Origin of the sequence: Streptomyces sp. 351MFTsu5.1, assembly GCF_000383655.1 — a bacterium.
GTDB classification, from domain to species: Bacteria; Actinomycetota; Actinomycetes; order Streptomycetales; family Streptomycetaceae; genus Streptomyces; species Streptomyces griseorubiginosus.
The window spans coordinates 114,367-170,599 of sequence record NZ_KB911783.1 but is presented as its reverse complement, the minus strand read 5'-3'; the positions used below and the strand labels follow the sequence as shown (position 1 = coordinate 170,599).

Sequence of the window (56,233 nt, the reverse complement as noted above, 5' to 3'; positions counted from 1 at the left end):
TTCTGCTCGGCCTTGGCCGCGTAGGTGCTCGCGTCGACGGCCTGCACCTGGAGCAGTCGTACGACGAAGGCGCCGAGCACCAGGGTCAGCGCGAGGCCGACCAGGCGCAGCCGGGGGCGGGGGCTGCCCAGGCGGATCGTCTTGGGGGTCGCCGCGCGGGGCGCGGCGGGACGGCGGGCCGGGCGGGCTCCGGGGCCCGGGCGCGGCCGGCCGACGGGACGGGCGGAGCGCTCGGGGCGCGCGGGGCCCGGCACGCGGCGGCGGGGCGGCTGCCTGCCGAAGTCGTCGGACACTGCCGTCACCTGCCGGGGTTCGGGGTCGGGTTCGTCAAGGTCGTGGCGTAGGAGGGCGCGGTCCCGGCGGGCGGGACGTCGAAGGGGGCGGCCCCGGTGGTCTGCTCGACGGCCCCCGGGGTCTGTCCCACGGTTCCCGGGGTCTGACCGGCGGCTCCTGGCGTCTGCCCGACAACCCCCGGCTCGACGGGGTCCGTCGGGGTCGGGACGGCCGACGGGGTGGAACCGGCCGCGGGCGTCGGGACGGTCGCGGTGCCGAGCACCTCGGGTGCGAGGACGAGCGGTTCGCGCAGGGAGGCCAGATCGGCGCCGGAAGCGGGGGACGGCACGCCCTTGACGGTGCCGTCGGGGCCGAGGAAGGCCGGGTCGCCGCCGGGCACCATGCCGAGCTCCCGGGCGCGGCGCACCAGGGCGTCGGGCGCGGAGTAGGCGTCGATGTCCCGCTGGAGGGCCTGCTGCTCGTCGGTGAGGCTCTTGGTGTCCTTCTGGAGGTCGGTGAGCTTGAACGACCCTTCGCTGAGCGCGGAGTTCAGTACCAGCAGCCCGATGAGGCCGCCGCCGAGGAGCAGGACCACGAGGAGCACGAAGGGGGTGCGGGCCGCCTGTCCTGAGCTCGTCGGACCGGGGAACAGGCGCGCGAGACGGGCGGCCCTGCCCCTCAGTTCGGGTTTCCTACTCACACACCCTCCCGTGAGTCCGGTTTCCCAACTCACTGACGCGGCTTACGCACTTCACTCGATGGACTCCCTGATTCGCTCGGCGCCCCGGCAGCGCGCCGGTGCCGCCCGCCGGTTCTCGGCGATCTCTTCCTCGGTGGGAAGTTCGGCACCGCGCGTGAGCAGCTTGAGCCGGGGCTGGTACCGCTCGGGGACGACGGGCAGTCCGGGCGGTGCGGTGGTGGCGGCGCCGGCCGCGAAGACCTGCTTGACGAGCCGGTCCTCCAGCGAGTGGTACGACAGCACCGCGATCCGGCCGCCGACCGCGAGCGCCTCGACGGCGGCCGGGATCGCCCGTTCCAGGACGGCGAGTTCACCGTTGACCTCGATGCGCAGCGCCTGGAAGGTGCGCTTGGCCGGGTTGCCGCCGGTGCGCTTGGCGGCCTGCGGCAGGGAGTCCCGGATCAGCTCGACGAGCCGCGCGCTGTTGGTGAAGGGCTCCTTCTCGCGCTCCCGCACGATCGCGGACACGATCCGCTTGGCCTGCTTCTCCTCGCCGTAGGCCCGCAAAATCCTGACGAGTTCGCCCGGCGGGTAGGTGTTGAGGACCTCGGCGGCGCTCATCCCGGTCGTCTGGTCCATGCGCATGTCGAGCGGGGCGTCCTGGGCGTAGGCGAAGCCGCGGTCGGCCTCGTCGAGCTGCATGGAGGAGACACCGAGGTCGAAGAGGACGCCCTGCACGCGCGCGATGCCGAGCCGGTCGAGGACGTCGGGGAGTTCGTCGTAGACCGCGTGCACGAGGGTGGCGCGCTCGCCGAAGGGCGCGAGCCGCTCGCCGGACAGGCGCAGGGCCTCCTTGTCGCGGTCGAGGGCGACGAGCCGGGCCTCGGGGAAGCGCTGGAGCAGGGCCTCGCTGTGGCCGCCGAGACCGAGCGTGCAGTCGACGACGACCGCTCCGGGTCGCTCCAGCGCGGGGGCCAGCAGGTCCAGGCACCGCTGGAGCATCACCGGAACATGTCGACTCTGGCTCAAGGGGCCCTCTCAGATCCGGCGTGGCCGGACGCACCGCCGGGGCCCCGCCCGCCGGCGGAAGGGGAGGGCCTGCCGGCGCCGGAAGCGTCAGCCGACCGGAAGCGGGAGGAGGCCGAGCCGTACGTACGCGCCGCGCACGCGGGGAGACCGTCCGTGCATGAGCCGGGGTCTCGGGGGAATGGCAGCGGGGAGGCCTCGCCTCCCGCTTCGCGTCACTTTAGTCCACGGTGTCTCGCGGTCAATCAACCGGCCTGCGCGTCGCGCATCGACGGGGACTCGAAGCGGCAAATGGACGAAAACCACCTGTTCGGGTGCACCAGGCACTCTTGTGGGTTACCTCACACCGAGGACGTGATGACGCTCTTTTTCCCTTCTCACCGCAGGACCGGGTCCGCAGTGACCAGTAACGTCATGGTTATGACGACTTCCGCATCCGTTCCCACCGAAGGCGCCATAACCCGTGAGGGCACCGTGACCGACCGCCTGGTCGACGCCAACGAGCGGTACGCCGCGGCGTTCACGGACCCCGGGATGGACGCCCGTCCGGTCCTGCATGTAGCCGTGGTGGCCTGCATGGACGCCCGCCTCGACCTGCACGCCGCGCTCGGCCTGGAGCTCGGCGACTGCCACACCATCCGCAACGCGGGCGGTGTGGTCACCGACGACGTGATCCGCTCCCTCACCATCAGCCAGCGCAAGCTCGGCACCCGCAGCATCGTCCTCATCCACCACACCGGCTGCGGCCTCGAGGCGATCACCGAGGACTTCCGCACCGAACTGGAGATGGAGGTCGGCCAGCGTCCCGCGTGGGCGGTGGAGGCCTTCCGTGACGTCGACCAGGACGTACGGCAGTCCATGCAGCGGGTGCGGACCTCGCCGTTCCTGCTCCACAGCGACGACGTGCGGGGCTTCGTCTTCGACGTGAAGACGGGCCTGCTGCGCGAGGTCGACCCCGCCTAGGGCTCACGCGGGGTCCCACCTGTCGTTTCGCTGTTGATTTCGGCCCCAGGGGTGCCTGTAACGCCGTAAAACCCGACATAGTGCAGCCAGTTGTCCACAGTCGAGTGACACGAATCGGTAACGGCAGCAAGAATGCGGGTGTGGCGTCGCGCTGAGAGTTTCACGCGTGGTGTCCGTGATTCGGGGTGGGCCGATTACGCATCACAGAGCGTCGGCCCGGAAAGTACGGGCCGAGGAGGGCCGGGTGACCACCTATGACGATCGATCGAGCCTCACTGATCTGACCGCCGTCGTGGAGCGGGTACGCAGTTCGGTGGAGGGCGTGATCGAGGGGAAGCCCGAGGTCGTACGGCTCTCTCTGACCGTGCTGCTCGCCGAGGGACATCTTCTGATCGAGGATGTCCCCGGCGTCGGCAAGACCATGCTGGCCAAGGCCCTGGCGCGGTCCATCGACTGCTCGGTGCGCCGCATCCAGTTCACGCCCGACCTGCTGCCCTCGGACATCACGGGCGTGTCCATCTGGGACCAGCAGCGGCGTGACTTCGAGTTCAAGCCGGGCGCGATCTTCGCGCAGATCGTGATCGGCGACGAGATCAACCGCGCCTCGCCGAAGACCCAGTCGGCGCTCCTGGAGTCGATGGAGGAGCGTCAGGTCACCATCGACGGGCACACCTACGAGCTGCCCAGCCCCTTCATGGTGGTCGCCACCCAGAACCCGGTCGAGATGGAGGGCACCTACCCGCTGCCCGAGGCCCAGCGCGACCGCTTCATGGCCCGTGTCTCGGTCGGCTACCCCAGCGTGGAGGCCGAGCTGCAGATGCTCGACGTCCACGGCGGGGTGAGCCCGCTGGAGGACCTCCAGCCGGTGGCCCACGCGCACGACATCGTGAAGCTGATCGAGGCCGTCCGGGGCGTCCATGTCGCTGAAACGGTCCGGCGGTACGCCGTGGAGCTGGTCGCCGCCACCCGCACCCACCCGGACCTCAGACTCGGCGCGTCCCCGCGCGCGACGCTGCACCTGCTGCGCGCCGCCAAGGCCGCCGCCGCGCTCAGCGGCCGCGAGTACGCGCTGCCGGACGACGTCCAGGCGCTCGCCGTGGCCGTGCTCGCCCACCGGCTGCTGCCCACCGCCCAGGCCCAGCTGAACCGGCGCACCGCCGAGCAGGTCGTGCAGGAGATCCTCCAGCGCACCGCGGTTCCCGCCGCGCCCCAGCAGGGCGGGACGGGGATCGGCCGGGTCGCGCCCACGTATCCGCAGCAGCCGCCGCGGAGCCTGTGATGTCCGCCGGGGTGCCCTCGGCCGGCGGCCCGGAGGCCGACCGGGGCGACAAGGGCGGGGTGCGCACCGCGCTGGCCGGTCTGACCACCCGCGGCCGCTCCTTCTTCGCCGCCGGCATAGCCGCGGCGGTCTGCGCGTACGTCCTGGGCCAGAGCGACCTGCTGCGGGTCGGCCTGCTGCTCGCCGTGCTGCCGCTGGTGTGCGCCACCGTGCTGTACCGCACCCGCTACCGGGTGGCGGGCAGCCGCAGGCTCTCCCCCGCGCGCGTGCCGGCCGGCAGCGAGGCCCGCGTCCATCTGCGCATGGACAACGTCTCGCGGCTGCCCACCGGCCTGCTGATGCTCCAGGACCGGGTGCCCTACGTCCTCGGCCCGCGCCCCCGCTTCGTGCTCGACCGCGTCGAGCCGGGCGGTCGCCGCGAGGTCTCCTACCGGGTCCGCTCCGACCTGCGCGGCCGCTACCCGCTGGGCCCGCTCCAGCTGCGCCTGACCGACCCGTTCGGGATGTGCGAGCTGACCCGCTCCTTCTCGGCGTACGACACCCTGACCGTGATCCCGCGCGTGGAGGCGCTGCCGCCGGTCCGCCTGAGCGGCGAGGCCAAGGGGTACGGCGACGGGCGGCAGCGCTCGCTCGCCCTGGCCGGCGAGGACGACGTGATCCCGCGCGGCTACCGCTACGGCGACGACCTGCGCCGGGTCCACTGGCGCTCCACCGCCCGCTACGGCGAGCTGATGGTACGCCGCGAGGAACAGCCGCAGCGCGCCCGCTGCACGGTGCTGCTGGACACCCGGGGCCTCGCCTACGCGGGCGCGGGCCCGGACTCGGCTTTCGAGTGGGCCGTCTCGGGCGCCGCCTCGGTGCTGGTGCACATGCTCGAACGGGGCTTCTCGGTACGGCTGCTGACGGACACCGGCAACTCCGTGCCCGGCGAGGGCGCCGACGGCTTCGCCGGGGCCAGCCAGGGGGCGGCCGACGCGGCCGGGCTGATGATGGACACCCTCGCGGTGATCGACCACTCCGACGGCACCGGCCTGTCCCTCGCCTACGACGTGCTGCGCCGTGGCAACGAAGGGCTGCTGGTGGCCTTCTTCGGCGACCTCGACGAGGAGCAGGCCGCGGTGGCCGCCAGGATGCGACAGCGCAGCGGGGGCGCCCTCGCCTTCGTGCTGGACAGCGAGAGCTGGGTCCGGGAACCGACCGATGTGCCGGGACCGGCGACGGAGCACGAGGAACGGCTGCGGATGCTGCGCGAAGCGGGCTGGACCGCCCTGGGCGTGCCCAGGGGCACCTCGCTGGAGGAGCTGTGGCGTCTCGCGGACCGCGAGCGCACGGGCGTCGGCGCGGCCGGCTCCGGGGAGGCATCGTGATGAGCGGGCGGGCACGACTGGCGCTGTGCGCGTGGGCGGCCACACTGATGGCCGCGTGCGCCCTGCTCCCGCTGGTCGAGCCGGTCACCTGGATCATCCAGGTGGCCTTCCTGCTCGGCGTCCAGACAGTGGTGGGCGCGATGACCCGGCGCGTCCCGCTGGCCCGGCCGCTGACGCTGGCCGCCCAGACGGCCGTCACGCTGATGATGCTGACCCTGATCTTCGCCCGTGGCCAGGCCCTCTTCGGGCTGATCCCCGGCCCGGGCGCCTTCCTGCACTTCGGTGACCTGCTCCAGCAGGGCGGCGACGACATCGCGCGGTACGCGATCCCGGCGCCGCTGGAGTCCGAGGGCATCAAGCTGATGGTGTTCGGCGGGGTGCTGATCATCGGGCTCGCGGTGGACACCCTCGCGGTGACCTTCCGCAGCGCGGCCCCGGCGGGTCTGCCGCTGCTCGCGCTGTACTCCGTGGCGGCGGGGCTGTCCGACGGCGGGGGCGACTGGCTCTGGTTCCTGGTCGCGGCGGGCGGCTATCTGCTGCTGCTCCTGGCCGAGGGCCGCGACCGGCTCTCCCAGTGGGGCCGCGTCTTCAGCGGTGCCGCGCGCACCCCCGGCATCGAATCCGGCCCGGTGGCCCCGGTGCGCACCGGCCGGCGCATCGGCGCGCTCGCCCTGGGCATCGCCCTCGTGGTGCCCCTCGGGCTGCCCTCGATGAGCGGCGGCCTGCTGGACGCCACGGGGGCGGGCGTGGGCTCGGGCAACGGAAACGGCGGCACCATCTCCGCGGTGAACCCGCTGCTGTCCCTGCGCGACAGCCTGAACGTCGACGAGGACCGCCAGGTCCTGTCCCTCCAGACCGGCAGCAGCACCGACATCTCCAACCTGTACCTGCGGATCGTCTCCCTGGACGACTTCGACGGCCGCACCTGGAAGCCGTCCAAGCGCTCCATCACGGCCGTCCCGAACGAGTTCCCCACCCCGATCGGCCTCGGCGCCGACGTCAACCGCACCAAGGTGGAGACGACCATCGAGGCGGCGAACTGGTACGCCCAGGACTACCTGCCGATGCCGTACCCGCCGAGCGGGGTGAAGATCAGCGGCAACTGGCGTTACGAGCCCCAGGGCATGGCGCTCGTCGGCGACCACGGGCAGAACACGCGCGGGCTGACCTACCAGGTGACGAGCCTGGACGTGCAGCCGACCGCGGAGCAGCTGGCCTCGGCACCGGCCGCTCCCCCGGCGATCGAGCGCGAGTACACCGAGCTGCCCGACTCGCTGCCGGCGGTGGTGGGCAGGACCGCGCGCGAGGTCACCGCGGACGCGAAGAACCCGTACGAGCAGGCGGTCGCCCTCCAGGACTACTTCGCGGTGACGGGCGGGTTCGAGTACGACACCCAGGTGGAGGTCGGTGACGGGCCCAACGCGATCGCCAACTTCCTGCGCGACAAGCGCGGCTTCTGCGTCCACTTCTCGTTCGCCATGGCGGCGATGGCCCGCTCCCTGGGCATCCCGGCCCGGGTGGCGGTGGGCTTCGCGCCCGGCACCCCGCAGGCGGACGGCTCGGTGTCGGTGGGGCTCAAGGACGCCCACGCCTGGCCCGAGCTGTACTTCGAGGGCGTGGGCTGGACCCGCTTCGAGCCCACCCCGACCCGGGGCACGGTGCCGTCGTACACGGTCCCGGACGCCACCGGCAACGCGAACCCGGACATTCCGCGGCCGAGCGCGGGTTCGTCCACGGCGCCCTCGGCCTCGGCCTCGGCGAGCGAGAGCTGCTCGCCGCAGCTGCGGAAGCTCGAGGCGTGCGACAGCGCGTCCCCCGCGGCGGTGGCGGGCGGCGGCGGTGGTGGCCCCTGGTGGGCCGTACAGGGCTCCTGGTGGTACCTGAAGCTGCTGTTCTGGGTGCTCCTCGGGCTGGCCGTGCTCCTGGTCCCCCTGTCGCCGATGCTGTGGCGGCTGCGCACCCGTGCGGCCCGGCTGGGCGGGCACGGCCGCAGCGAGGCGGACGCGGCCGCGCACACCCTGGCGGTCTGGGAGGAGCTGACCGACACGGCGTGGGACTTCGGGATCCCGCCGGACGACTCGCAGACACCGCGCAAGGCGGCGACGCGGATCGTACGGCTCGGGCATCTGGAGGCCACGGCCGCGGCCTCGGTGCACCGGGTGGCGGACGCGGTGGAGCAGGTGCTCTACGCCCCGCGGCCGCGGCTCACGGCCGGTCTCGCCCGGGACGTCCACCAGGTGATCGGCGGCCTGCGGGGTTGCGTCGGCCGCGGCACCCGGGTGCGCGCGCTGATCGCGCCGCGTTCGACCGCACGGGTGGTGTGGGCAGCCTCGGAGTGGTGGGCCGGGGTCCGCGCGAGGGCGGCGGCGGCCCGGCCGACCCTGCGCAGGCCGTCCGGACAGCAAGGCTGAAAAAGCCCCCTCGCGCAGGCCCCGTCAGGGCATGCGCGAGGGGGTAAGCAGAGCTGAGGGGGTGAGCACCCTGTCGGGTGCTCACCCCCTCACACATCTGTGGGAGCTGGTCGCGAGCGGCTACTGGCCGCCCTGCTCGTCACGGCGCTTCTGCCAGCGCTGCTCGATCCGGTCCATCATCGAGCGCTTCTGACGCGCCTGCCGACGGGCGTGCGGAGCGCCCGCCGCGGGCTGCTCACCGGGCTTGGGGGCCTTCCGCCAGCCGGTCACGGCGAGAACCGCGCAGCCCAGCATGACGAGGAAGCCCACCACGCTGAGCCAGACCTGCTTGGCGACCATACCGGCCATGAGGAGCGCGATACCCACGAGGAAGCCGGCAACCGCCTGGTAGACCCGCCGCCGGGTGTACGTACGCAGCCCGCTTCCCTCGAGCGCCGACGCGAACTTGGGATCTTCGGCGTACAGCGCTCGCTCCATCTGCTCGAGCATGCGCTGCTCGTGCTCCGAGAGCGGCACGGAGTCCTCCTCATCGTGCAGTCGCCGGGGCGACTCGGGGGGTCCCTTCAGGATAGGCAGGGAATCGCCCCCGTGAAACCCGCCCCTCTGCGCCAATTGGCCAACCGGAATCCGCCATGAACACTCCGGCTGCTGAATCTGTCATTCCCCAGCGGCCGTCCCGTCATGCCGGGCGGTCTCCCTCGATCATACGGCGCTGAGCGCCCGATCGGGGGGCCTGTGGCGTACTCCATGCGCCATCAAGTACCTGATCAGCACTACGGCACAGGAGGCGGCTCAGGCCCCGGCGGTCTCCCGCGTCTCGCCGAGCACATGGAGCTGGGTGGCCACGGAGTGGAAGGCGGGGAGTTCGGCCGCCGCCTCCTCCAGCTTCAGGAGGGCCTCCACGGCGCCCGGCTCGGTGTCCACGAGGACGCCGGGGACGAGGTCCGCGAAGACCCGCACGCCATGCACGGCGCCCACGCTCAGGCCCGCGCCCTCGACGAGCGCGGTGAGCTGCTCGGCGGTGAAGCGGCGCGGCACGGGGTCGCCGTCGCCCCAGCGGCCGTCCGGGTCACCGAGGGCCTGCCGGGCCTCCTTGAAGTGGCCGGCCAGGGCCCGCGCGAGCACGGCACCGCCGAGCCCCGCGGCGAGCAGACTGAGGACGCCCTCGGGGCGCAGGGCGGCCACCACGTTGCGCACGCCCTCGGCCGGGTCGTCCACGTACTCCAGGACGCCGTGGCACAGCACCACGTCGTAGGCGCCGCGCTCGGTCACGTCGAAGAGGCCGTGGGCGTCGCCCTGGACGCCGCGGACGCGGTCGGCGACTCCGGCCTCCGCCGCGCGGCGCTCCAGTGCGAACAGCGCGTTGGGGCTGGGGTCGACGACGGTGACCTGGTGGCCGAGACGGGCGACGGGCACCGCGAAGTTGCCGCTGCCGCCTCCGGTGTCGAGGACGTCCAGCGCCTGGCGTCCCGTGGCCTTGACCCGGCGGTCGAGGGCGTCCTGGAGGACATCCCAGACCACGGCGGTACGGAGGGAGGCGCGGGGTCGCAGCGGGTCCGGCACGGCAGTTGGCTCCTCGGCGCGGAGGGGAAGACTTCAGGCGCCCTCCACCCTATTGCCTCCGCCGCCCCACCTGGGCACTCCGGTGGCCCGCCCGGCCGCCCGTCTCGTACGGCGGACCCCGCCGGGCCCCGGCGGCCGGGGGCGCGGCACGCCCGTCACCCGGCGTCCGGGAAGTCGCGGTCGCGGTCGGTGCCGCGGGCCCCTTCCTCGACCCCCTCCGGGTCCTGGCGCGGCTGCGGCAGGACGGGCTGGAGGACCAGCATCCGCTCGACGAGGCGCAGGAACATCGCCACGTCACGTATGAGGTCGTCGGCGTCGCGGCGGCTGGCCGCGCCCTGGATGCCGGCCTCGGCCCGGGCACGGCGCCGGGCCCCGGAGGCGAAGAGCGCGCTCCACTCGGCGAGTTCGGGGGCGATCTCCGGGAGCACTTCCCAGGCGCTGCGGATCTTGGCGCGGCGTCGGGGCGTGGGCTCCGGACGCCCGCGCGCGGCGAGCACGGCGGCCGCGGTGCGCAGGGCGGCGAGGTGTGCCGTGGCATAGCGCTCGTTCGACGTCTCCAGCGCCGAGGCCTCGTCCAGGCCGGCACGGGCCTGGGCGAGCAGGTCGAGGGCGGCGGGCGGGGCCGTCGCCCGGCGCAGCACGGGGTGCACGTCGCTCGCCGGGCCGGTCAGTGAGGGGGCAGGGCCGGTGGCGCGGCGCCGACGGGCGGCGGCTGCGTGGTAGCTGGCCATGACGAACCTCCTGTCGTCTGGTTGACGGCACCTCCCGCTACGGAGTGCCGTATGTGCCCATCGTGAGGTATGGCACTGACAATCCGTTCTGACCTGCTGTTTTGCTTCGGACGAAGGTTCGGGTCTATTTTTGCACTGACCAGTCAGTTCAAAAAATTGTCACTTCGAGGAATCAGGGGGTGGCCGTGGACGGAGTCGACGTCACGGCCCAGGGGTTCGGGTTGAAGGGCCCTCGCGGCTGGGCGTTCCGCGGGATCGACCTCACCGCGGAGCCCGGTGCGTTGATCGCCGTGGAGGGGCCGTCGGGGTCCGGCCGGACGAGCCTGCTGCTCGCGCTCACCGGGCGGATGAAGGCCACCGAGGGGTCCGCGACCGTGGGCGGGGCACGGCTGCCGAAGCAGCTCGCGGCGGTGCGCCGGTTCAGCGCGCCGGCCCATGTCGCCGGGGTCACCGACCTCGACCCGGCTCTGACGGTCGGGGAGCACCTGCGCGAACGGGCGCTGCTCCAGCGCCGGTTCGGCGACTCGGTGCGGGCGCTGGTACGGCCGCGCGCCGAGCGTACGGCCGAGGCGGGGCTGCGGATCGACACCGCCCTGGCGGCCGCCGGGCTCGACCGGGAGGCACTGCCCAAGGGCGCGCGGACCGCCGTACGCGATCTGGAACGGCTGGAGGCCCTGCGCCTGTCGATCGCCCTGGCGCTGATCGGCCGTCCGCGGCTGCTCGCCGTCGACGACCTGGACCTGAAGCTGTCCGACGCCGAGCGCGCCGAGGCCTGGGCCCTGCTCAGGTCGCTCACCGCGACCGGGACGACGGTCCTGGCGGTGTGCAGCGAGGCCCCGGGGGACGCCGTGACGGTGTCCACGCGCCCCGAAGCCGCCGAAGCTCCCGAGACCCCCGAAGTCCCCGAAGTCCCCGAGGACGAGCAGAACCGGAAGGAGACGGGCGATGCGCTCACCGAGACTGGCCGCGCTTGAGCTGCGCCGCTTCGGCAGGGGGAAGCTGCCGCGCGCCGCACTGGTGGCCCTGCTGGTGCTGCCGCTGCTGTACGGCGCCCTGTACCTGTGGTCCTTCTGGGACCCCTACGGCCGCCTGGACCGCATCCCGGTGGCCCTCGTGAACGACGACAAGGGCGCCACCGCCGGCGGCCACCGGCTCACGGCCGGCACGGACATCACCAAGGGGCTGCACAAGAGCGACACCTTCGACTGGCACCAGGTGAGCGCCGAGGAGGCCCGCAAGGGCGTCGAGGACGGCACCTACTACCTGTCGCTGACCATGCCGGCCGACTTCAGCCGGCGGATCGCCTCCAGCGCGGGCGACTCACCCGAGACGGGCGCGCTCCAGGTCCGTACGAACGACGCCAACAACTACATCGTCGGGCAGATCTCGCGCACGGTCTTCGCCGAGGTGCGCCAGGCCGCGTCCACCAAGGCCTCGCGGTCCTTCCTGGACCGGATCTTCATCTCCTTCTCCGACATCCACGGCGCCACTGTGAAGGCCGCGAACGGCGCGGACGACCTCGAGGGCGGCATCGGCAAGGCGGAGAAGGGGTCCCAGGACCTCGCCGCGGGCCTGAAGGACGCCCAGGCGGGCAGCGGCAGGCTCTCCGCCGGGCTGGTGCGGCTCGACTCGGGCTCCGGCGACCTGGCGGACGGCGCCCGGCAGGTCGCCGACGGCACCCGAACGCTCGCCGACCGGGTCAACGGCATCGCCGACACGGTGGGGCCCTTCGTCGCGGACAACGAGAAGAGCATCGGCGACACCGCGCGGCTCGTCGCCGACTCGGCCGGAGCCGTCCGCCACAACCTCGGCACCCTGGTGAGGACCGCCCCGGCGGCCGCCCAGGGGGCCCACAAGGCTGCCGACACCCTGAACGCCGTCTACAAGGCGCGCTGCACGGACGCGGTCCTGCCGGACCCCGCCTGCGCCGACCTGAAGAAGGCCCAGCAGGCCGCTGCCGACGTGGCGAGGGTCGCCGACGACGTCAACGCCCTGGTAGCCGACCAGAACGGCGACCTGAAGAAGCTCGACGGACAGCTCGCCACCCTCCAGAAGCAGGCGAAGGCGCTCGCCGCCCGGTCGCCCCGGCTCTCCGAGGACCTCGACGACGCCGTCGCCAAGATCAACAAGCTGAACGCGGGCGCGCAGAAGGTCGCCGCAGGCGCGAGGACGCTCCACTCGGGCCTTGGCAGCGCCACGACCGGCGCCCGGACCCTGGACGACGGGATCGGCAGGCTCAGCAGCGGCGCCGACACCCTGAGCGGCGGCATGTACAAGCTCGCCGACGGCTCCGGAAAGCTCGCCGGCGGCCTGCACGACGGCGCCTCGCGGATCCCCGACTACGACAAGAAGGACCGCGACCAGCGCACCGACGTGATGGCCGACCCGGTCCAGCTGGTCTCCAGGGACCTGCACAAGGCGCCGAACTACGGCACCGGGTTCGCCCCGTACTTCATCCCGCTGTCGCTGTGGGTGGGCGCGATGGTGGCCTACATGCTGATCGCGCCGATGAACCGCAGGGCGCTCGCCGCCGGTGCCGCGGCCTGGCGGATCGCCCTCGCGGGCTGGCTGCCGGTGGTGGCGATCGGGGTGCTCCAGACAGTGGCCCTGATGTCGGTGCTGCACTGGGCCGTCGGCCTCCAGATGGCCCGCGCGGCCGGGACCGTGGGCTTCCTGTTCCTGGTGACGGCGTGCTTCGCGGCGATCGTCCAGTGGCTGAACGCCCGCTTCGGAGCGGCCGGCCGGATCCTGGTCCTCGCCCTGCTGATGCTCCAGCTGACGTCCGCGGGCGGCACCTACCCGGTGCAGACCAGCCCGGGCTTCTTCAACGCGCTCCACCCCTTCCTGCCGATGAGCTACGTCGTCGAGGCCCTGCGCAGGCTCATCACGGGCGGCGGTCTCACTCCGGTGTGGCACGCGTGCGTGGTGCTCCTCGCCTTCACCGCGGGCGCGCTGGCGCTGACCGCCGTGTCCGCGCGTCGCCGGCAGGTGTGGACCCTGGACCGGCTGCACCCGGAGCTGACCCTGTGAGCCGTTCCGGCACCTCAGGGGCCCTGTCGCCTGTGAGAATCAGGAGTATGGAAAGCAGCAGCGCCACGGCGGGCGTCAGCACGCGCCGCGAGGCCACCCGGCAGAAGCTCTACGAGGCGGCCGTCACGCTCATCGCCGAGCAGGGCTTCTCCGCCACCACGGTCGACGAGATCGCCGAGCGGGCCGGAGTCGCGAAGGGCACGGTCTACTACAACTTCGCGAGCAAGTCCGTCCTCTTCGAGGAGCTGCTGCGGCACGGCGTGGGCCTGCTCACCGCCTCTCTGCGGGAGGCGGCCGAGTCGACGGCCCGCGCGGGCGGCGGCAAGGTGGACGCGTTGGACGCGATGATCCGCGCGGGTCTCGTCTTCATCGAGCGCTACCCGGCCTTCACCCAGCTGTACGTGGCCGAGCTGTGGCGCACCAACCGGGCATGGCAGTCCACGCTCATGGTGGTCCGTCAGGAGGCCGTGGCGGTCGTGGAGGGCGTGCTGCGCGAAGGCGTGGAGAACGGCGAGTTCAGCGAGGAGATCGATGTCCCGCTGACCGCCGCCGCCCTGGTCGGCATGGTCCTGGTGGCCGCCCTCGACTGGCAGTCCTTCCAGCCCGAACGCTCCCTGGACGACGTGCACGCGGCGCTGTCTCGGCTGTTGCAGGGGCGGGTGAGCGGGGGCAGGGGCTGACCACCCGGCTGCACCTGCACCTGGCGCACAACCGGCTGACAGGCGAAAGAGCCGGTCCGGTGTGGCCGCGTCCCCCGCGGGCCACCCCGAACCGGCGCCCTCTTCCCCCGAATCCCCCCGATTCCCCCGTTCCCCCGTGTCCCCCCGTTCCCCCGTTGGGCCCCCGTTCGGTCGTTCCCCCGCTTTCCGGGTTCCCCCGTGCCTCGCTCCCGCCGACCGCGGTCGGCGGAAGGAGCGGGTCCGGGGCGGCTCCGTTCCGGCGCCCCGTGTCGCCGGTGCCGGAGCCGTTCCCCTTCGCCGTGCCTCCACTCTCCCGTTCACGCAGGTCGGGGCCCATCCGTGCGCGTACTCATCTCAGGCACTAGGTACGGATACTCAGTCCTGCGTGCTCACCCCCAGGACGCGCTGTGGCCGACTGGTTACCATCGCGTCCGTGTCCGTACTCCCCTTGGTGTTCACCAGCGGCTGGGCGAGCGGTGTCAACGCGTACGCGGTGGTGCTGCTGCTCGGCGTCTTCGGCGCGACCGGGCTGAGCGACGACGTCCCGGAGACCCTTCAGCGCCCCGAGGTCCTCGTCGTGGCCGGCCTGCTGTTCCTGTGCGAGGCGGTGGCCGACAAGATCCCGTACGTCGACTCGGCGTGGGACTCCGTGCACACCGTGGTCCGCCCGGTCGCGGGCGCCTGGGTCGGTGCCCTGCTGGCCGGCCAGAGCGGCTCGCTCAACGACGTGGTAGCGGGTCTGGTGGGCGGCTCGACGGCCCTGGCCAGCCACACGGTCAAGGCGGGCACGCGCATGGCCGTGAACGCCTCTCCTGAGCCGTTCAGCAACATCGTGCTGAGTCTGGCGGAGGACCTGGGCGTGGCCGGCATCGTCACGTTCGCGGTCTTCCACCCGGTGGCGGCGGCGACCCTCGCGGGCGTCCTGCTGGTGGCGGGCCTGGTGGTGCTGTACTTCCTGATCTCCCGGATCAGGAGATTCAGACGGCGCAGGGCGCAGCGCCGGGAGGAGAGCCGACTGGCGGCGCGACCGCCTGCCTGAGGGCCGCCGGGCGGGCACCCCTGTCGGCCCGGACTGTCAGTGGCGGCCGATAAAGTCGCAGGCATGGCAAGGATTGCGGTGATCGGCGCCGGGATGGGCGCGATGGCGGCCGCTGCCCGGCTGGCCGTCGCGGGTCATCGGGTGGCGGTGTACGAGCGTACGGAGACGTACGGCGGAGCGGTGCGCCGCTTCGAGCGGGACGGCTTCGCCTTCGACACGGGACCGGGGATGCTCACGCTCCCCGCGGTCTACCGCGATCTGTTCGTCAAGACCGGCAAGGAGCCGCTGGAGTCGGTCGTCGACCTGGTCCAGGTCGACCCCTCGTCACGGCACGTCTTCGCGGACGGCACCGAGGTGGCCCTGCCGAACGCGTCCCGCGCGGGAGTGGTCGCCGCGCTGGACGAGGCCCTCGGTGAGGGGGCCGGCGCCCGCTGGGGCGACTTCCTGGTCCGGGCCCGCGAGGCCTGGGACCGCACCCGCAGACCGCTCCTGGAGGAGCCGCTGTGGCCCAACTGGCCGGTGCTGGAGGAGCGTGAGCCGTATCCGTCGGTCCCCCACAAGAAGTTCCTGCGCACCCGGCGGGCCGGCACCCTGTCCGAGATCGGCTCCTGGGAGCTGCGTGATCCCCGGCTCCTGTCCCTGCTGGAGGGTTACGCGCTCGCGTACGGCATCGATCCGGGCAGCGCTCCGGCGAGCGCCGCGATCCTGCCGTACATGGAGCACGCCTTCGGGACCTGGTATGTCCGGGGCGGCATGCGGGAGTTGGCGCGGGCCGTGTACGAGCGGTGCGTCAAGCGCAAGGTGGCGTTCCACTTCGGCGCCGAGGTGACGGGTGTCCTGGAGAAGGACGGTCGCGCGAGCGGTCTGGAGCTGGCCGACGGGACGCTCGTGGAGGCGGACACCGTCGTCGGCGGCGGGCCCTGGCGACTGCGCGGGCTCCTGCCGGGGCGTGAGCTCTACGGCACCGAGGACGTCCGTCCGTACGCCGAGAACCTGCGCCTCGGCCGGGTCGTGGTCTGTCTCGCGTTGCGCGGAGCGCGGCAGCCGGACGTCGCGCACCGCACGGTGGTGCACGGCGGCCCCGACCCGGAGGGCGAGCTGTGCGACTTCGCGCACGGGGAGCTGCCCGAGCCCACCGTGCGGATCGACCGCCCGGACGACCCGGCCCTGCGTCCCGACCCGGACCACGAGTCCGTGGTGCTGACGGCGACTGTGGCGTCCCAGGGGAACTTCGACTGGACCGCTGCGGGAATGGCCGACGCCTTCGCGGACAAGATGATCGTCGCCGCCGAGCGTGCGCTGCCCGGCCTCCGGGAGCGGATCCTGTGGCGCGAGGTACGGACGCCCGTGCACACCGAGCAGGAGACGGGGGCCGAGGGCGGTGCCGTACCGCCGCCCTCGCTGGCCGGCGGCGACGGCACGCTGCACCCGTCCAACAGCACCGCCCTGCCGGGCCTGTTCACCGTCGGTGGCTGGTCGCACCCCGGTGGCGGGCTCGCGCACGCCGGCATGTCGGGGGCCCTGGTCGCCGGACTCGTCGTGGAGGGACCGGAGTTCCGCGGCTCGCAGTGAGGGCGCCGGCCGGGGTCAGAAGCGGTACTGCTCGTCGTACCCCTGGCCCTGGCCCTGGTTCTGGTGCCCCTGGCCGCTGTTGTCCTGGTAGTACTGCTGCTCCTGCGGGAGTTCGCCGCCGGACTCGTCGGTGCGCTGCTGCGGCACCCACACCCCGCCGGCCGGCGTCTCGCCGCCGTAGGTCCCGCCGTACTGGTCGTAGCCCTGCTGGGCGAACTGCTGCTGACCGCCGTAGGAGGTGTCGTACGACCCCGTCCCGTAGGTCTGGGTGCCGATGTACGGGTCGGAGTAGGCGGCGTACTGCTGCCCGCCCGTGTCGTACCCGTACTGCTGCTGGTCGTAGCCGGTGTAGCCGTCGTAGCCGTACGTCTGGTCGGCGGCGGCCGTCGCGTACTGGTCCTGGGGCTGGCCCGCGGCGGCGTAGGACTGGTCGCCGCCGTAACCGGCGTCGCTGTACACGCCGTAGGAACCGGTGTCGTCGGGCAGGGGCTGGGGCTCGTAGACCGAGGTGGTCTCGGCAGCCGTGGCCGTGCGTGTGGGGGTGAAGACGTCGTCGCGGTCGTAGTCGTCGTCGTGGCCGTACCCGGCGGTGTCCGGGAGACCCTGGTCGTAGCCGGTCTCGTCGCGGTAGGCCGCGGCCTCCGGCTCCGGGGCCTCCGACACGGCCTCCTCGCGGCCGCGCTCCCGGCGGGGCTTCCTCCCGCCGGTCAGACCCTCCAGCGCGGCCGGCGGGTTGACCGCCCAGCCCTGCTCGAAGCCGCGCCGGAACGAGAGGGTGACGTAGGTCTGGCCGACCGCGAAGGCGATCGCGCCGAGGCCGATGACGACCACCTGCGAGATCAGCACGCCGGCGACCACGCCCAGGAAGCCGACGAAGGCGAGCACCCGCCAGCGCAGCCGCGCCTTGTACTGCAACAGCACTTCGCCGAGCAGCCACAACGCGACGAATCCGAACGCGATGTAGAGGACCGTCCAGCCCATGTACGCCCCTCTCCCAGTGACCGCTACGCAGTGTGTCGCATGTCCGTGCGGCAGGTCTAGGCCTGCGGTCGGTGGTGCAGGCCCAGGTTCTCGTAGATTTCCAGCGATGCCGTGGAGTTGTTGAGCGTGATGAAGTGCAGTCCGGGCACTCCCTCGGACAGCAGTCGCGCGCAGAACTCCGTGGCGAACTCGATTCCGATTGAGCGTACAGCGGTCGGATCGTCCTGTGCTGTGAGGATCCGCTCTTTCAGGGCGGAGGGGATGCTCGCGTTGCTGAGCTGCGGGAGCCGCTCCAGCATGCGCACGCTGGTCACGGGCATGATCTCCGGGATGACGGGGGTCTGGCAGCCGGCGGCGTCGACTCGGTCACGCAGCCGCAGATAGGACTCCGGCTGGAAGAACATCTGGGTGATGGCGTAGTCGGCGCCCGCGCGGCACTTGTCGACGAAGCGGGAGACGTCGGTGTCCCAGTCCGCGGAGCGCGGGTGCATCTCCGGGAAGGCGGCCACGCCGACGCAGAAGTCGCCCGACTCCTTGATGAGCTGGACGAGTTCGGCCGCGTAGGTCAGGCCCTGCGGGTGGGCCAGCCAGTCGCCCATGGGGTCGCCGGGCGGGTCGCCGCGCACGGCCAGCATGTTGCGGATCCCGGCATCGGCGTACTGGCCGATGATGTTGCGCAGTTCGGCGATGGAGTGGTTGACCGCGGTGAGGTGGGCGACCGGGGTCAGGGTGGTGTCCGCGACGATCTGCTGGGTCTCCTTGACGGTGCCCGCGCGGGTGGAGCCGCCGGCGCCGTAGGTCACGGAGACGAAGTCCGGGGCGACCGCCTCGACCCTCCTGAGCGCGCTCCACAGGTTTCGCTCACCCTTGGGAGTCTTGGGCGCCGAGAACTCGAAGGAGTACGTCGTCTTGCCCGTGGCGAGCATGTCGCGCACGGTGCGTGCGCGGTCAGTCCTGGTGGATGCGGTTCCGAGGGCCATACCGGAAGGTTAGTCAGGGGGCGGCCGCCTCCCAACCGGATCCGGGAAATTTGCCCGGATTGTCGACTTGTTGTCCACCCCTCGGACACCTGGGGCGGTTACAGCGCGTGCCGGACCCGCTTCGCGAACTCCGCGGCGGCCTCGCCGGGGTCCTCCGCCTCGGTGATCGCCCGGACCACCACGACCCGGCGGGCCCCGGCCTCCAGGACCTCGTCGAGGTTGCCGAGGTCGATGCCGCCGATGGCGAACCAGGGACGGTCGGTGCCCAGGGCCGCGGCGTACCGGACCAGGTCCAGACCGGGGGCGTGCCGGCCGGGCTTGGTGGGGGTCGGCCAGCAGGGGCCGGTGCAGAAGTAGTCCACGCCCTCCTGCACCGCGGCCACGGCGGCCTCCGCCTCCGCGTGCGTGGAGCGGCCTATCAGGACGTCGTCGCCGAGGATCGCCCGGGCGGCGGGGACGGGGAGGTCGCCCTGGCCCAGATGGAGGACGCCGGCGGCGGCCGCGTGGGCCACGTCGGCCCGGTCGTTGACCGCGAGCATCCTGCCGTGCCGGGCGCAGGCCTCGGCGAGGACCGTCAGGTGCTCCAGTTCCTCGGCCGCCTCCATGCCCTTGTCCCGCAGCTGCACGATGTCGACGCCACCGGCCAGGACGGCGTCCAGGAACTCGGGAAGGTCGCCCTGGCGCTTGCGGGCGTCCGTGCACAGGTAGACACGGGCGTCGGCGAGCCGGGTGCGAACGGTGTCGGGCATGCAGGAGTCTCCCCCGGGTTCGGTGGTGTACGGGCCGTGCTCGACCGCGGCCTCTGTGCGGGCCCGGCCCGTACGCCGGTGCTGTCAGGTCAGACGGCGAGCGCCTGGGCCCGTCGCTTCACCTCCGTGCCGCGATTCTCGCTCAGGGCCTGCGCGGGGGTGCCGGGCAGGCTGTCGTCGGGGGTGAAGAGCCACTCCAGCATCTCTTCGTCGGTGAAGCCGTCGTCCCTCAGGAGCGTCAGGGTCCCGGCCAGCCCCTTGACGACCTTCTGCTCGGCCGTGTCGATGAAGGCGGCGGGGACGTGCAGCGCGCGGTTCTCACCACGGCGTACGGCGATGAGCTGGCCCTCCTTGACCAGCTGCCGCACCCGCGTCACCTCGACGTCGAGCAGCTCCGCGATGTCGGGGAGGGTGAGCCAGGCGGGGACGAGTGCATCGGTCTTTGCGTCAATCTCGGTCACGGGATCAAGCGTGCCATCCCGCACTGACAGTCGGAAGCCGGGGCGCCTCCGGCGGGGGAACGGGGGCGGGTTTCCTGGCGTCGACGACACCATCCGGACGCCGTGCCGACACGGGGACGCCGGGGGCCGGGCCGGTACGCGATCCCGAGCGCCTGGCCCACGCGGAGACCCCGGGAGCGGGCCGGCAGCGGAGACCGGGAGCGGGCCCGGCGCAGGCGGGAAGGTTCGACACCCGCCACCACGCGGCCCCCCGAGTTCAGGGCCACCCTCAGGGCCACCCGCGGATCAAGCCCGGCGGGCCGCCCCAGGCCGTCCGCCTCCGCGCCCTACCCCTTCGCCGCCGCCTTCAGCGGCCTCGCCGGGTCCGTCAGCAGGTCCGGGTCCATCTCGGTGCCCGCGTCGATCAGGCGGCGGCCCTGCGCCAGGTCGCGGGGGCGGCCGACCGCCAGGAGGGCGACCAGGCGGTTGTCCCTGAGCCAGCACACGGACCAGGCGGGGCCGGACGGCTCACCGCGCCACAGGGTCGTGTCGGCGGACATGTGGTGGCCGGCGTACTGGACGAAGCGGCCGAACTGCTCGGACCAGAAGTACGGGACCGGGTCGTAGACCGCGGAGGTCTCGCCCAGGACGGCCGCGGCGACCGTGCGGGGTCCCTGGAGGGCGTTGTCCCAGTGGTGGACCATCAGCCGTTCGCCGTAGCGCCCCGAGGGGAAGGAGGCGCAGTCGCCGACCGCGTAGACGTCCGGCGCGGAGGTGTGCAGCCGTTCGTCGGCGACGACCTCGCCGTGCGCGCCGAGTTCGATGCCCGAACCGGCGAGCCAGGCCGTGGCGGGCCGGGCCCCGATACCGACCACGACGGCCCCCGCGGGCACCCGGGTGCCGTCGTCCAGGACGACCTCGCCGGGCTCGACGGACACCACGCGCGCGTGGGTGCGCAGTTCGGCCCCCGCGTCGGCGTACCAGGACGTCATCGGGGCGGCCACCTCCGCGGGCAGCGCGCCGGCGAGCGGCCGGTCGGCGGCTTCCACGACCGTCACCGCGCAGCCCGCCTCGCGCGCGGCGGTGGCGAACTCGGCGCCGATCCAGCCCGCGCCGACGACCACGATGTCGTGCTGCCGGGCGAGCACGGGGCGCAGCCGTTCGGCGTCGTCCAGGGTGCGCAGCAGATGTACGCCGGGCACGCCCTCGGTGCCGGGCAGCCGGATCGGCTCGGCGCCGGTGGCGAGGACCAGGACGTCGTACGGCACGGGCCCGGCCTCGGTGTCCAGCTCGTGCGCGTCCGGGCGCACGCCCAGCGCCTCGCGGCCGAGCAGCAGTTCGATGCCGAGGGCCTCGAAGTCCACGTCGAAGGCGGAGCCCTCGGCCTTGCCCAGCAGGACGGCCTTGGAGAGCGGCGGCCGGTCGTACGGCTGATGGGGTTCCGCGCCGATCACCGTGACGGTGCCCTGGAAGCCCCGTTCGCGCAGGGCGACCGCGGTCTGCACCCCGGCCATGCCCGCCCCGACCACGACCACCCGCTGCTGCGCCTGTGTCTGCTCGGTCATTTGATCACCCTAGCCACCTGACATTCAGTCAGTCAGGAGTCGTGCCGAGTGACCTGCTCCACAATGCTGGTCCCGCTGCCGGGCTGCGACTCCCACTGCCAAGTCTCCTCCAGCCGCACCCGGCCGTCGGGCAGGTCGACGACCGTGGAGAGGCAGTGGCCGGAGGACGTCGACCCGTCATGCCTGAGCTGGACGTAGCGGAAGTCGAGGCGGTCCCCCGCGCGCGTGCCGACCAGATGCCCGCGTACCACGTCACCGCCCGCGTACTCGGCCCAGATCCGCCCGTCCTCCTCGTGGTAGGTGAACCGGGTGCCGGTGCCCACCTGACCTGGGGCCTGGTCGGCGACCGGGGCGAGGACGAGGTTGTCGAGCGAGCGTGCCACGGAGAGAGGCTCCCTTACTGAGACGTGCGGGGTCGGGCTAGGGTGGCCAACGTAGAGCACTCGCGGGAGCCCGGACGCACCGGGCTGAGAGGGAGGCTGGCCGGCCTCCGACCGTACGAACCTGATCCGGGTCATGCCGGCGAAGGGAGGGGCTGGACGCCCATGTCCTCACGTACGTCAGACGTCCTCGTCGTCGGGGGCGGCATCATCGGCCTGGTCACGGCCTGGCGGGCCGCGCAACGCGGTCTCCGCACGGCCGTGGCGGACCCGGAACCGGGCGGCGGGGCCGCCCAGGTGGCCGCCGGGATGCTGGCCGCGGTCACCGAACTGCACTACGGCGAGCAGACCCTGCTCGGCCTGAACCTCGCCTCGGCCCACCGCTACCCCGACTTCGCGGCCGAGCTCACCGAGCTGACCGGCCACGACCTCGGCTACCGCAGGTGCGGCACGCTGGCCGTGGCGCTGGACGCCGACGACCGCGCCCATCTGCGCGAACTGCACGCGCTCCAGCGGCAGTCGGGCCTGGAGTCGGAGTGGCTGTCGGGGCGCGAGTGCCGCCGCCTGGAGCCGATGCTCGCGCCGGGGGTGCGGGGCGGGCTGCGGGTGGACGGTGACCACCAGATCGATCCGCGCCGCCTCACGCGCGCGTTGCTGGCCGCGTGCGAGCGGGCGGGCGTGGTCTTCCACCGCGCGTGGGCGGAGCGCCTGCGGGTCGTCCGGGACCGGGCCGCCGGGATCACCACGACGGACGGCGACGAACTGGACGCGGGCCAGGTCGTGCTCGCCGCCGGGAGCCTGAGCGGCCGCCTGGAAGGAGTCCCCGAGGCCCTCCTGCCCCCTGTGCGGCCCGTGAAGGGCCAGGTGCTGCGCCTGACCGTGCCGCCCCGGTACGCGCCCTTCCTGAGCCGTACCGTGCGGGCCGTCGTGCGCGGCAGCCAGGTCTACCTCGTGCCGCGCGAGAACGGCGAGCTGGTGATCGGCGCGACCAGCGAGGAGCTGGGCTGGGACACCACGGTGACCGCGGGCGGGGTGTACGAACTGCTGCGGGACGCGCACGAACTGGTCCCCGGCATCACCGAGCTGCCCCTGACGGAGACCCGCGCGGGACTGCGCCCGGGCTCCCCCGACAACGCTCCCCTGCTCGGCCCGACGGACCTGCCCGGCCTGCTGCTCGCCACCGGGCACTACCGCAACGGCGTGCTGCTGACCCCGGTCACCGGGGACGCGATGGCCCATGTCCTTGCGACCGGTGAACTCCCGGAGGTGGCCCGTCCGTTCACGCCGGGCCGGTTCCGTCAGCGGGTGGAGCAGCCGGCATGAACATCTCCGTCAACGGGGAGCCGCGCCGGTTCGCTCCCGGTACGGCTCTGGACGCCGTCGTACGGGCCCTGACCTCGGCGCCCTCCGGGGTCGCCGCCGCGCTCAACGAGACCGTCGTACCGCGCACGCAGTGGCCCTCGACGACCCTCGCCGAGGGGGACCGCGTGGAAGTCCTCACCGCCGTCCAAGGAGGCTGACCCATGGCCGACGATCCCTTTGTCATCGGCGGTACGTCGTTCTCGTCCCGGCTGATCATGGGCACGGGCGGGGCGCCCAGCCTGGACGTCCTGGAGCGGGCGCTGGTCGCCTCCGGGACCGAGCTCACGACGGTCGCGATGCGGCGGGTGAACCCGTCGGTGCACGGCTCGGTGCTGTCCGTCCTGGAGCGGCTCGGCATCCGGGTGCTGCCCAACACGGCGGGCTGCTTCACGGCCGGCGAGGCGGTTCTCACGGCCCGTCTCGCGCGCGAGGCGCTCGGCACCGACCTGATCAAGCTGGAGGTCATCGCCGACGAGCGGACCCTGCTCCCGGACGGCGTGGAGCTGCTGGACGCGGCCGAGACCCTGGTCGACGACGGCTTCACGGTGCTGCCGTACACGAACGACGACCCGGTGCTGGCCCGCCGTCTCGAGGACGTGGGCTGCGCGGCGATCATGCCGCTCGGCTCCCCGATCGGCTCCGGGCTCGGCATCCGCAACCCGCACAACTTCCGGCTGATCGTCGAGCACGCGCGGGTGCCGGTGATCCTGGACGCGGGGGCGGGTACGGCGTCCGACGCGGCCCTGGCGATGGAGCTGGGGTGCGCGGGGGTGATGCTCGCCTCGGCGGTGACGCGGGCGCAGGAGCCGGAACTGATGGCCCGGGCGATGCGGCACGGCGTGGAGGCGGGCCGGCTGGCGTACCGGGCGGGGCGGATCCCCCGCCGGCACTTCGCGGAGGCGTCGTCGCCGGCGGAGGGCCTGGCCGCACTGGATCCGGAGCGGCCGGCCTTCTGAACCGGATGCGGTCCGTCCGGACTCTGAACACACGTTCGACCGCGGACTCGGGCAGGTGCGACCTCCGTCACAGCTCGGCTCCAGTACCGCCCCTGTTCCGGCCGAACCCGATCGGCTGTCAGCCGTGGCTCGTAGACTCGCCTGCGTGGATACGACCCTTCAGGACCCGCTGGTCGGGCAGGTGCTCGACGGCCGCTACCGCGTGGACGCGCGGATCGCGGTCGGCGGGATGGCCACGGTCTACCGGGCCCTGGACACCCGTCTGGACCGCGTGCTCGCGCTCAAGGTGATGCACCCCGCGCTCGCGGCGGACGGGATTTTCGTCGAGCGGTTCATCCGGGAGGCCAAGTCCGTCGCCCGACTGGCCCACCCCAATGTGGTGCAGGTCTTCGACCAGGGCACCGACGGGTCGTACGTCTATCTCGCCATGGAGTACGTGGCCGGCTGCACCCTGCGTGACGTGCTGCGTGAGCGCGGCGCGCTGCAACCGCGCGCCGCCCTGGACATCCTGGAGCCGGTCCTGGCCGCACTCGGCGCCGCGCACCGCGCCGGGTTCGTGCACCGGGACATGAAGCCGGAGAACGTCCTCATAGGGGACGACGGCCGGGTCAAGGTCGCCGACTTCGGGCTCGTGCGGTCGGTGAACAACGTGACCAACAGCTCCGGAGCGGTCCTCGGCACCGTCTCCTACCTGTCACCGGAACAGATCGACCAGCCCAACACCGCCGACGCCCGCGTCGACGTGTACGCCTGCGGCGTCATGCTGTACGAGATGCTGACCGGCAGCCAGCCGCACGAGGGCGAATCCCCCGCGATAGTGCTCTACAAGCACCTCCACGAGGACGTCCCGCCGCCCTCGGCCGTGGTCCCGGGGCTGCCGTACGAACTGGACGAGCTGGTCGCCTCGGCCACCGCCCGCGCCCCGGAGCTGCGCCCGTACGACGCGGTGGCGCTGCTCGCGCAGGCCCGTGCCGCGCACGGCAGGCTGAGCGACGACCAGCTGGACATGGTGCCGCCGCAGGCGCTCCCGTCGGGGTACACGGGCGCCGAGAACCGTACGAGCGTGATCCCGCGGTCCCTGACCGTGCCCCGGCTGCTCCCGGTCAACGAGGACGAGCCGGTCCACCACCGCACCAGCGTCCTGGAGACCCCACCGCCCCCGCCCCGGCGCAGCCGTGCCTCCCGCGGCGGTTCCCGGCGCGGCCCCCTCCTGATCGTCGCCGCGGTCCTGCTGGCGCTCGGCCTCGGTGCGGGCGTCTGGTACATCAACTCCGGCCAGTTCACCCGGGTCCCGGCCCTGCTGGCGAAGACCGAGGCACAGGCGCGTGACCGCCTCGACGAGGTGGGGCTGGAGACCGGCAAGGTCACCTACGCCTACAGCGACACCGTCAAGCGCGGGACCGTGATCAGCACGGACCCGGGGGTGGGCAGCCGCATACGGAACAACGACTCCGTGGCGATCACCGTCTCCAGGGGCCCGCAGACGGTCAAGGTGCCCGACGTGGACGGCGACGCACTGGGCACGGCGCGCACCCGGCTGAAGGCCGAGGGGCTCCAGCCCGGCATGGTCACCCGGGAGTTCAGCGACGACGTCCCCAGGGGCTTCGTGATCAGCATCGACCCGTCGGGCGGCACCACCCTGCGCACCGGCTCGGCGATCGCCCTCACCGTCAGCAAGGGCGCCCCGGTCGACGTCCCGGACGTCACCGGCGAGGACCTGTCCGACGCGAGGTCCGACCTCGCGGAGGCCGGCCTGAAGGTGAAGATCGCCGACACGCGGGTCAACTCCGAGTACGACGCTGGCCAGGTGGCCCGGCAGAGCCCCGAATCCGGCGGCCAGGCCGCCGAGGGCGACACCGTCACCCTGACGATCTCCAAGGGCCCCGAGATGATCGAGGTCCCGGACGTCACGGGCGACAGCGTCGACGACGCGAAGTCCGCGCTGGAGAAGGCCGGGTTCCAGGTCGACGAGGATCGGGGACTGCTCGGGCTGTTCGGCGACACGGTGAGGAAGCAGTCGGTGGAGGGCGGGGACACGGCGCCCAAGGGGTCGACGATCACGATCACGATCCGCTGAGAGCAGCTGCGCCGGGCTTAGGCAGGGCGCCTACGAGGGTGCCGGGTGCGGTTTACGGGCGGCCGCGGGTCTGTCGGGGCTGGTCGCGCAGTTCCCCGCGCCCCTGGGGGACTGCAGTCCCCCGCCCTGCATCAGCTCCCCCAGGCAATGGGACCCTTGACCGGTGACAACTCAGCGCAACCCCGTCGGCGGCCATGTGCCCGTGGCCGGCGGTCTCCACTCCGTCGGGCTCTCCTACGCCCGTGACCTGAACGCCGAGACCGTGCAGGTCTTCGTCGCGAACCCGCGCGGGTGGGCCACCCCCGCCGGGAACCCGAAGCAGGACGAGGCGTTCCGCGAGGCGTGTGCCGATCAGGCGATCCCGGCGTACGTCCACGCGCCCTACCTGATCAACTTCGGCTCCCACACGGAGGCGACCGTGGAGAGGTCCGTCGACTCGCTCCGGCACTCGCTGCGACGCGGACGGGAGATCGGCGCGCTGGGTGTCGTCGTGCACACCGGCAGCGCGACCGGCGGCCGGGACCGTTCCGTGGCCCTCAAGCAGGTCCGCGAGCACCTGCTCCCGCTGCTCGACGAGCTCACCCACGACGACGACCCGTTCCTGCTGCTGGAGTCCACGGCCGGCCAGGGCTTCTCGCTCTGCTCACGGACCTGGGACTTCGGCCCGTACTTCGAGGCCCTGGACGCCCACCCGAAGCTGGGCGTCTGTCTGGACACCTGCCACATCTTCGCGGCCGGCCACGACCTGACCGGCCCGTCCGGCATGCACCAGACGCTGGACCTGCTGGTGGACACGGTCGGCGAGGGCCGTCTGAAGCTGATCCACGCCAACGACTCCAAGGACGTGGTCGGCGCCCACAAGGACCGCCACGAGAACATCGGCTCCGGCCACATCGGCGAGGACCCCTTCCGCGCCCTGATGACCCACCCCGCCACCGAGGGCGTCCCCCTGGTCATCGAGACCCCCGGCGGCAAGGAGGGCCATGCGGCGGACGTCGAGCGACTGAAGAAACTCCGGGAGGCGGGGCCCGTTGAGGAATACCCCTAGGGGGTATACGGTTCCGACCAGTGCAGGAACCGTCACCCGACTCTGGGGGTACCCGTGCAGCACCAAGGCTCCAGCTGGAAAACGGCCGTCCAGGCCACCCTCCACTGCCTCACCGGCTGTGCCGTCGGCGAGGTGCTCGGCATGGTCGTCGGCACCGCACTGGGCTGGGGAAACCTGCCGACGACCGTCCTGGCGATCGCGCTCGCCTTCCTCTTCGGCTACTCGTTCACCCTGTACGGCATCCTCAAGGCCGGCCTCGGTCTCGCCGCCGCCGTCAAGGTGGCCCTGGCCGCCGACACCGTGTCCATCGCCGTGATGGAGCTGATCGACAACGGGGTGATCGCCCTGTGGCCGGACGCCATGGACGCGACACTCGCCGACCTGCTGTTCTGGGCCTCACTGGCGATCTCGCTGGCCATCGCGTTCGTCGTGACCGTGCCGGTCAACAAGTGGATGATCGGCCGCGGCAAGGGACATGCCGTGGTCCACGAGCACCACGAACACCACGCGCACTGATGGACCTCACAGCTCGGGGCCGTCCCCCGGCTCCTCCTGGTAGGAGTACCGCTGTTCCTTCCAGGGGTCGCCGACGTTGTGATAGCCGCGCTCCTCCCAGAAGCCGCGGCGGTCGGCGGTCATGTACTCCACGCCACGGACCCACTTGGGCCCCTTCCAGGCGTACAGCTGGGGGACGACCAGGCGGAGCGGGAAGCCGTGCTCGGCGGTGAGCGGCTCGCCGTCCTTGTGGGTGGCGAAGATCGTGCGCTCGGACGCGAAGTCGGCCAGGCGGAGGTTGGAGCTGAAGCCGTACTCGGCCCAGACCATCACATGGGTGACGGCGGGCGCGGGCGGGGCGAGTTCCAGGATGGTCCGGGCGGGAATGCCGCCCCACTCGGAGCCGAGCATGCTGAACTTCGTCACGCAGTGCAGGTCGCCCACGACACTGGTGTACGGCAGCGCCGTGAACTCCTCGTGGTTCCAGCACTGCTTCTCGCCGTCCGCGGTGGCGCCGAAGACCCGGAACTCCCAGCGCTCGGGCCGGAACTTGGGGACCGGGCCGTAGTGCGTGACCGGCCAGCCGCGCTGGAGCCGCTGTCCCGGCGGAAGCTCGGAGTGTGCCGCTGCTCCACCCTCGCGCTCCTCCGGCTGACCCATGCCTTCCATCCTGACAGACCCGAGGGGATGCACCTGACCAGCCACCCCTCAGAACAGCCCAAAATGGACTAAGCATGCCCTTACTAACTAAGTGGAGACTTACTGGACGATCTTCTTCGCCGGTGCAAGGATGCGGCCCAACCTGGCCAGTTCCCCACGGCGGAAGGAGCCTCTGCGATGCAGGGCGACCCCGAGGTCATCGAATTCCTCAACGAGCAGCTCACGGCCGAGCTCACCGCGATCAACCAGTACTTCCTGCACGCGAAGATGCAGGAGAACTTCGGCTGGACGAAGCTCGCGAAGTACACGCGGCACGAGTCGTTCGACGAGATGAAGCACGCCGAGGTGCTGACCGACCGCATCCTCTTCCTGGAGGGACTGCCGAACTACCAGCGGCTGTTCCACGTCCGCGTGGGCCAGACCGTCAAGGAGATGTTCGAGGCCGACCGGCAGGTGGAGGTCGAGGCGATCGACCGCCTCAGGCGCGGGATCGAGGTGATGCGCGCGAAGGGCGACATCACGTCCGCGAACATCTTCGAGTCGATCCTCGCGGACGAGGAGCACCACATCGACTACCTCGACACACAGCTGGAACTGCTGGAGAAGCTCGGCGAGGCGCTCTACATCGCGCAGCTGATCGAGCAGCCGGAGAGCTAGGCGGCCTCTTCGAGCGCTTCGAGCTCGGCCAGGACCGGCGTGGCGGCGTCGGCGGCGGCAGGACGCGGGTACGCGCCCCGGCCGAGGATCGCCTGGATGCGCCGTACGCAGGAACCGCAGTCGGTGCCCGCCTTGCAGGCGGAGGCAATCTGGCGCGGCGTGCAGGCGCCGTCCTCCGCGTGCTTCTTGACCTGCGTCTCGGTTACACCGAAGCAGCTGCACACGTACACGCGGATTCACCTCCCGCCGAGATCGATAAGGCTAACCTAACCTTACCCGGCGCCGGGTGGCGACAAAAGTGGTGTGGGGCGCGGATCGTATGTGATCCGCGCCCCACAGCCGTCTCAGGGACTCACTGGTCCCGGTACATCTCCGCGACGAGGAAGGCCAGGTCGAGCGACTGGCTGCGGTTCAGCCGGGGGTCGCAGGCCGTCTCGTAGCGCTGGTGCAGGTCGTCGACGAAGATCTCGTCGCCGCCGCCCACGCACTCGGTGACATCGTCACCGGTGAGCTCGACGTGGATGCCGCCCGGGTGGGTGCCGAGGCCCTTGTGGACCTCGAAGAAGCCCTTGACCTCGTCGAGCACGTCGTCGAAGCGGCGGGTCTTGTGGCCGGAGGCCGCCTCGAAGGTGTTGCCGTGCATCGGGTCGGTGACCCAGGCGACGGTGGCACCGGACGCGGTGACCTTCTCGACCAGCTCGGGCAGCTTGTCGCGGACCTTGTCGGCGCCCATGCGCACGATGAAGGTCAGCCGGCCGGGCTCCCGGTCCGGGTCGAGGCGCTCGATGTACTGGAGCGCGTCCTCGGCCGTGGTCGTCGGGCCGAGCTTGATCCCGATCGGGTTGCGGATCTTCGACGCGAACTCGATGTGCGCGCCGTCCAGCTGCCGGGTGCGCTCACCGATCCACACCATGTGCGCCGAGACGTCGTACAGGTGCCCGGAGCGCGAGTCCACGCGGGTGAGCGCCGACTCGTAGTCGAGGAGCAGCGCCTCGTGCGAGGAGTAGAACTCGACGGTCTTGAACTCCTCCGGGTCGGTCCCGCAGGCCCGCATGAAGTTCAGCGCCTGGTCGATCTCCCGGGCGAGCTGCTCGTAGCGCTGGCCGGAGGGGGACGACTTCACGAAGTCCTGGTTCCAGGCGTGCACCTGGCGCAGGTCGGCGTAACCGCCGGTGGTGAAGGCGCGCACCAGGTTGAGCGTGGAGGCGGAGGCGTTGTACATCCGCTTCAGCCGCTCGGGGTCCGGGATCCGGGCCTTCTCGTTGAACTCGAAGCCGTTGACCGAGTCGCCGCGGTAGGTCGGCAGGGTCACGCCGTCACGGGTCTCGGTGCCCTTGGAGCGCGGCTTGGAGTACTGGCCGGCGATGCGGCCCACCTTGACGACCGGCACCGAGGCGGCGTACGTCAGCACGGCGCCCATCTGGAGCAGCGTCTTGAGCTTGTTGCGGATGTGGTCGGCGGAGACCGCGTCGAAGGCCTCGGCGCAGTCGCCGCCCTGGAGGAGGAACGCCTCTCCCTTGGCGACCGCCGCCATCCGGGCGCGCAGCTGGTCGCACTCGCCCGCGAAGACGAGCGGCGGATACGACTCGAGGTCCGCGATCACTGCGCGCAGAGCCTCGGTGTCGGGGTACTCGGGCTGCTGCGCCGCGGGCAGGTCTCGCCAGGTGTTGCCAGCACTCGCGCTGGTCTTAGCGTTCACTGTCACGTCCTCAACATTACGGGGTCGTGTCATGGCTCCAGCGCCATGCCCATCAAGTGAGACACCGGAAACACTCCCCGGACATGGGGTAGGGTGCCGCACATGTTCGCGCATTCGACCCAGAACTGGTGGTGGACCGCTCATCCGGCGGCCCACTGACTGCGCGTACGCAAGACTTCGCGAAGGCCGCCCGAGGGGCGGCCTTCGGCGTTTCCGGGGTCGTTCCTCACCGCGATCGAGACCAGACGGCAGAGGAACCATGGACCTGACCCAGCTCCTGCACGACGACCGCCCCTTCGCCCTGCTGCGCCGCCGCACACCGGGCCATGACGAGAACACCGTCGAGGTGTTCCTCGGGCCGGTCAGCACCTACGACCGCCTCGCCGACCTCCCTGACGAAGGCCTGGCGCTCGTCCCCTTCCGCCAGATCCGCGAGCGCGGGTTCGACGTGCGGGACGACGGGACGCCGTTGTCGGTGCTGGTCCCCGAGGAGACGCACCGCCTCCCGCTCGCCGAGGTGCTGGACCGGCTCCCGTCCCACGACGTCCGGGTCGAGAACGGCGGCTTCGACGTGGCCGACGAGGAATACGCCGAGATCGTCGGGCGTGTCCTGCGCGAGGAGATCGGGCGCGGGGAGGGCGCCAACTTCGTGATCCGGCGGACCTACGAGGGCGGGATCCCGGGATTCTCCCGCGCCGACGCCCTCGCCCTGTTCCGGCGGCTCCTCGAAGGCGAGCGGGGCGCGTACTGGACCTTCGTCGTCCACACCGGTGAGCGCACGCTCGTCGGCGCGAGCCCCGAGGTGCACGTGCGGATGTCCGGCGGGACCGTCGTGATGAACCCGATCAGCGGCACGTACCGCTATCCCGCCGAGGGCCCCACCCCCGAGCACCTGCTCGACTTCCTCGCCGACGGCAAGGAGATCGAGGAGCTGTCGATGGTCGTCGACGAGGAGCTCAAGATGATGTGCACGGTCGGCGACATGGGCGGGGTCGTGATCGGGCCCCGGCTCAAGGAGATGGCCCACCTCGCGCACACCGAGTTCGAACTGCGCGGGAAGTCCTCGCTGGACGTCCGGGAGGTGCTGAAGGAGACCATGTTCGCGGCGACCGTCACGGGCTCGCCGGTGCAGAACGCCTGCCGGGTCATCGAGCGGCACGAGGTGGGCGGGCGCGGCTACTACGCCGGTGCGCTGGCCCTGCTCGGCCGGGACTCCGGGGGCGCTCAGACCCTCGACTCCCCCATCCTGATCCGCACCGCGGACATCGCCGCCGACGGCCGGCTGCGGGTCCCGGTGGGCGCCACCCTGGTGCGCGGCTCGGACCCGGTGAGCGAGGTCGCGGAGACCCACGCGAAGGCCGCGGGGGTGCTGGCGGCCCTTGGGGTACGGCCGTCCCGGCCGCGCGGGGAGCACGCGCGCGTGAGCCTCTCCGACGACCCACGCGTGCGTGCCGCGCTCGACGGGCGCCGGGCCCACCTCGCGCCGTTCTGGCTGCGGATGCAGGAGCTGTCGTACGACCTGGAGGGGCACGCCTTCGTGGTCGACGGCGAGGACACCTTCACGTCGATGCTCGCGCACGTGCTGCGCTCGGGCGACCTGGAGGTGACCGTCCGGCGCTACGACGAGCCGGGGCTCAGGGAGGCCGTGCTCGCGCACGAGGGGCCGGTGGTGCTCGGGCCGGGTCCGGGTGACCCGTCCGACCTCACCGACCCCAAGATGCGGTTCCTGCGCGAGCTGACCGCCGAGGTCGTCCGGGACCACCGGCACGGCGTGCTCGGCGTCTGCCTGGGCCACGAGCTGCTCGCGGCGGAGCTGGGCCTGGAGATCGTCCGCAAGGAGGTGCCCTACCAGGGCGCCCAGACCACGGTCGATCTCTTCGGGCGGCCGGAGACCGTCGGCTTCTACAACAGCTTCGTGGCGCGCTGCGACGACGACACCGCCGAGGAGCTGGCCGCGCACGGCATCGAGGTGAGCCGGGACGGCAACGGAGAGGTGCACGCGTTGCGCGGCCCCGGCTTCGCGGGCGTCCAGTTCCACCCCGAGTCGGTCCTGACCCTGAACGGTGCCGCCGTCGTACGGGAGTTGGTGGGGCAGCTGCGCCGCACGGCCGTGTAGGCGTCAGCACGGCTGTGCGGGCGTCAGCCGAAGAACACCCCCACCTCCTCGTACAGCTTGGGATCGACCGTCTTGAGCTGGGCCGTGGCCTCGCCGATGGGGACGCGGACGATGTCCGTGCCGCGCAGGGCGACCATCTTGCCGAAGTCGCCGTCGTGGACGGCCTCGATGGCGTGCAGGCCGAAGCGGGTGGCGAGCCAGCGGTCGAAGGCGCTCGGGGTGCCACCGCGCTGGATGTGCCCGAGCACGGTGGTGCGGGCCTCCTTGCCGGTGCGCTTCTCGATCTGCTTGGCCAGCCACTCGCCGACCCCGGACAGGCGCACATGGCCGAAGGAGTCGAGCGACTGGTCCTTGAGGACCATGTCGCCGTCCTTCGGCATGGCGCCCTCGGCGACGACCACGATCGGGGCGTACGACGCCCTGAAGCGGGAGGTGATCCAGGCGCACACCTGCTCGACGTCGAAGCGCTGTTCGGGGATGAGGATGACGTTGGCGCCGCCCGCGAGCCCGGAGTGCAGGGCGATCCAGCCCGCGTGACGGCCCATCACCTCGCAGACCAGGACCCGCATGTGGGACTCGGCGGTGGTGTGCAGCCGGTCGATGGCCTCGGTGGCGATGCCGACCGCGGTGTCGAAGCCGAAGGTGTAGTCGGTGGCGGAGAGGTCGTTGTCGATGGTCTTCGGTACGCCGACACAGGGCACGCCGTGCCGGTCGGAGAGCTCGGCCGCGACGCCCAGGGTGTCCTCGCCGCCGATCGCGATGAGCGCCTCGACGTCCCGCGCGGCCAGGTTCTCCTGGATCCGGCGGATGCCGTCCTCCTGCTTGAGCGGGTTGGTGCGGGAGGAGCCGAGGATGGTGCCGCCGCGGGGCAGGATGCCGCGCACGGCCGGGATGTCGAGGGGGACGGCGGCGTCCTCCAGTGGACCCCGCCAGCCGTCCCGGAAGCCGGTGAAGTCATAGCCGTACTCCTGTACGCCCTTGCGGACGACGGCCCGGATGACGGCGTTGAGGCCGGGGCAGTCGCCGCCTCCGGTCAGTACTCCGACGCGCATGGACGGTTCCCTTCGCCGTAGGTGTCCGACGAAGGGTCAGTGTGACGCGCGTCTCACTCGTCGTCGAGGCCTCGTTCGATGGCGTACCGGACGAGCTCGACCCTGTTGTGGAGTTGCAGCTTGCCGAGGGTGTTCTGGACGTGGTTCTGGACCGTGCGGTGCGAGATCACCAGGCGTTCGGCGATCTGCTTGTAGCTCAGGCCCTTGGCGACCAGGCGCAGCACCTCGGTCTCGCGCTCGGTGAGCTGCGGAGCCTTGGGCTGGTCGGGATCGTTGCCGGGCGCGGGGTCGGTGGCCAGGCGGCGGTACTCGCCGAGGACCAGGCCGGCTAGGCCGGGCGTGAAGACGGGGTCGCCGACGGCCGTACGGCGGACCGCGTCGAGGAGTTCCTCGGTGGAGGCCGACTTCAGCAGATAGCCGGTCGCTCCGGACTTCACGGCCTCCAGGACGTCTGCGTGCTCGCCGCTGGCGGACAGCACGAGGACGCGCAGGGCAGGGTTGTGGGCGACGAGTTCCTTGCAGACCTGGACGCCGGGCTTGACCGGCAGGTTCAGGTCCAGGACCAGGACGTCTGGGTCCGCCGCCTTGGCCCGGCGTACGGCCTGGTCGCCGTCGCCCGCGGTGGCGACCACGTCGAAGCCGGACTCGGCCAGGTCCCGGGCGACCGCGTCGCGCCACATGGGGTGGTCGTCGACCACCATCACCTTGATCGGGTCCTTGTCGTTCATCGCTGTCCTGCCTTCCCCCGTGAGACCTTCGGTACCTTCAGCTCGACCTCCGTGCCCTGCCCCGGAGGAGAGATCAGCTCGGCGCTGCCGCCGAGGTCGCGCAGCCGGCCCCGGATCGACAGGGCCACCCCGAGCCGTCCCTCGCCCTCGGCCTGGGCGAGCCTGCCCTCGGGGATGCCGGGGCCGTCGTCGCGCACCGTCACGATCACCTCGTCGGGCTCGTCCTCGACGAGGATCCACGCGCGTGCGTGCTCGCCGGCGTGCCGGTGCACGTTGTCCAGGGCGGCCCCGACGGCCGCGGCCAGCTCGCGGGCGGCGGGCGGGGGCAGCGGGACGGGGGCGCCGGGCTCGACGAGGGAGACCTTCGCCGAGGCGTAGGGGGCGAGCAGCGCGCGCAGGTCGAGGGGGCCGTCGTCGTCCGCCTCGTCCTCCACCACGTGGACGACCGCCCCCTGGGCCGCGTCCGAGGACACCCGGGACACGGTCGCCAGGCCGCCGGAGACCAGCGTGCGCAGTGCGACCTCCTGCTCGCCGGCCATCCGGCCCAGCTCGGCCGCCTCACCGCCGAGGACCGCGCCCCGGCGCTGCACCATGGCCAGCACCTGGAGCACGCTGTCGTGGATGTCGCGGGCCAGGCGCTCACGCTCGCGGGTCGCCGCCTCGATCTCCAGGGCGCGGGCGAGGGTGCGCTCGGAGGCGCGGGCGACCTCGACGACGTAGCCGATGGCGATGGAGGCGACCCAGACGAGGATCACGTTGTGGACGGTGTCGCGGGCCGGCTGGCCGCGCTCGACCAGGTTGGCGGCGGCGACCGGCGTGGAGGCGAGGGCGGCCCAGCGCCAGCCGCCCTTGATGGCAAAGGCCAGGACGGAACCGGCGGTCCATATCGACGGCAGGGTGGGCCCGCCGCTGTCGATGTGGTGCTGGTTGACGACCAGCGGGGTCAGGACGATGCCGGAGAGTGCGATCGCGAGGTCGACGGCGAGGAAGCGCTTGGTGCACGCGGCCGCGTTCTGGACGCGGGGCAGGGTGGCGAGCGTCCAGACGCACAGGACGACGTAGTAGGCGATGGCGATGCCGGGCCGGTCGAAGTCGTCGTACTGGCTGGCGAAGAGCCCGACCGCGTACAGCATGGTGAGCACGCGGTATCCGGTCAGGGCACGCCACAGCGGCTGCTCGACGGACATGCGCATGACGCGTACCTGTTTGGCCATCTCCCCCACCCCCGGCCCGGACTGCCGTGTCCCAGGATCCTAGGACGCGGACGCGCCGGGCTTGTCCTTCTCGGCCTTGGCGGCCTTCTCCGCCTTCGCGGCCTCCGAGATCTGCCGCTTGGCCGCCGTCGCGTAGATGTCGACGTACTCCTGGCCGGAGAGCTTCATGATCTCGTACATGACCTCGTCGGTCACCGCGCGCAGCACGAAGCGGTCGTGCTCCATGCCCTGGTAGCGGCTGAAGTCCAGGGGCTCGCCGATCCGGATGCCCGGGCGCATCAGCTTGGGCATCACCTTGCCGGGCGGCTGGATCTTCTCGGTGTCGATCATCGCGACGGGGATGACCGGGGCGCCGCTGGCGAGCGCCACGCGCGCGAGACCGCCGGGCTTGCCGCGGTACAGGCGGCCGTCGGGCGAGCGGGTGCCCTCGGGGTAGATGCCGAACAGCTCACCGCGCTCCAGGACGTCGAGGCCGCTCCTGATCGCCGCCTCACCGGCGCCGCGCGCGCCGGAGCGGTCCACCGGGAGCTGGCCGACGCCCTTGAAGAAGGCGGCCGTGAGGCGGCCCTTCACCCCGGGCGTGGTGAAGTACTCGGCCTTCGCGATGAAGGTGACCTTGCGGTCGAGGACCGCCGGGAGGAAGAAGGAGTCGGAGAAGGACAGGTGGTTGCTCGCCAGGATGGCGGCACCCTCGGCGGGAATGTTCTCCAGGCCTTCCACCCAGGGCCTGAAGGCGACCTTCAGCGGCCCGCCGATGGCGACCTTCATCGTGCCGTACAACAACCGAGTGCCTCCTGTGTCCGTCGTTCAGACCTTAACCCGGAGCGCTGTCAAAGAGTCCGACGGCCCTGGTCGGTGTCAGTGCGGTCGCGTACGGTGAACCACACCCGGACTTGCTCACACTTCTTTCATGAACAGGAGACCCAGGTGCCGGTCCTCCCCGGAGCCGAGCCGTTCCGCCATGAGGGCGGGGAGGCCGGTGTCCTTCTCTGCCACGGCTTCACCGGTTCCCCCCAGTCGCTGCGTCCCTGGGCCCAGCACCTCGCCGACCGTGATCTGACGGTCTCCCTGCCCCTGCTGCCCGGGCACGGCACCCGCTGGCAGGACATGGCACTCACCGGCTGGCAGGACTGGTACGCGGAGGTGGACCGCGAGCTGCGCGCCCTGAGCGAGCGCTGCACCTCCGTCTTCGTGGCCGGGCTCTCCATGGGCGGCACCCTGGCCCTCAGGCTCGCCGCCCGGCACGGGGACGCGGTCAGCGGAGTCGTGGTCGTCAACCCGGCGAACCGGATGCACGGCCTCGCGCCGTACGCCCTTCCGGTGGCCCGGCACTTCGTGCGCACCGCGCCCGGGATCGCCAGCGACATCGCCAAGGAGGGCAGCGTCGAGCTCGGGTACGACAGGGTGCCGTTGCACGCGGCGCACTCCCTGCGGACCTTCTTCCGGCAGGTCGACGGCGAGCTGCCGCAGGTCACCCAGCCGCTGCTGGTGCTGCGCAGCGCCCGGGACCATGTGGTGCCGGCGGCCGACACCGCGCGCGTGCTGAGCCGGGTGTCGTCCACGGACGTAACAGAGATCGTGCTGGAACAGAGCTACCACGTGGCGACGTTGGACCATGACGCGGAGCGGATTTTCGACGAGAGCCTCGCGTTCATCGGCCGGCACACCACCGGCATCGGCAGTGAAGGGACGGCCGCCCGTGGCTGAGCACGACTCCGACCGTGAGGACCGCGAGGGCCACGAGGGCCACGAGCCGGAGGAGCAGGGCGTCCCGTTCGACGAGGAGGCCGCGTGGGCGGCCATCGTCGCGGGGTACGGCGAGGAGCCGAAGGACCCGCCGGGCACCAAGCCGTTCAAGTCGGTCGAGGACCTCGCGCTCCTGGAGACCGAGACCAACGACGAGCCGACGACCACGGAGAAGACGGAACCCGGCCCGCGGAAGGACGAGAAGCCCGCGAAACCGCTGGGCGGCTCCGTCGCCTTCGCACCCGGTGTCGGACCGCGCGACTACAGCGCCCCGGAGCCGTCCGAGGACGACTTCGAGGAGGACGACGAGGGCCACTTCGTCCCGCCGGAGCCGCCGCCGCTGCCCGCCGCCGACACCACCGCGAAGTTCGCGTGGCTGGGGGTGCTGGGCGGCCCGCTCCTGCTGCTGGTCGCGGTGCTGCTCGGCTGGGAGATGACCTGGTGGCTGGCCACGGTCGGGATCGGCGGCTTCCTGGGCGGCTTCGTCACGCTGGTGACGCGGATGCGGACGGACGACGAGGACGACGGCGATCCCGGGCGGGGAGCGGTCGTCTAGCTCGCGGGAATGTTGAGGGTGGCCAGGACCGGGAGGTGGTCGGTGGCCGCCCTCAGGTCTGTCCCGGTGATCCCGGGGAGGCCGGTGGGGACTCCGCAGCCGAGCACCTCGATGCCCTTGGTGGCGAAGACGGCGTCGATGCGCTGCGGGGGCTCCGAGTGGGTCCAGGTGTGCTCGCCGCCGGTGGGGCTGGTCGCCCAGCAGTCCTGGAGGTTGGCCGCGAGGCGGCTGAAGGCGGGTCCCGAGGGGCGCTCGTTGAGGTCGCCGCCGGCGATCGCGTGGTCCACGCCCATGCCGGCGAGGCGGTCGAGGAGTGCGCCCGCCTGGTCGTAGCGCTCGTCCTTCTGGAGCGAGAGGTGACAGCTCAGCACGCCGAGGCGGGCGCCGCCGATCCGTACGACGGCGGTGGCGAAGCCCCTGCGGTGCAGCCCCGGGGTGAGGGGGAGCAGGACGTCCTCCGTGCGCTCGACCGTGACCCGCAGGTTGCAGAGGATGGCGGGCCCCGCGGCGGTGCCGCCACCGGTGAGGATGACCAGCCCCGATGCCGACGCGAGCCGCGCGAGCTTCTTGCGCCAGCGGAAGAAGAGGGGAGCTTCTTGGATCAGGACGAGGTCGGGTTCACAGGCGCTGATGACACGGGCGAGGGCGTCGGTGTCGTCGCGCATCGAGCGGATGTTGTAGCTCAGGACTTTGACCGGAACCATGTGGATCAATTTACGCCCAAGGGAGAGGGGCGCGAGGGCTGTGCGCGACTGCCGGTCCTCTGTGGCTGGTCGCGCAGTTCCCCGCGCCCCTGAAAAAGCTGCAGTCACCGTTACATGATCGGATCGGGCTCTCTCGCCAGGTCCGCCGCGCCCACCAGGCCCGCCTCGTTGCCCAGTTGGGCGGCGATCACGTCGGCGACCGGGCGCCAGTTGCCGCCGACCAGCCAGCGCTTGTAGGACTTGCGGATCGGGTCCAGGACCAGTTCGCCCTCGTCGGACAGGCCGCCGCCGACGATGAAGGCGGAGGGGTCGAAGAGGGAGGCGAGGTCGGCGAGGCCCGCGCCGGCCCAGCGGGCGAGCTCCCGGTAGGAGTCGACGGCGACCGGGTCTCCCTGGCGGGCGGCCATGGAGATGTGCTTGCCCTCGATGCCGTCGGGGCTGCCGTCGCCGAGACCGAGGAGGATCTCGGCGTTCTCCGGGGTGGCGTTGGCGCGCTGCTTGGCGTACCTCACCAGCGCCCGCCCCGACGCGTACTGCTCCCAGCAGCCCTGCGAGCCGCAGCCGCACATCAGGCCGTCCGGGACCATGCGGATGTGGCCGAACTCGGCGGCCACGCCGAAGTGCCCGCGGCGCAGCTTGTTGCCGATGATGATGCCGCCGCCGAGGCCGGTGCCGAGGGTGATGCAGATGACGTTGCGGTGGCCCTTGCCCGCGCCGAACTTGTACTCGCCCCAGGCGGCCGCGTTGGCGTCGTTCTCCACGACGACCGGAAGGCCGACGCGAGCCTCGACCTTCTGCTTCAACGGCTCGTTGCGCCAGTGGATGTTGGGGGCGAAGTAGACCTCCGAGCGCTGGCGGTTGACGTATCCGGCCGCACCGATGCCCACGCCCACGATGTCGTGTCCGGCACGCGCGCCCTCCACCGCCGAGGCGATCGCGTCCACGATGCCCTCGGCCGTGCCCGGGGTCGGCACCTTGTAGGTCGAGAGGATGTTGCCTTCCTCATCGACCACGCCGGCCGCGATCTTCGTGCCGCCGATGTCGACGCCGATGGTGAGTCCCATGAATCCCTCAGTTTCGGTCGAGCCCCGCTACGGTCAACCGTACCCGAGGCCCTGCCGTCACAGGGTTTCAGTCCAAGTCGATGCGCTCGCCGGGGCCGGTGCCCTCGCCCCGGTCGGGGCCGTTTCCGTCGGGGTCGCGCGGTCCGGTGCCGCGGGCCGTCCAGCGCTGTTCCTGGGCCTGGACCGCGGAGCGGTACGCGGCGAGGAGTTCCCCGCCCGCGGCCGCGAGGTGGTCGAAGACATCCGGGTTGCGCTCGATGACCGGTTCGACCGCGGCCTTGGCCTGCTGGACGACCTGCCGGACCACCTGCTGGGCGGCGGGTCCGGCGATGCCGCCGAGCAGCGGGGACTGGATGCCGGACAGCTTCTCGGCGACGTTGTCGACGAGCTTGCGCAGTTCCTCGGCCGCCGAGCCCGGGGGCGGACCGTACTGGGTTCGGCGGCGGGCCTTCTCCGCCGCGAGGTCCTCAGCGGCCGCCGTCGCCCACGCGTCGGCGTCGGTCGCCCGTACCTCGTCGTTCGCCTCGTGTTCCCCGGCGTCGGACGGGGGGAGCTGTTCGCTCATGACGGACTCCTGACTACGGTTCGTCCCTCCGACGTTACCCGAACGGCCGTACGCGGTTCACGGGGTGCGGGGCCACAGCTCCGGGTCCGGCGCGAACCGGATCCGCAGCTCGCCGTCGCGCAGGGCGGCGCCGGCCACCGTGCAGCGCCGCAGAACGGAGGGCAGCGCGACGATCCGGCGGAACTGCCCGGCGGTGACGACGAGTTCGTCACCGCGCCGGATCAGGTCCAGTTCCTCGCGTACGGCGCAGGGCAGCGGGATGTGCCACACCAGGACCCCGTCCTCGGCGAGCTGGTCGGCGACGGGCCACTCGACGGTGGAGGTCGTGGCGTTGACGCCGGGCACCTGGAGGGCGTCGAGGTCGTCGGTGCCGCGCGGGTCGTGGCCGAGGTGCGGGAGGGCCCGGACGTCGTACGTCTCCTGCCACTCCTCCAGAACCTTGCGCTGCTGGGCGACCAGGCCGGGGTGCCAGTCCTCCGGTACGACCCGGCTGGCGACCAGGGTGTCGGGGCGCAGGCCGCGCAGTGCGAGGGCGAGGGTCGCGGACCGTACGGCGTCGCTGCCCGCGGGGCCGGGCTCGGCGACCAGGCGTACGACCCGGTGCCGGTCGGCGAGGACGGCCTCGACCGCGCCGAGTTCGGTGTCCCAGCGGGCGGCGGTCTCGTACAGCCACTCCGAGGGCATGGGGACCCCGGCGAGGCGTCCGAGCACGGGCCGCAGACCGGCGGCGGCCTGGCGCTCGGCCGGCAGGAGGCGGCGCAGGTAGCGGCGCAGTTCCTCGGGGAGGGAGAGGAGGGCGAGGGCCTGCGGGGTGGGCGGCAGATCGACGACGAGCAGCTCGTGCCGCTCGGAGAGCGCCGCGTCGCGCAGGGCGCGCAGGAGGGTGAGTTCCTCGGCGCCGGGCAGCGGGGTGACCTCCTCGGGGTCGAGCCGGGAGGCGCCGAGCAGGTTGAGCACGTTGGAGGCGCGGTCCTGGAAGCCGGCGAGGTCGTCACGGAAACCGGCGGTCGCGTCGGGGCGCCACGCGGTGAGGTGCGCGGAGACCTGGACGGGGGTCGCGCCGGTCGGTGTGCCGAGGATCGTGCCGAGGGTGTCGGTGCGGTCGGCACTCAGCACGAGGGTGCGGGTGCCCTCGCGGGCGGCGGTGAGCGCGGTGGCGGCGGCGACGGTGGTGCGTCCGCTGCCGCCGGGGCCGGTGATCAGGATGGTGCGCATAGGGGTGAACCGTAACGGACTCGGCGGTTCAGTCGGCTGCGGGCCGGTGGGGGCGGACCCGCACCCTGAAGCGCGCCCCTACTGCCCGGACTCCACCCTCTTCTTCAGTCCCGCCAGCGCCCGGTCGATGATGACCTTCTCCGCCTTGCGCTTGATCATGCCCAGCATCGGGATCTTGACGTCGACCGTCAGCAGGTAGGTGACCTCCGTCGCCCCCGCCCCCGCCGGCTTCAGGACGTACGAGCCGTCCAGCTGCCGCAGCATCTGGGACTTCACCAGCGTCCAGGAGACCTCGTTCTCGCCGGTCCATGTGTAGCCGAGCACCTGGTCGTCCTTGATGGCGCCCGCGTCCATGACCAGCCGGACCTGCTCGGCGCGGCCGGACGCGTCCGTCGAGAGCACCTCCGCCTGCTTCACCTCGCCGGTCCAGTCCGGGTAGCGGGCGAAGTCGGCGATCACGGCCATGACGTCGGCCGGCGCAGCTTCGATCGTGATGCTCGAACTGGTGTGTTCCGCCATCGCCGTGGCTCCTCCAGATACGGTCCGGTGAGGAAGGGGGACGCACGCGTACGCACGTCTGTGCAGCGTGAAGGCTACCGCGCGTGCGGACTCACCATTCCAGCGCCCATGGCTTCCCGGTCCCCGCGAAGTGCCCCACGTTCACGCACTCGGTCGCCCCGATCCGCATCCGCCGGGTGAGGGGCTGGTGCACATGGCCGAAGAGGGAGTACCGGGGGCGGGTCCGGCGGATCGCGTCCAGCAGCGCCCGGCTCCCCCGCTCGAACCGCCGCGCCACCGTGTCGTAGACCAGCTCCGGCACCTCGGGCGGGATATGGGTGCACAGCACGTCGACCTCGCCGACCGCCTCGATCTTGGCCGCGTACTCCTCGTCGCTGATCTCGTACGGCGTCCGCATGGGGGTGCGCAGGCCGCCGCCGACGAAGCCGAACGTCCAGCCGCCGATCTCCACCCGCTCGCCGTCGAGCACGGTGGTCCCGGGTTCGGCGTACTCCGGCCAGAGGGACGGCATATCGACATTGCCGTACGTGGCGTACGTCGGCGTCGGGAAGGCCGCGAACATCTCGGCGTACTGCTTGCGCACCGCCGTCTCGATCACCGAGGCCCGGTCGGCGCCGATGCCGCCCCACAGCCGGGCGCCTAGCTCCCGCGCCTCCTCGAAGCGGCGGGCGGTGCGCAGTTCCACGATCCGGTCGGCGTTCTCCACGCCGAACAGGTCGGGGAAGATCCCGCGGGAGTGGTCGGCGTAGTCGAGGAAAAGAACAAGGTCACCCAGGCAGATCAGGGCGTCGGCGCCCTCGCCGGCTCTGGCCAGGTCACGGGCGTTGCCGTGCACATCGCTGACCACATGAACGCGCGTAGTCCGGCTTCCGGCCGGTGAGGGTGCCATGACGATCAAGAGTAGGCCTGTGGGGCATACGTGAACAGTGGCGGCCGGGCCTGCGGTTACTGGCCAGTCAGTAAGCAGGTGGACTACTGTGCGGCAAGAACCCCCATCCATGTGACGCACCGAACATCTCGTCGGGACCCCCTGTCGAAGAAGCCATACCGGCGGGTAACGTCCGGGCAGTCCAGTCGTGCTCAGCATTTCAATCACTGCGATCCTGAGCACCTGCCCGAGCCTTGGACCGACCGTCGCAGCACACAACGTCGTGGCGCCGGCGCCCTATGAGGAGCAGCAGTCTTGCGCGAGTTCAGCCTTCCGGCTTTGTACGAGGTCCCTGCGGACGGCAATCTCACCGACATCGTCCGGAGAAACGCCGCGCAGCATCCCGACGTCGCCGTCATCGCCCGCAAGGTGGGCGGCGCGTGGCAGGACGTGACGGCCACCGCCTTCCTGGCCGAGGTGCACGCCGCCGCCAAGGGGCTCATCGCCTCCGGCGTCCAGCCGGGCGACCGGGTCGGTCTGATGTCGCGCACCCGCTACGAGTGGACGCTGCTCGACTTCGCCATCTGGAGCGCGGGCGCGGTCACCGTGCCGGTGTACGAGACCAGCTCGCCGGAGCAGATCCAGTGGATCCTCTCCGACTCCGGCGCGACCGCCTGTGTCGTGGAGCTGGACGCGCACTCCGCGGCCGTCGAGTCGGTGCGCGAGCAGCTGCCCGCGCTCAAGCACGTCTGGCAGATCGAGGGCGGCGGGCTCGAGGAACTGGGCCGCGCGGGCAAGGACATCAGCGACGCGGCCGTGGACGAGCGCAGCTCGCTGGCGAAGGCCGACGACCCGGCCACCATCGTCTACACCTCCGGCACCACCGGCCGCCCCAAGGGCTGTGTGCTGACCCACCGCAGCTTCTTCGCGGAGTGCGGCAACATCGTGGAGCGGCTGCGTCCGCTGTTCCGCACCGGCGAGTGCTCGGTGCTGCTGTTCCTGCCGCTCGCGCACGTCTTCGGGCGGTTGGTGCAGATCGCGCCGATGATGGCGCCGATCAAGCTGGGCATGGTCCCGGACATCAAGCAGCTCACCGACGAACTGGCGTCCTTCCGGCCGACGCTGATCCTCGGCGTGCCGCGGGTCTTCGAGAAGGTCTACAACTCGGCGCGCGCCAAGGCGCAGGCGGACGGCAAGGGCAAGATCTTCGACAAGGCCGCCGACACCGCGATCGCGTACAGCAGGGCGCTGGACACCCCCTCGGGCCCGTCGCTCGGCCTGAAGATCAAGTACAAGACCTTCGACAAGCTGGTCTACAGCAAGCTGCGGGCCGTGCTGGGCGGTCGGGGCGAGTACGCCATCTCCGGCGGCGCCCCGCTCGGCGAGCGCCTGGGTCACTTCTTCCGCGGCATCGGCTTCACGGTCCTGGAGGGCTACGGCCTGACCGAGTCCTGTGCGGCCACCGCGTTCAACCCGTGGGACCGCACGAAGATCGGTACCGTCGGCCAGCCGCTGCCGGGTTCGGTGATCCGGATCGCGGACGACGGCGAGGTGCTGCTGCACGGCGAGCACCTGTTCAAGGGCTACTGGAACAACGAGGCCGCCACGGCCGAGGCGCTCACCGACGGCTGGTTCCACACCGGTGACATCGGCACGCTCGACGAGGACGGCTACCTCAGGATCACCGGCCGGAAGAAGGAGATCATCGTCACGGCGGGCGGCAAGAACGTCGCCCCGGCCGTGATCGAGGACCGTATCCGGGCGCACGCGCTGGTCGCGGAGTGCATGGTGGTGGGTGACGGGCGGCCGTTCGTGGGCGCGCTGGTCACCATCGACGAGGAGTTCCTGGGCCGTTGGGCCGAGGAGCACGGCAAGCCGGCGGGTTCCACCGCGGCGTCGCTGGCCGGGGACGCGGACCTGAACGCGGCGATCCAGGCCGCGGTCGACGACGGCAACGCCGCGGTGTCGAAGGCGGAATCGGTGCGGAAGTTCCGCATTCTGTCCTCCCAGTTCACGGAGGAGACGGGCCACCTCACGCCGTCGCTGAAGCTCAAGCGCAATGTGGTGGCGAAGGACTTCGCCGGCGAGATCGAGGCCATCTACGCCAAGTAGTCACCGGCACAGGGCTTATGGCGCGGTGTCCTCCACGAGGACCCGCGCCATCGTCCGTTCGGCGAGTGCCGTGATGGTGACGAACGGGTTCACCCCGATGTTGCCGGGGATCAGCGAGCCGTCGGTGACGTACAGCTTCGAATACCCCTTCACCCGGCCGTAGTTGTCGGTGGCCTTGCCCAGCACGCAGCCACCCAGCGGGTGGTAGGTGAAGTCGTCGGCGAAGACCCGGCTCGGGGAGCCGAAGAGGTCGTACCGGTAGATGGTCGAGTTGGCGGAGTTGATCCGGTCGAAGAGCTTCTTGGCCATGCCGGAGGAGACCGCGCTCTGTGCGGCGCTCCAGTCGAGGCTCAACCCCCCGCTGCCGTAGGAGAATCTGGCGCGCTGCGGGTTCTTGGTGATGGCCAGGTACAGGCTCACCCAGTGCTCCAGTCCCGTGGGCAGAGGCGCGATCTCGGCGAAGACGGGGTTGTCGGTGTTGGCCCAGTCGTCGATGCCCATGACCGGCATGGTCGACTGGTTGGCCCCGACGGTGTCCCACAGGTGGTTGGCCCGCCCGAGCATGGTGTTGCCGTTGGGTCCCCAGCCCGCGCCGACGCTCGCGTCCAGCGCCGGGAGCGTCCCCGACTGCCGTGACCGCAGCAGGAGTTCACTCGTGCCGAGGCTGCCGCCGCCGAGGAACAGATAGGTGCAGGAGTACTGCTTGGTCTCGACGACCGCGCCGGTGTAGTCGATGCGGTCGGCGGTCAGCACCCAACTGCCGTCGCTCGCCCGGCTGATGCCGGTGACCTTCTCCAGGGTGTGGATGGTGACGTTGCCGGTGCCGAGCGCGGACGCCAGATACGTCTTGTCGAGACTCTTCTTGCCGAAGTTGTTGCCGTAGATGACCTCCTGGCCGAGGGCGGACTTGGTGGCGGTGCCGGCGGCCTCGCGCTGCATGTAGCCGAAGTCGTAGACGCTGGGCACGAAGGTGGTCTTCAGGCCGGTCTTCTGGGCGTGCTTCCGGGAGACGCGGGTGAACTGGTACCACTCGGTCGACTCGAACCAGGCCGGGTCGACGGTGTTGACGCCGAGCATGGCGCGGGCGCGCGGGAAGTACGTGGAGTACATCTCGGCGGTGTCGACGGTCGGGAACTGCTCGGCGAAGTAGGACTGGAGCGGCGTGACCGCCATGGAGCCGTTCACCAGGGAGCCGCCGCCGACTCCGCGGCCCACGAAGACGGACATGTTGGCGAAGTGGACGCGGTCCAGGACGCCGGGGTAGGGGGTGATGTCCTTGTTGACGACGTCCAGCCACAGGAAGCTGGCCAGCGGCGCCTCGGTGCGGGTGCGGAACCACATGGAGCGCTGGTCGGGGCTGGCGGTGTTGCAGAACACCTTGCCGTCGGGGCCCGCGGTGTTCCAGAGCCTGCCCATTTCCAGGACGAGGGTGCGGATACCGGCCTGGCCCAGCCGGAGGGCGGCGACGGAGGCACCGTAGCCGGAGCCCACGACGATGGCGGGTGCGGACTCGACCGCGGCGGGCTCGTCCGCGCGGGCCGACTGGAGCCCGACGCGGGTGAAGCCGAGAGTGGCCGCCGTCTGGAGGGCGGCCATACCAAGGATCTGACGTCTAGTCAGCTGACGCTGTATCAGTTTTCCGGTCATGGCCGCAGCATCGGCGGATTATCGGCCTCCGGCTATAGCAATGTCTTCAACTTTTCCGCCAACAAATCCCATCGCCACTTCTCCTCGACCCACTCCCGTCCCCGCTCCCCCATGCGCCTCCGCAGTTCCGCGTCGCCGAGGAGAACGGTGATCCGCTCGGCGGCCTCCTCCGGGGAACCGCCGCGCACGACCCACCCGGTCTCCCCGTCGAGCACGGCGTCCGGGGCGCCTCCGGAGTCCCCCGCGACGACGGGCAGCCCGGTGGCCGAGGCCTCCAGGTAGACGATCCCGAGCCCCTCGACGTCGAGCCCGCCCCGCCGGGTCCGGCACGGCATCGCGAAGACGTCCCCGGCGCCGTAGTGAGCGGGCAGCTCGGCCCAGGGCACGGCTCCGGTGAACCGCACGGAGGCGGCGACCCCGGTCTCGTGGGCGAGCTTGCGCAGCTCCTTCTCGTACGGGCCACCCCCGACGACCAGCAGCACGGCGTCGGGCTCCGCGGCCAGAATCCGCGGCATGGCGAGGATGAGGGTGTCCTGCCCCTTGCGCGGCACCAGCCGCGAGACGCACACCACCACCGGCCGGTCCGTGAGCCCGAGCCGCGCCCGCACGGCGTCCCCGCCGGACCCGGGGTGGAAGGTCTTCTCGTCGACCCCCGGCGGCAGCTGCACCATCCGCCCGGCGGCCGCCGACGACAGCGCGCCGGCGATCCGCGACCGCGTGTACTCACCGAGGTAGGTGATCGTGTCCGTGGACTCCCCGATCCGGCCCAACAGCTGCCGTGCGGCGGGCAGTTGGGCCCACCCGGCCTCGTGCCCGTGGGTCGTCGCCACCAGCCGCTCCGCCCCGGCCCTCCTGAGCGCCGGAGCCATCAGCCCGAGCGGCGCGGCCGCCCCGAACCACACCGACGTGCACCCGTGCTCCCGCAGCAGCCCGACGGCCCTGCGGGTCGCCCCGGGTGTCGGCAGCAGCATGGTCGTGGAGTCCCGTACGACGGTGAAGGGCTGCTCGGCGTCGAAGGCCGCGGTCGCCTCGGCGCCCTCCCGGCCGCGCTTCCACGTGGAGGCGTAGACGACCAGCCGCTCGGGGTCGAGCCGCAGCGCCATGTTGTGCAGGAACGCCTGGATGCCACCGGGACGGGGCGGGAAGTCGTTCGTCACGATCAGGGTCTTGTGCATCGCCGCCGACCCTACCGAACGGGCTGCTCACAGCCGGGCCCGGCCGCGTTTGTGGCACCCTCACAGGAGAGCGGGACATCATGTTCCCCTCAAGACCGGACATGAACGGCAGGGGACCACGTGGACACGACGGCCTGGCGGCGATCCCTCACCGGACTGCTGCTCACCTGGGGCGTGACCAGGCTGTTGCTGCTGCTCTGGGTGTACAAGGTGTACGTCTTCCCGGGCCCGGACGTCACCAGTGACGTGTCGGTCATCTACCAGGGCTGGTACGACGTCCTGCGCACCGGAACGTTCCCGCAGGACGACGTGACCTGGCAGTACCCGCCCGCCGCGGCCCTCGCGATCCTCTCCCCGGCGCTGCTGCCGTTCCTGGAGTACACCCAGGCCTTCTTCCTCATCGCCTTCGCCGCAGACCTGGCCGTCCTCGCCCTGCTGCTGTACGCGGGCCTGCGCCCCGGCCGGCGGCTGCGCGGGGCCTGGGTGTGGGTGGCGGGCGTACCGCTGCTCGGACCGACCGTCTACTCCCGCTACGACGTGATGGTGACCGCGGTGGCGGTCGCCGCGGTCCTCGCGGCCGCCCGGCATCCCCGCGTGGCCGGGGCCCTGGTGGGCTTCGGGGCCATGCTGAAGGTGTGGCCCGCGCTGGTCCTGGTCGGGATCCGCAGGCGGAGCATCTGGGCCTGGGCGGCGGTGACGGCCGGCGTGGTCGCGGGGGCGTTCTCCCTCGCGATGCCCGGGGCCTTCGCCTTCGTGACCTTCCAGCGGGAACGGGGCACCGAGGTGGAGTCGCTGGGCTCCCTGGTCTTCCACATCGCCCGGCGCCACGGCTGGAACGGCTCGGTGCTGCTCAACTACGGCTCGGTGGAGTTCCTCGGCCCGTGGGTGACCCTGGTCTCGACGGCCGCGCTGGTGCTGACCGGCATGGCCTTCGGACTGCTGCTGCTGTGGCGGCTGACGGCCACCCGGTTCCAGGCCCACACGGCGGCCGACGCGGCCCTGGTGGCGGTGCTGATGTTTACCACCACCAGCAGGGTGATCAGCCCGCAGTACATGGTGTGGCTGGTGGGCCTGGCGGCGGCCTGTCTGTGCTTCCGCGCCAGCCGGATGGGGCTGCCGGCCGTCCTGGTGCTGGTGGCGTGCTTCGTGACGGTCCTGGAGTTCCCGATCTGGTTCGCGGACGTGGTCGGCAGCACCCCGCGCGGAATCGGCCTCCTCGTCGTCCGCAACGGCCTCCTGGTCCTCGCCACGGCCATCGGCATGCGCGAACTCTGGCGCGACACGATCCCCCAGCAGCCCCTCCCGACCCCGCCCCCGCCCACGACCCCGGATCAGACGGAAACCCCGGCCCAGGAGGCCCCGGCGTCCTCCTGAACGCCCCCCTGTCGGCCGACCGGCCGATCAGTCCAGCCGGTCGCGCAGGTACGCGCGCCATTGCGTGGTGAAGTCCCGCAGGTTCGTGTCCAGGGTCTTCGTCAAGGCGTCCTCGACCGCGCCCGGTCGCTTCTCATGGGCGCCGACCGCCCGGTAGAACGCGTCCAGCTTCGCCTCGCCCCAGCGGTCCGCGATCATCCGGCAGGCCATCCAGCCGCTCTCGTAGGACAGCGCGAGCCCGGTCGCGCTGCCCGAGAAGCCGAAGTCCGCGTCGGACGGCAGGGCCCTCGGCACCCGGCGCGCGGAGACGGCCTCCGCCAGCTCCGGCGCGGCCTCGGCCGGGGTGCGCCCGGTGCCCCGGTAGCCGACCCAGTCCGCGTATCCCTCCGACAGCCACAGCGGGGTCGCCGCGGTGGTGGCGCCACGGGTGGCGACATGGGTGGTCTCGTGGGTCAGCACGACCTGTCGGCCCAGGGTGCCGAGAAGCGCGTACGCGTCGGGATTGACGATGATCCGGTCGGCGGGCGCCTCGGCCGGAGCACCGGTCTCGCCGGTGGTGACGGCGGCGATCCCCCGGTACGAGGAGGCGGGTGAGCCGAGCAGGCCCGCCATGCCGTCCAGGGACCTCGGGACGAGGACGACGACGTGCCGGGACCACCCGGTGCCCCAGGCGTCCGAGACGGCGGGCACGGCGCGGTCGGCCAGGTCCGCGAAGGAGTGCAGCTTCTCGCCGGACTGGCCGACGCCGAGGACCATGCTGTGCCGCCCGCGGACGACGGTCACCGGGCCCTGGTCCCACAACTGCTGCGGGGCCTTGGCGGCGGGCCGCTCCCTGACGACGTACCAGTGGCCGGCGGCGTCCGGGGAGAGGTCCAGGACGCGGCCGACGGTGACGGGGGCGCTGTCGTAGCCCTGCACCTGATAACGCAGTTCGGCGTCGGCGGTGGCCGTGGCGCCGCTGCGGTGCACCGACGTGACCTTGTAGGACCAGGAGGCCAGCGGGACGGCGCTGAGGTCGCTCCACCAGTCCGCCGCGCCCGTCCTGGCTATCGCGGCCCGGTCCCGGTCGAGGACGGCCGCGGCCCGCAGGTCCAGGACGCGCTGGACGTCCGTGACGGCGGAGTCGTCGGCGGCGGGCCTGCCGCCGCACGCCACGAGGGAGGCCAGCAGCAGGCACAGCACCGCGACACCGTGTTTCGACGCCCGCCTTCGACCAGCCATGTTTCCCGATCGTACGGGGTCACCGGCCCCCGGTCAGGGGCGTGTGACCGTCGCCCCCGGCATCATGCCCACCGGGTCGTAGCGCACCGGGGCGCCGGGGTAGGGGGCGTGGATGACCTGGCCGTTGCCGACGTACATGCCGACATGGCTGGCGTCGCCCCGGTAGGTGACGAGGTCGCCGGGGCGGGCCTGGGAGAGCGGGACCTGGCGGCCCGCGTACCGCTGGGCCTGGGAGGTGCGCGGCAGGGAGACACCGGCGCGGGCGTACGACCACTGCATCAGGCCCGAACAGTCGAAGCCGTTCGGGCCGTTGGCGCCCCACACATAGGGCTTGCCGAGCGCGGACTGCGCGGCGGCCACGGCGGCGGCCGCCCGGCCCGAGGGCGCCACCGCGCCGGAGAGGTCGGGCATCTCGGTGCGGCCGGAGCGCGAGGCCCGGTCGTAGGCGGCCCGTTCGCCGGACGGCAGGGAGTTGAGGAGTTCGCGCGCCTTGGCGAGCTTCCTCTCGACCGCCCGCTTGTGCGTGGCGACGGCCTTGCGGCTCGTCTCCAGTTCGCCGAGCGTGCGGGCCGCCTCGGCGCGTTCCTGGGCGAGTTCGCGCAGGGCCTCCTGGAGGTCCTTGAGCTCACCCGCCTGGTGGGCGTTGATCCGGTCGAGGACGGCGGCCTTGTCGAGGTAGTCCTCCGGGTCGTCGGAGAACAGCAGCGCGAGCGAGGGGTCGAGGCCGCCGGAGCGGTACTGGGCGCCGGCCAGCGAACCGAGCGCCTCCCGCATGGAGTTGACGCGCTCCTGCTGCCGGGCGATGCCGTCCTGCGCGGTGCTGATCTCCTCACGGAGTGCGTCGGCGCGCTCGTCGGCCTTGTTGAAGGCCTCGGTGGCCTGCTCGGCCTGCTCGTAGAGGCGGTCCACCTCGGCCCGGGTGCCCTCGGACGGAGCGGCGTCGGCCGGTACGGCGCCGAGCGCGGCGACCGCCGCGGACAGCACGCCCAGGGCGGCACCGGCGCCCCGGTTGAACCCGGACGGCTGGACAAGGCGGCGATGGGACCCCACGGAGGCCGCGCTCCTTCCGTTGGCGGACGAGAACGCGGCAGACAGTAGCCCCGGGAACGGGACTCGACCAAAGACCTCAGAGGGGGCATAACGGAACGCCCCGCCTCAGACGCAGGTCATGGGCGGGGCGTGGAGTCAGACGGCGTCGCCGCAATTCCCCCGAACGGGGGGTGAGTCGTGGCGATCTTGAGCGGCTGAAGGGCTCAGATCCGCACGCCGAACTGGAACGGCATGTTGTTGATCGACTCGTAGCGGACGACGGTGCCGGTGCGGGGGGCGTGGATGATCTGGCCGTTGCCCGCGTACAGGCCGACGTGGTGCAGGTCGCCGTAGAAGAGGACCAGGTCGCCGACCTTGAGCTGGCTCTCGGAGTAGATCCGGGTGCCGGCATTGGCCTGGGCCTGGGAGGTGCGCGGGATGGTGACGCCGGCCTGGGCGTAGGACCAGGAGGTGAAGCCCGAGCAGTCGTAGGAGGCGGTGCCGGTGGCGCCGTAGACGTACGGCTTGCCGAGCTGGGTCTGGCCGGCCCGGAAGGCGGCCTCGGCCCGGGCGGAGGCGGCCGGCGCGTCTCCGAGGTCCACGCGCTCGGTGGCGGAGCGGCTGGCGCGGGCGTCGGCCGCGGCGAGCGCGGCCTTCTCGGCGGCCGTCAGCGAGTTGAGGAGCTTCTGCGCCTCGGCCAGCTTGGCCTGAACGGCCTTCTTCTGCTTGGCCAGTTCGGCGCGGGTGCTCGCGAGGTCCTGGAGCTTCTCGGTGGCCTCGGCGCGCTCCTGGGCGAGTTCGCGCTGCTTCTCCTGGATCTTCTTCAGCGCGTCCACCTGCTGGGCGCTGAGCTGGTCGGCGGTGGACGCCTTGTCCAGGTAGTCCTCGGGGTTCGAGGAGAGGAAGAGCTGGAGGGAGGAGTCGATGGAGCCGGAGCGGTACTGCGCGGCGGCCGCGAGGCCTATGGAGTCGCGCAGTTCGTTGAGCTCCTCCTGGCCGCGGGCCACGTTGTCCTGGACCGTGGAGATCTCCTTCTGGAGCTCCTGCTGCTTCTCCTTGGCGCCGTTGAGCTTCTCGGTGGCCTGCTCGGCCTGCTCGTAGAGCGCGTCGACCTTCGCCTTGACCTCGTCCTTGCTGGGCTTGTCGCTCGGCGCCGCGTTGGCGGCGTTGGCGCTGAGGGCTACGGCGGCAGCAGCTGCGGTGGTGAGCACGGTCACGCGCACTCGGCTCGGCTGCTTGGGTCGACGGTGGGACGCCACGGAGGTGAACTCCTTCTTTTGAGTGATCACCCGCTCGGAGGTTCGAGCCCAGACCTTAGTGACCTTCCCGTGATCAGTTCAAATCCTCAGGAGCAAAATCCCGTCACGCCATGCATTCTTTACACACAACTCACGTGCAGTGATGTCGGCTTGACCCTACGTTGCGTGACGATAGCGGCCAATTCGGGCGTTAAACCTCTAACTTCAAGGTTTAGGACAGCCGCTTCAGAAGTACCGCCGACGCGACCGGCCGCGCCCCCGCCTTGGCGATGCCGTCGGCGACCTCGCGGTCGGTGGAGGCGACGATCACCGGCCGTCCGGGAGGCTCCGCGCGCACCAGCTGACGGATCAACTCGTCGGCGGTGACACCCGCCTTGGAGAACAGCACCCGCACCCCGCGCGGCGGCGCGAGCAGCACCGGCGCGGCCAGCTCGGCCCCGTCGAAGACACAGGTCACCTCGGCGCCGGTCTGCGCGGCGAGCTGGGAGAGCTGCCCGAGGAGCCTGAGGCGCTGCTTCTCCAGCGGCATCTGGGGATAGCCGGTCTTGGTGACGTTGTAGCCGTCCACCACCAAGTGCGCCTGGGGCAGGGCGAGAAGCTGGTCCAGGATCGCCGGGTCACTGTCCGACAGGGCCCGCGCGGCGATGTCCTTCGGGGTCATTCGTCCCGGTTCGACCGCGTCCACGGTCTCCGCGGGCCGCACCGAGACAGGCGGCAACGCCAGTTCCCGGCGCAGTCCTTGGGCCGCGTCCAGCACGGTGTCCAGCAGCAGACGCACGCGCATGTCCTCGACGCTGCGCCCCTCCCGCGCCGCTCTGCGCGTGGCCTCCAGGGCCGCCTCCGCCTCGCCGAGCCGGGCCTTCAGGCGCCGCGTCTCGCTCTCCGCGGCCGACACCTGGGCCTGCCCCTCGGCGCGCACGGTGTCCATCTCGCCCTGCACCTTGCGCAGAGCCGCCTCGCCCCGTTTGACGTCGCTGTGGGCCGCGCGGAGTTTGCGGTGAAGCGATTCGGCTTCCTTCTTGGCCGATTCCAGCTCGGCGCGCAGCCGCTCGGTCTCGACGCGCGTCTGGTCACGCGCCGCCGCGAGCTCCTCGCGCAACCGCTCCAGCTCGGCGCGGGCCTCTTCGTCGGCCCGCTCGGCGTCCGCCCGCAGGGCCTCCTCGCCGGCCGCGGTGACCAGCTTGACCCAGCCGACGGGCCGCAGCACATAGGCCGCGGCCGCCACGTCGAGCGGATCCGCGGCCGGGGGCGGCGCACCGGAGTCCAGAGCACCGCACAGCTCCGGCTGCGCCTCTCTGAACTTCTCCGCGATGCGCTGCCGGAACAGCGGATCGGTCTCCAGCGCGGCCGCCATCGCGTTGCCCGCGAACTTGGCCCGCCGGTTGGGTGCGAAACGGGCGTACTGCCGCAGCTGTGCGGGCAGCTCGCCGACGGTCAGCCCGCCGAAGCCCTCCGAGACGATGTGCACGACCCGGCGTCGCACGCCGTCGGGCAGCGGACGGTCGAGCACCTCGGCGGCGCCGTCGCCCGGCCCCCCGCCCGTGGTCTCCACCATCCGTCACACCCCAATACCTGCGGGGCCGCTCCGCTCAGGAGTCGGCGCCCGGCCTGTCGACGAGTTCCACCTGGTCCACGGCGTTGCACCAGCGGCACCGCACCGACTCGATGGTCTCACTGACCACCTCGCGCTCCTCGACCTTCGGCTCTCCTGCCAGGTCGAGGTGGACGTACTCGACGACCTTCGACGAGCGGGTCACGTCGAAGCGCGTGAGGTTGCCGCAGAGGGTGCAGCGCCACCGCGTCGAGGCGGTCGGGAGGGGAACCGTCATCGTGACTGTGCTCTTTCCTTCTAGGCCTTCTATTGTCCGCGACACTCCGGGGTCCCCGGGGTGTGGCACGTAACCCTACGGCCTGGCGGGTACTCGCCGCTCGGGCGTCCACGGCGGCGAGGCGGTCTGTCGGCTTGCGTCCCGTTACGTCATGCTCTGTGTTCATGATCCGCAACTGGAGGGTGACGGTCGGTGGAGCACGCAGGTCGTTGCAGGGGTCGGCACCGGTCACCTACGGCCTGATCGCCCTGTGCTTCCTGGTCTTCCTGGTCGGCCCCGCGTCCGGCCTCAATCCGGCCTACGGCCACGGCGACGCGCTCCTGGCCGCCCAGCGGGCCTGGTTCCACCGCTGGGGCGTGGTCCCCGCCGAGCTCTTCGAGGGCTCCGCCGCCGCCACCCTGTCGCCGGCCACCGCGCTGTTCATCCACGGCAGCTGGGTGCACCTGCTGGGCAACATGCTCTTCCTCTACGTCTTCGGCGTGATGACCGAGGAACGGATGGGCCGGGTCCAGTTCCTCCTCTTCTACCTCTGCAGCGGCTACCTCGCCCTGCTGGGCTACGCGGCCGCCAACGCCGGCTCGGAGCAGTCCCTGGTGGGCGCGTCCGGGGCGATCTCCGCGGTCCTCGGGGCGTGCCTCTTCCTGTTCCCCCGAGCCCGGGTGACCAGTCTCCTGCCGTTCCTCTTCTTCCTCCCGCTGCGCTTCCCGGCCTGGGTCGTCCTGCCGTTCTGGGCGACCCTCCAGTGGCTGGCGGCGGGCCGGGCGAACGAGGGACCGGGGGTGGCCTATCTCGCCCACGTGGTGGGCTTCGGCCTGGGCCTGGCCTTCGCCTGGGTGCGTTTCGGCCGTACGACTAGAGTGAGGGCCGCCCCAGCTCCGGCCCCCGAGGGAGAGAACCAGCCGTGATCACCGCGATCGTCCTCATCAAGACCAGCGTGGACCGGATCCCCGAGATCGCGGAGCGGATCGCCGCGCTGGAGTCCGTGAGCGAGGTCTTCTCCGTGACGGGCACGTACGACCTGATCGCCATGGTCCGGGTGAAGCAGCACGAGGACCTCGCCGAGGTCATCCCCGGCAGCATCAGCAAGATCCCGGGCGTGGAGGCCACCGACACCCACGTGGCCTTCCGCACGTACTCCCAGCACGACCTGGAGGCCGCCTTCGCGATCGGCCTCGACAGCTAGCTGACCGGTATCGGCGGCTAGGAGTCCAGCGCGAGCGCCGTGATGCCGTCGGCGGTCGCGACGTAGATCCGGCCGTCCCGGACGACCGGTGACTGGGTGCCGACGGACGCACCGCCCTCGACCCGCTTCCGCCAGACCCGCCGGCCCTTGCGGTCGAGACCGTAGAGCGTCGAACCCCGCCGCACGTAGACGGTGTCGCCATGGACCACCGGGTCGCTGTACTGGCTCCCGTCGTCGGTGAACCGGAAGGACCACGCGGTCGATCCGTCGGCGGGGTCGAGGGCGACGAGCTCGAAGTCGGACGCGGTGACGCCGAGTCCCGCGAAGGGCACGCAGGTGAAGTAGCGGCTGCCGTACACCCTGTCGTTGCCCGAGTTCCACAGGGGCCTGCCCGC

The 56,233-nt window shown here is 71.8% G+C and carries 57 protein-coding genes and 1 riboswitch (2 of these 58 running past the window's edge); of the genes, 24 read left to right on the top strand and 33 right to left on the bottom strand.

Annotated features, from left to right (window positions below; genetic code table 11):
* The 3 genes in view from H295_RS0121670 to rsmH are tightly spaced (at most 51 nt apart) and all read right to left on the bottom strand, a layout consistent with a single transcriptional unit that may run on beyond the window.
* Positions 1–293, bottom strand: the beginning of a protein-coding gene (locus H295_RS0121670; RefSeq protein WP_020137448.1) for a peptidoglycan D,D-transpeptidase FtsI family protein. Its footprint begins 1,684 nt before the window's first position; 293 of the gene's 1,977 nt are visible here — the first part of the coding sequence; its start codon is at positions 291–293; the stop codon falls past the left edge of the window.
* Positions 294–298: 5 nt separating this feature from the next.
* Complete coding sequence (locus H295_RS43435; RefSeq protein ID WP_199788610.1) at positions 299–973, bottom strand: hypothetical protein; 675 nt, start codon at positions 971–973, stop codon at positions 299–301.
* Positions 974–1,024: 51 nt separating this feature from the next.
* Complete coding sequence (gene rsmH, locus H295_RS0121660; RefSeq protein WP_078616716.1) at positions 1,025–1,981, bottom strand: 16S rRNA (cytosine(1402)-N(4))-methyltransferase RsmH; 957 nt, start codon at positions 1,979–1,981, stop codon at positions 1,025–1,027.
* 417 nt (positions 1,982–2,398) lie between these two features.
* Between rsmH and H295_RS0121655 the strand changes: the two genes are divergently transcribed.
* The 4 genes from H295_RS0121655 to H295_RS0121640 all read left to right on the top strand — a co-directional run bounded on the left by H295_RS0121655 (position 2,399) and on the right by H295_RS0121640 (position 7,998).
* Complete coding sequence (locus H295_RS0121655) at positions 2,399–2,941, top strand: beta-class carbonic anhydrase (protein WP_028809606.1); 543 nt, start codon at positions 2,399–2,401, stop codon at positions 2,939–2,941.
* A gap of 244 nt (positions 2,942–3,185) precedes the next feature.
* Positions 3,186–4,220 (top strand): AAA family ATPase, encoded by a 1,035-nt coding sequence (locus H295_RS0121650; protein ID WP_020137444.1) that lies wholly within the window; start codon positions 3,186–3,188, stop codon positions 4,218–4,220.
* A complete protein-coding gene (locus H295_RS0121645; RefSeq protein WP_020137443.1) occupies positions 4,220–5,587 on the top strand; it encodes a DUF58 domain-containing protein in 1,368 nt (455 codons plus the stop codon). The genes H295_RS0121650 and H295_RS0121645 overlap by 1 nt, the downstream gene beginning before the upstream one ends.
* Positions 5,587–7,998, top strand: coding sequence for a transglutaminase TgpA family protein (locus tag H295_RS0121640; RefSeq protein WP_020137442.1), 2,412 nt, complete (start codon positions 5,587–5,589; stop codon positions 7,996–7,998). Before H295_RS0121645 ends, H295_RS0121640 begins: the two co-directional genes overlap by 1 nt.
* Positions 7,999–8,118: 120 nt before the next feature.
* Here the strand turns inward: H295_RS0121640 and H295_RS0121635 are convergent, their stop codons facing one another.
* From H295_RS0121635 to H295_RS0121625, 3 genes are all read right to left on the bottom strand, one after another.
* The gene (locus tag H295_RS0121635; RefSeq protein ID WP_020137441.1) at positions 8,119–8,514 is read right to left on the bottom strand and encodes a DUF3040 domain-containing protein; all 396 of its coding nucleotides are present in this window, start codon (positions 8,512–8,514) and stop codon (positions 8,119–8,121) included.
* A gap of 276 nt (positions 8,515–8,790) precedes the next feature.
* Entirely contained in the window at positions 8,791–9,561 is a 771-nt protein-coding gene (locus H295_RS0121630) for a methyltransferase (RefSeq protein ID WP_020137440.1), read from the bottom strand.
* Between the two features lie 155 nt (positions 9,562–9,716).
* Positions 9,717–10,292 carry an SAV_6107 family HEPN domain-containing protein gene (locus H295_RS0121625; RefSeq protein ID WP_020137439.1) on the bottom strand — a complete coding sequence of 192 codons (576 nt, stop codon included), beginning with the start codon at positions 10,290–10,292 and terminating at the stop codon, positions 9,717–9,719.
* Between the two features lie 179 nt (positions 10,293–10,471).
* Between H295_RS0121625 and H295_RS0121620 the strand changes: the two genes are divergently transcribed.
* The 5 genes from H295_RS0121620 (at position 10,472) to H295_RS0121600 (ending at position 16,613) form a co-directional block, all read left to right on the top strand.
* Positions 10,472–11,266: an ATP-binding cassette domain-containing protein gene (locus H295_RS0121620; protein ID WP_020137438.1), complete on the top strand. Its 795-nt coding sequence runs from the start codon at positions 10,472–10,474 to the stop codon at positions 11,264–11,266.
* Positions 11,238–13,322, top strand: coding sequence for a YhgE/Pip domain-containing protein (locus H295_RS0121615; RefSeq protein ID WP_020137437.1), 2,085 nt, complete (start codon positions 11,238–11,240; stop codon positions 13,320–13,322). Before H295_RS0121620 ends, H295_RS0121615 begins: the two co-directional genes overlap by 29 nt.
* Positions 13,323–13,369: 47 nt before the next feature.
* Positions 13,370–14,002, top strand: a complete 633-nt coding sequence (locus tag H295_RS0121610) for a TetR/AcrR family transcriptional regulator (RefSeq protein ID WP_020137436.1) — start codon at positions 13,370–13,372, stop codon at positions 14,000–14,002.
* A gap of 433 nt (positions 14,003–14,435) precedes the next feature.
* The gene (locus H295_RS0121605; RefSeq protein ID WP_020137435.1) at positions 14,436–15,041 is read left to right on the top strand and encodes a DUF4126 domain-containing protein; all 606 of its coding nucleotides are present in this window, start codon (positions 14,436–14,438) and stop codon (positions 15,039–15,041) included.
* A 63-nt stretch (positions 15,042–15,104) separates the two neighbouring features.
* The gene (locus H295_RS0121600) at positions 15,105–16,613 is read left to right on the top strand and encodes a phytoene desaturase family protein (RefSeq protein ID WP_078616715.1); all 1,509 of its coding nucleotides are present in this window, start codon (positions 15,105–15,107) and stop codon (positions 16,611–16,613) included.
* Between the two features lie 15 nt (positions 16,614–16,628).
* Here H295_RS0121600 and H295_RS0121595 read toward each other — a convergent pair whose 3' ends face one another.
* The 6 genes from H295_RS0121595 to H295_RS0121570 all read right to left on the bottom strand — a co-directional run bounded on the left by H295_RS0121595 (position 16,629) and on the right by H295_RS0121570 (position 21,711).
* Positions 16,629–17,594, bottom strand: a complete 966-nt coding sequence (locus H295_RS0121595; RefSeq protein ID WP_020137433.1) for a hypothetical protein — start codon at positions 17,592–17,594, stop codon at positions 16,629–16,631.
* Positions 17,595–17,650: 56 nt separating this feature from the next.
* The gene (gene metF / locus H295_RS0121590) at positions 17,651–18,574 is read right to left on the bottom strand and encodes a methylenetetrahydrofolate reductase [NAD(P)H] (RefSeq protein WP_051135592.1); all 924 of its coding nucleotides are present in this window, start codon (positions 18,572–18,574) and stop codon (positions 17,651–17,653) included.
* Positions 18,575–18,672: 98 nt separating this feature from the next.
* On the bottom strand, positions 18,673–19,323 hold the full coding sequence (gene thiE, locus H295_RS0121585; RefSeq protein WP_020137431.1) for a thiamine phosphate synthase: 651 nt from the start codon (positions 19,321–19,323) through the stop codon (positions 18,673–18,675).
* Positions 19,324–19,412: 89 nt separating this feature from the next.
* Positions 19,413–19,784, bottom strand: coding sequence for an Rv2175c family DNA-binding protein (locus H295_RS0121580; RefSeq protein ID WP_020137430.1), 372 nt, complete (start codon positions 19,782–19,784; stop codon positions 19,413–19,415).
* 326 nt (positions 19,785–20,110) lie between these two features.
* On the bottom strand, positions 20,111–21,328 hold the full coding sequence (locus H295_RS0121575) for an NAD(P)/FAD-dependent oxidoreductase (protein ID WP_020137429.1): 1,218 nt from the start codon (positions 21,326–21,328) through the stop codon (positions 20,111–20,113).
* A gap of 32 nt (positions 21,329–21,360) precedes the next feature.
* Entirely contained in the window at positions 21,361–21,711 is a 351-nt protein-coding gene (locus H295_RS0121570) for a hypothetical protein (RefSeq protein WP_020137428.1), read from the bottom strand.
* Positions 21,712–21,763: 52 nt separating this feature from the next.
* Positions 21,764–21,876, top strand: a riboswitch (TPP riboswitch).
* Here H295_RS0121570 and thiO point away from each other — a divergent pair.
* From thiO to H295_RS0121540, 6 genes are all read left to right on the top strand, one after another.
* A complete protein-coding gene (gene thiO / locus H295_RS0121565) occupies positions 21,874–23,031 on the top strand; it encodes a glycine oxidase ThiO (protein WP_020137427.1) in 1,158 nt (385 codons plus the stop codon). Its footprint overlaps the riboswitch before it by 3 nt.
* Positions 23,028–23,228, top strand: coding sequence for a sulfur carrier protein ThiS (gene thiS, locus H295_RS0121560; protein WP_020137426.1), 201 nt, complete (start codon positions 23,028–23,030; stop codon positions 23,226–23,228). Before thiO ends, thiS begins: the two co-directional genes overlap by 4 nt.
* A gap of 3 nt (positions 23,229–23,231) precedes the next feature.
* The gene (locus H295_RS0121555; protein WP_020137425.1) at positions 23,232–24,026 is read left to right on the top strand and encodes a thiazole synthase; all 795 of its coding nucleotides are present in this window, start codon (positions 23,232–23,234) and stop codon (positions 24,024–24,026) included.
* Positions 24,027–24,171: 145 nt separating this feature from the next.
* Entirely contained in the window at positions 24,172–26,103 is a 1,932-nt protein-coding gene (gene pknB, locus H295_RS0121550) for a Stk1 family PASTA domain-containing Ser/Thr kinase (protein ID WP_028809604.1), read from the top strand.
* 163 nt (positions 26,104–26,266) lie between these two features.
* The gene (locus tag H295_RS0121545; protein WP_078616714.1) at positions 26,267–27,151 is read left to right on the top strand and encodes a deoxyribonuclease IV; all 885 of its coding nucleotides are present in this window, start codon (positions 26,267–26,269) and stop codon (positions 27,149–27,151) included.
* 54 nt (positions 27,152–27,205) lie between these two features.
* On the top strand, positions 27,206–27,667 hold the full coding sequence (locus tag H295_RS0121540) for a DUF4396 domain-containing protein (protein WP_020137422.1): 462 nt from the start codon (positions 27,206–27,208) through the stop codon (positions 27,665–27,667).
* A 6-nt stretch (positions 27,668–27,673) separates the two neighbouring features.
* Here H295_RS0121540 and H295_RS0121535 read toward each other — a convergent pair whose 3' ends face one another.
* Positions 27,674–28,306 carry a sulfite oxidase-like oxidoreductase gene (locus H295_RS0121535; protein WP_020137421.1) on the bottom strand — a complete coding sequence of 211 codons (633 nt, stop codon included), beginning with the start codon at positions 28,304–28,306 and terminating at the stop codon, positions 27,674–27,676.
* Between the two features lie 177 nt (positions 28,307–28,483).
* Here H295_RS0121535 and bfr point away from each other — a divergent pair, with 177 nt between their 5' ends.
* Positions 28,484–28,963 (top strand): bacterioferritin, encoded by a 480-nt coding sequence (bfr, locus tag H295_RS0121530; RefSeq protein ID WP_020137420.1) that lies wholly within the window; start codon positions 28,484–28,486, stop codon positions 28,961–28,963.
* Here bfr and H295_RS0121525 read toward each other — a convergent pair.
* Positions 28,960–29,193 (bottom strand): (2Fe-2S)-binding protein, encoded by a 234-nt coding sequence (locus tag H295_RS0121525; RefSeq protein WP_020137419.1) that lies wholly within the window; start codon positions 29,191–29,193, stop codon positions 28,960–28,962. The genes bfr and H295_RS0121525 overlap by 4 nt on opposite strands.
* A gap of 122 nt (positions 29,194–29,315) precedes the next feature.
* A complete protein-coding gene (locus tag H295_RS0121520) occupies positions 29,316–30,668 on the bottom strand; it encodes a class II 3-deoxy-7-phosphoheptulonate synthase (RefSeq protein ID WP_028809603.1) in 1,353 nt (450 codons plus the stop codon).
* Between the two features lie 96 nt (positions 30,669–30,764).
* Here H295_RS0121520 and H295_RS48745 point away from each other — a divergent pair, with 96 nt between their 5' ends.
* The gene (locus tag H295_RS48745; protein ID WP_071528813.1) at positions 30,765–30,821 is read left to right on the top strand and encodes a trp operon leader peptide; all 57 of its coding nucleotides are present in this window, start codon (positions 30,765–30,767) and stop codon (positions 30,819–30,821) included.
* Positions 30,822–30,921: 100 nt separating this feature from the next.
* Positions 30,922–32,778: a phenazine-specific anthranilate synthase component I gene (locus H295_RS0121515; protein WP_020137417.1), complete on the top strand. Its 1,857-nt coding sequence runs from the start codon at positions 30,922–30,924 to the stop codon at positions 32,776–32,778.
* Positions 32,779–32,801: 23 nt separating this feature from the next.
* On the opposite strand, the gene H295_RS0121510 is transcribed toward H295_RS0121515, so the two are convergent.
* Genes H295_RS0121510 through H295_RS0121495 form a run of 4 tightly spaced genes read right to left on the bottom strand, consistent with a single transcriptional unit; the run spans position 32,802 to position 36,555 of the window.
* A complete protein-coding gene (locus H295_RS0121510) occupies positions 32,802–33,830 on the bottom strand; it encodes a 6-phosphofructokinase (protein ID WP_020137416.1) in 1,029 nt (342 codons plus the stop codon).
* Positions 33,831–33,883: 53 nt separating this feature from the next.
* Positions 33,884–34,558, bottom strand: a complete 675-nt coding sequence (locus H295_RS0121505; protein ID WP_020137415.1) for a response regulator — start codon at positions 34,556–34,558, stop codon at positions 33,884–33,886.
* The gene (gene macS, locus H295_RS0121500; protein ID WP_028809602.1) at positions 34,555–35,772 is read right to left on the bottom strand and encodes a MacS family sensor histidine kinase; all 1,218 of its coding nucleotides are present in this window, start codon (positions 35,770–35,772) and stop codon (positions 34,555–34,557) included. The genes H295_RS0121505 and macS overlap by 4 nt, the downstream gene beginning before the upstream one ends.
* 39 nt (positions 35,773–35,811) lie before the next feature.
* Positions 35,812–36,555 (bottom strand): lysophospholipid acyltransferase family protein, encoded by a 744-nt coding sequence (locus H295_RS0121495; RefSeq protein ID WP_020137413.1) that lies wholly within the window; start codon positions 36,553–36,555, stop codon positions 35,812–35,814.
* 144 nt (positions 36,556–36,699) lie between these two features.
* Here H295_RS0121495 and H295_RS0121490 point away from each other — a divergent pair, with 144 nt between their 5' ends.
* Positions 36,700–37,479: an alpha/beta hydrolase gene (locus H295_RS0121490; RefSeq protein ID WP_020137412.1), complete on the top strand. Its 780-nt coding sequence runs from the start codon at positions 36,700–36,702 to the stop codon at positions 37,477–37,479.
* Positions 37,472–38,074 carry a hypothetical protein gene (locus tag H295_RS0121485; protein ID WP_020137411.1) on the top strand — a complete coding sequence of 201 codons (603 nt, stop codon included), beginning with the start codon at positions 37,472–37,474 and terminating at the stop codon, positions 38,072–38,074. Before H295_RS0121490 ends, H295_RS0121485 begins: the two co-directional genes overlap by 8 nt.
* On the opposite strand, the gene H295_RS0121480 is transcribed toward H295_RS0121485, so the two are convergent.
* The 6 genes from H295_RS0121480 to H295_RS0121455 form a co-directional block, all read right to left on the bottom strand.
* Positions 38,071–38,778: an endonuclease/exonuclease/phosphatase family protein gene (locus H295_RS0121480; RefSeq protein ID WP_020137410.1), complete on the bottom strand. Its 708-nt coding sequence runs from the start codon at positions 38,776–38,778 to the stop codon at positions 38,071–38,073. The genes H295_RS0121485 and H295_RS0121480 overlap by 4 nt on opposite strands.
* Positions 38,779–38,888: 110 nt before the next feature.
* Positions 38,889–39,842: an ROK family glucokinase gene (locus H295_RS0121475; protein ID WP_020137409.1), complete on the bottom strand. Its 954-nt coding sequence runs from the start codon at positions 39,840–39,842 to the stop codon at positions 38,889–38,891.
* Positions 39,843–39,909: 67 nt separating this feature from the next.
* Positions 39,910–40,407, bottom strand: a complete 498-nt coding sequence (locus tag H295_RS0121470) for a DUF5304 domain-containing protein (RefSeq protein ID WP_020137408.1) — start codon at positions 40,405–40,407, stop codon at positions 39,910–39,912.
* Between the two features lie 57 nt (positions 40,408–40,464).
* Positions 40,465–41,622, bottom strand: a complete 1,158-nt coding sequence (locus H295_RS0121465; RefSeq protein WP_020137407.1) for an ArsA family ATPase — start codon at positions 41,620–41,622, stop codon at positions 40,465–40,467.
* Between the two features lie 78 nt (positions 41,623–41,700).
* Positions 41,701–42,141 (bottom strand): SRPBCC family protein, encoded by a 441-nt coding sequence (locus H295_RS0121460; protein WP_007381461.1) that lies wholly within the window; start codon positions 42,139–42,141, stop codon positions 41,701–41,703.
* 91 nt (positions 42,142–42,232) lie between these two features.
* Positions 42,233–42,988, bottom strand: coding sequence for a metallophosphoesterase family protein (locus H295_RS0121455; RefSeq protein WP_020137406.1), 756 nt, complete (start codon positions 42,986–42,988; stop codon positions 42,233–42,235).
* A gap of 336 nt (positions 42,989–43,324) precedes the next feature.
* On the opposite strand from H295_RS0121455, the gene H295_RS0121450 reads away from it, so the two are divergent.
* Complete coding sequence (locus H295_RS0121450; protein ID WP_028809601.1) at positions 43,325–45,121, top strand: AMP-dependent synthetase/ligase; 1,797 nt, start codon at positions 43,325–43,327, stop codon at positions 45,119–45,121.
* A gap of 15 nt (positions 45,122–45,136) precedes the next feature.
* On the opposite strand, the gene H295_RS0121445 is transcribed toward H295_RS0121450, so the two are convergent.
* Entirely contained in the window at positions 45,137–46,717 is a 1,581-nt protein-coding gene (locus H295_RS0121445; protein ID WP_020137404.1) for a GMC oxidoreductase, read from the bottom strand.
* A gap of 83 nt (positions 46,718–46,800) precedes the next feature.
* Positions 46,801–47,943 carry a glycosyltransferase family 4 protein gene (locus H295_RS0121440; protein ID WP_020137403.1) on the bottom strand — a complete coding sequence of 381 codons (1,143 nt, stop codon included), beginning with the start codon at positions 47,941–47,943 and terminating at the stop codon, positions 46,801–46,803.
* A 120-nt stretch (positions 47,944–48,063) separates the two neighbouring features.
* Between H295_RS0121440 and H295_RS0121435 the strand changes: the two genes are divergently transcribed.
* Entirely contained in the window at positions 48,064–49,317 is a 1,254-nt protein-coding gene (locus H295_RS0121435; protein ID WP_020137402.1) for a glycosyltransferase family 87 protein, read from the top strand.
* A gap of 27 nt (positions 49,318–49,344) precedes the next feature.
* Here the strand turns inward: H295_RS0121435 and H295_RS0121430 are convergent, their stop codons facing one another.
* From H295_RS0121430 to H295_RS0121410, 5 genes are all read right to left on the bottom strand, one after another.
* Entirely contained in the window at positions 49,345–50,538 is a 1,194-nt protein-coding gene (locus H295_RS0121430; protein ID WP_028809600.1) for a hypothetical protein, read from the bottom strand.
* A gap of 33 nt (positions 50,539–50,571) precedes the next feature.
* The gene (locus H295_RS0121425; RefSeq protein ID WP_020137400.1) at positions 50,572–51,588 is read right to left on the bottom strand and encodes a C40 family peptidase; all 1,017 of its coding nucleotides are present in this window, start codon (positions 51,586–51,588) and stop codon (positions 50,572–50,574) included.
* Between the two features lie 203 nt (positions 51,589–51,791).
* Positions 51,792–52,826: a C40 family peptidase gene (locus tag H295_RS0121420; protein WP_028809599.1), complete on the bottom strand. Its 1,035-nt coding sequence runs from the start codon at positions 52,824–52,826 to the stop codon at positions 51,792–51,794.
* A gap of 211 nt (positions 52,827–53,037) precedes the next feature.
* Positions 53,038–54,381, bottom strand: coding sequence for an NYN domain-containing protein (locus H295_RS0121415; protein ID WP_020137398.1), 1,344 nt, complete (start codon positions 54,379–54,381; stop codon positions 53,038–53,040).
* 34 nt (positions 54,382–54,415) lie between these two features.
* Positions 54,416–54,655 (bottom strand): hypothetical protein, encoded by a 240-nt coding sequence (locus H295_RS0121410; RefSeq protein ID WP_020137397.1) that lies wholly within the window; start codon positions 54,653–54,655, stop codon positions 54,416–54,418.
* 164 nt (positions 54,656–54,819) lie between these two features.
* On the opposite strand from H295_RS0121410, the gene H295_RS0121405 reads away from it, so the two are divergent.
* Together H295_RS0121405 and H295_RS0121400 are read left to right on the top strand one after the other, a co-directional pair.
* The gene (locus H295_RS0121405; RefSeq protein WP_028809598.1) at positions 54,820–55,560 is read left to right on the top strand and encodes a rhomboid family intramembrane serine protease; all 741 of its coding nucleotides are present in this window, start codon (positions 54,820–54,822) and stop codon (positions 55,558–55,560) included.
* Positions 55,557–55,838: an Lrp/AsnC family transcriptional regulator gene (locus tag H295_RS0121400; protein ID WP_020137395.1), complete on the top strand. Its 282-nt coding sequence runs from the start codon at positions 55,557–55,559 to the stop codon at positions 55,836–55,838. Before H295_RS0121405 ends, H295_RS0121400 begins: the two co-directional genes overlap by 4 nt.
* A 17-nt stretch (positions 55,839–55,855) precedes the next feature.
* On the opposite strand, the gene H295_RS0121395 is transcribed toward H295_RS0121400, so the two are convergent.
* Positions 55,856–56,233: the 3' portion of a protein kinase domain-containing protein gene (locus H295_RS0121395; RefSeq protein ID WP_028809597.1), read on the bottom strand. It continues 1,767 nt past the right edge of the window; the window shows 378 of its 2,145 coding nt (coding positions 1,768–2,145); its start codon lies beyond the right edge, outside the window; it ends in the stop codon at positions 55,856–55,858.

Coding starts and splice junctions, on each gene's coding strand:
- H295_RS0121655 (WP_028809606.1), top strand. CDS start 2,399: ATGACGACTTCCGCATCCGTTCCCACCGAAGGCGCCATAACCCGTGAG.
- H295_RS0121645 (WP_020137443.1), top strand. CDS start 4,220: ATGTCCGCCGGGGTGCCCTCGGCCGGCGGCCCGGAGGCCGACCGGGGC.
- H295_RS0121640 (WP_020137442.1), top strand. CDS start 5,587: ATGAGCGGGCGGGCACGACTGGCGCTGTGCGCGTGGGCGGCCACACTG.
- H295_RS0121625 (WP_020137439.1), bottom strand. CDS start 10,292: ATGGCCAGCTACCACGCAGCCGCCGCCCGTCGGCGCCGCGCCACCGGC.
- H295_RS0121615 (WP_020137437.1), top strand. CDS start 11,238: ATGCGCTCACCGAGACTGGCCGCGCTTGAGCTGCGCCGCTTCGGCAGG.
- H295_RS0121610 (WP_020137436.1), top strand. CDS start 13,370: ATGGAAAGCAGCAGCGCCACGGCGGGCGTCAGCACGCGCCGCGAGGCC.
- H295_RS0121600 (WP_078616715.1), top strand. CDS start 15,105: ATGGCAAGGATTGCGGTGATCGGCGCCGGGATGGGCGCGATGGCGGCC.
- H295_RS0121595 (WP_020137433.1), bottom strand. CDS start 17,594: ATGGGCTGGACGGTCCTCTACATCGCGTTCGGATTCGTCGCGTTGTGG.
- metF (WP_051135592.1), bottom strand. CDS start 18,574: ATGGCCCTCGGAACCGCATCCACCAGGACTGACCGCGCACGCACCGTG.
- thiE (WP_020137431.1), bottom strand. CDS start 19,323: ATGCCCGACACCGTTCGCACCCGGCTCGCCGACGCCCGTGTCTACCTG.
- H295_RS0121575 (WP_020137429.1), bottom strand. CDS start 21,328: ATGACCGAGCAGACACAGGCGCAGCAGCGGGTGGTCGTGGTCGGGGCG.
- thiO (WP_020137427.1), top strand. CDS start 21,874: ATGTCCTCACGTACGTCAGACGTCCTCGTCGTCGGGGGCGGCATCATC.
- thiS (WP_020137426.1), top strand. CDS start 23,028: ATGAACATCTCCGTCAACGGGGAGCCGCGCCGGTTCGCTCCCGGTACG.
- H295_RS0121555 (WP_020137425.1), top strand. CDS start 23,232: ATGGCCGACGATCCCTTTGTCATCGGCGGTACGTCGTTCTCGTCCCGG.
- H295_RS0121535 (WP_020137421.1), bottom strand. CDS start 28,306: ATGGGTCAGCCGGAGGAGCGCGAGGGTGGAGCAGCGGCACACTCCGAG.
- bfr (WP_020137420.1), top strand. CDS start 28,484: ATGCAGGGCGACCCCGAGGTCATCGAATTCCTCAACGAGCAGCTCACG.
- H295_RS0121515 (WP_020137417.1), top strand. CDS start 30,922: ATGGACCTGACCCAGCTCCTGCACGACGACCGCCCCTTCGCCCTGCTG.
- H295_RS0121510 (WP_020137416.1), bottom strand. CDS start 33,830: ATGCGCGTCGGAGTACTGACCGGAGGCGGCGACTGCCCCGGCCTCAAC.
- H295_RS0121505 (WP_020137415.1), bottom strand. CDS start 34,558: ATGAACGACAAGGACCCGATCAAGGTGATGGTGGTCGACGACCACCCC.
- macS (WP_028809602.1), bottom strand. CDS start 35,772: ATGGCCAAACAGGTACGCGTCATGCGCATGTCCGTCGAGCAGCCGCTG.
- H295_RS0121480 (WP_020137410.1), bottom strand. CDS start 38,778: ATGGTTCCGGTCAAAGTCCTGAGCTACAACATCCGCTCGATGCGCGAC.
- H295_RS0121475 (WP_020137409.1), bottom strand. CDS start 39,842: ATGGGACTCACCATCGGCGTCGACATCGGCGGCACGAAGATCGCGGCC.
- H295_RS0121470 (WP_020137408.1), bottom strand. CDS start 40,407: ATGAGCGAACAGCTCCCCCCGTCCGACGCCGGGGAACACGAGGCGAAC.
- H295_RS0121465 (WP_020137407.1), bottom strand. CDS start 41,622: ATGCGCACCATCCTGATCACCGGCCCCGGCGGCAGCGGACGCACCACC.
- H295_RS0121460 (WP_007381461.1), bottom strand. CDS start 42,141: ATGGCGGAACACACCAGTTCGAGCATCACGATCGAAGCTGCGCCGGCC.
- H295_RS0121445 (WP_020137404.1), bottom strand. CDS start 46,717: ATGGCCGCCCTCCAGACGGCGGCCACTCTCGGCTTCACCCGCGTCGGG.
- H295_RS0121440 (WP_020137403.1), bottom strand. CDS start 47,943: ATGCACAAGACCCTGATCGTGACGAACGACTTCCCGCCCCGTCCCGGT.
- H295_RS0121430 (WP_028809600.1), bottom strand. CDS start 50,538: ATGGCTGGTCGAAGGCGGGCGTCGAAACACGGTGTCGCGGTGCTGTGC.
- H295_RS0121415 (WP_020137398.1), bottom strand. CDS start 54,381: ATGGTGGAGACCACGGGCGGGGGGCCGGGCGACGGCGCCGCCGAGGTG.
- H295_RS0121410 (WP_020137397.1), bottom strand. CDS start 54,655: ATGACGGTTCCCCTCCCGACCGCCTCGACGCGGTGGCGCTGCACCCTC.
- H295_RS0121405 (WP_028809598.1), top strand. CDS start 54,820: ATGATCCGCAACTGGAGGGTGACGGTCGGTGGAGCACGCAGGTCGTTG.